This window comes from Paenibacillus sp. sg306046, from assembly GCF_059821225.1.
On the sequence record NZ_JCAMRT010000005.1, the window covers coordinates 170,429 to 228,099 of the forward strand.

A 57,671-nucleotide genomic window follows, 5' to 3' on the forward strand; every position below is an offset into this window, starting at 1 on the left:
CCGGCGAGCGCCAGCCAGACGAACTGCGCTCCCGCTAGCGCGGGCAGCAGCGTCACGCCGACCACGATAAAAAACGAAGCGCCCGCATTGATCCCGATAATACCGGGCGAAGCCATCGGATTACGGGTCAGTCCTTGCATCAGCGCTCCGGCCATCGCCAGCGCTGCGCCAACCAGCAGTGCCGTCACCGCTCGGGGCAGCCGGACGCTGCGGATAATGATATGCTCATTGGAGCCGTTAAAATGCGTATAGGCTTCCCAAGCCATTCCCCAGGTGGTCTCCGCATAGCCGTATACATTGCTCGCCAGAAACAAGAGGATCAGCAGCCCCAGGCAGCCGGCCACGCCCATTAGTTTCGCCCAAGTTGATTGAAGCAGCATTTCACCTAATCCTTCCCCTCTGCATAAAAACCGCAACCGGACATACGGATGTCCGGCTGCGGGATCGAAGCGGACAAGCCGCAAGCGTCAATCGCTTCTTTGTTCAGCACATGCTTTTTATTTCAATAAATATTTTTCCAGGTCGTCCAGCATCAGATTCGCCGCAATCAGCCCGCCTGACGAATTCCAGATGCCGTCATTTACTTTATAGGCTTTGCCCTTTTTGACGACTTCGAGGTTTTTCCACAGCGGGTCATTCAGCCACTGCTCCTCCGTCTGGGTAGTGGCGCCCTTGTCATCGAGCAGCGTGAAATAAAACATAACGTCTGCCTCCAGATCCGGAATACGCTCTTTGCCGATAATATCGGCGAAGGTGGTTTTATCCTGTACGGCCGGACGCTGCAGACCGATCATTTTGAGCAAGCCGCCGCCGAAGGAATCCGCGTAATGAATTCTGACTTTATCGCCGAGATAGAAGCGGACAAGCGATACTTTCGTATTCATTTTATCGCCCATTTTCTCACGGAACGTTTTGATCCGCTGATCGAAATCGGCCAATTTTTTGTCGCCCTCTTCTTTTTTGTTCAAAGCGTCGGCATATACTTTATAATTAATAAGAACGTCGGCATTCGTCCGTGTGGAAAACACCGTCGGCGCGATGCTGGAAAGCTGGTCATACACCTTTTCCTGACGCAGCTTGTTGCCGATAATGAGATCAGGCTTCAGCGCAGCGATCGCTTCCAGGTTCGGCTGATTTTCGTCTCCGACGATTTGCACGCCGTCCAGTTGGCCCTTCAGATGCTCATACATCGGCTCAACGCCCCAGGCCTTGACCATGCCGACCGGCTTGATGCCCAGCGACAATGCCGCTTCAACCGCGTCATTTACCAATACGACCACGCGCTTGGGAGTTTCCTTGATCGTCGTTTCACCCATCGCATGCTTAACCGTATAAGGTCCGCTGACCGCCTCCGGCTTGGCCGGCGCAGCAGCTGGCGCGCTGCCGTTGCTTGTGGAATTGTTTGGTGCGGATGCGCCGCCCCCTGCGCATGCCGAAATGGCGAGCACCAGCGAAAGGAGCAGCCCCATGCCCGGTAATTTGCGAATCGAAATACCCATCTGTCTATCTCTCTCCCTTGTCTCATGATAATGAGAATTGTTATCACTGATTAGTATAAGGTAGACCTTTGGACCCGTCCATGTACGGAAGTATCCATTTTGTTAAACGAAACTATCCGTACTTATTTATCCAAGAAAGGATCGGATTGTATGTCTGTGCGAATATCCGGCTCAGTCCCTCGCCGCCTTCAACTATTGTCCTCCATCCGCAAGCTGGAGCGCAGCGCGATCTGGTCTCGCCGTCTGCGCAGCCTGCCTGCCCACCTGCTCTGCCTGGTGATCGACGGAGCAGGGACTGTGCGCGTGAACGGAATCCCTTACGCGATCGAACCGATGCATGTTTATTCGATCTATCCCGGCTCGGCGCTGGAGGTCAGCGTCTCCTCCCGGCCGCTGCGCGCCTATGTGCTCATGGTGGAGCAGGTGTCCGTCCGCAAGCGCCGGGGAAGCTGGAGGCTGGACGCGGAACAGCGGCCGCTGCCCGGGTTACCCGAAGGCCGCTTGCCCTTGCGGGACCCGCAGCTCGCGGCTCTGCAGGCGCAAGCGCTCCTCGCTGCAGCCGGACAGCGGCAAGCAGGTCACGCTGAGCAGGCAGACGTCCAGCTGCAAACGCTGCTAGACCTGATTGTGCGAGAGACGGCGGCAGACGCGCCTGCCGTCGCAGAGCCTGCCGCCGCCGACGGGATCGGAGCGTGCATCCTGTTTATGAAGCAGCATTATCCAGACAAAATAAGCCGCGACCAGTTAGCCGACATTGCGGGGCTGACCCCCAATGCGTTCTGTCGCGGCTTCAAACGGCGGACGGGCTATTCGCCCACCCATTATTTAAATCGGATTCGGATCGAGCAAGCGAAGCGGGCGCTGTCTCCTTCGCTGTCGGTCAAGGACGTTGCAGTCGCTGTCGGCTACAGCAGCGAATATTATTTCAGCCGTATCTTCAAAGAAACGGTCGGGTTGTCTCCGACCTTGTATATCAAGCGGGAACGGCTCCGTGTCGCGACCGCCTCCCGCACGCATTTTCATCATAATCTGGCTGATATCGGCGTTGAAGCGGTAGCTGCGATCGACGGGTTCCGGTACCCGGATATGGACGACCAGCAGTTCAGCATGCACCTGCTCGGCCAACTGGAGCAGGTGAAGCTGGCGAAGCCCGATCTGATTATAGCCGACTATACCCATACGTACCTGCTCGATACGCTCAAGCAAATTGCGCCGACTGTTATCGTCAAGCATGAGCTGAACTGGCGCAGCATGCATATCCGAATCGCTGAGCTCGTAGGCCGGGAGCAGGAAGCCCGCAAGTCGATCGCCGAGCTTGATCAATGGGTTGCCAGTGAACGCGAGCGGCTCCAGGCTTCAATCGGGCGGCAGACGGTCACTGTGCTGCAGCCGATTCACCGGCTGATCCGCGTCCAGGGCGCGAGCAATCATCCGTTGAATGAGCTGCTGTACCGGGAGCTTGGTCTCGCGCCGGGCAGCTGCGTGCCTTCCAATAAAATGCGCGAGGAATGGCTGCTGGATCAGCTGCCGCCGCTTGACACCGATCATTTGTTTATGATCAAGCATACTGGCTACCGGGAGGTGGAAGAGCTGCTTGCGAAGCTGCAACAGGCTGCCGTGTTTACCTCGTCCCGTGCGGCCATGCAAGCCCGCGCTCATGTGGTCCCGAACTGGCTTGTTATGAGCTGGACTCCTCAAGGCCGGCAGCAGGTGGCGCGGGAGCTGCTTCAAAGCTTGACCGGCTCGCCTCCAGCCAAATAAGCAGGCCGCCTGCGACCACAGCCAGCCCGTTCAGCGCAAACAGCAGCTTGAGGTCCAGCCACTTGGCTAAAGCGCCGAGCGCCAGCGGACCGGCAATTTGCCCGGAAAACAGGATGCTTCTGGCGAAGCCCATCCGGACGCCGAGCTGCCCGGCTTCTGTCGCCCGGGCGACAGTAACGAACACGGATTGAATCAACGCGCTGGAAGCGAAGCCCTGCAGCACGCGCAGCGGGATAAACCAGCCGATGCCCGGGGCCGCCGCCTGCAGCATGACCGCCCCTCCGCACAGCAGCGAAGCGAGCCGGTAGTTGCGCCAGACAGGCCGGGCATCGTTGCGTCTGCCCCACCAGGTCGACGCCAGCCAGACGGACGCCCAGTTCACCGCCTGCAGCAGTCCGACCCAGCCCGCTGCGTGCGCCGGATCGTCAACCTGTGCGGCCACATAAACCGGCATCACGGTCAGCAAACCATAGATGCCGAAGTTCGCCAGCACGCCGGCCAGCATAAAAACAGCCACCCGCCGTTCCTTCACTAACGACATGCCTTGACTGAGAAAATGCGGCTCGCGGCTTCGCGTTTTCTCAGCGGGGCGCCCCGCTTCCTTTAGCCCCAGCATACAACACACGGTCCAGATGAGCGTAACGGCGCTAAGCAGCAAAAACACCGGGCGGAAGCCGATCGTGCCAAACATCAGTCCGCCGACGAGCGGACCGAGCATCGACCCCGCCGCCAACGCTCCCTCCAGCTTCCCCCGCACGGTCCCCTGCTCCTGCGGCTTCGCCCCGGCCGCCGCAAATGCGCCGACGGCATCCACAACCCCGCCCAGTGCGCCCTGCAGCAGCCGCAGCACAAACAGCTCAAACGGCGTGCGGATCATCCCCATGGCCGCCAGCACCAGCGCCGTGCCCAGCATCGCCCGCACGACCATCCACTTGCGGCTCGTGCGGTCGCCGAGCCTGCCCCACAGCGGAGCGGCGATTGCCGCCGAGATCGGCGAGGCGGCCATGCTTAACCCGCTCCACAACAAAACAGAGGCCTGGTCCCCCGCCCCCAGCCTCTCCATATAAAACGGCAGCAGCGGTGTAACGACCATCGCGCTGAGCACCGATAAAAAATAGCTGACCCACAACAAACGAAACGGCACATCCCGGCTTATTTTCGCCATACGCGTTTTCCCGGCTCCTTCTCCTGTTACCTGTCAGTTCTTACCGAAGCAATCATATCACGCCCGCCATCATGGGCATATACTCCTACTTGAGTAATCTTCGTTATTCAGATGAAGTACGGAGAAGCGCCCTGTGCGCGTGAAAAAGCCCCGGAGCTGGCAGCGGGGCTTGCTTCATCTTGCTATGTCGACAAGTCGCAAGGCTACAGCTTGTCGATCACCGTCGTCAGCTCGGCGGCCGGGGTGCGCGGACGCGCCTTCCGGACCTTCTCTGCGTTGAAATAACCCATATGCAGCGTGCCTACGACCTTCTCGCCCGGCTTCACGCCGACGGACTGCCGGAAGTCCGGGTCCCAGTTGTAGTCGTTTGTTTTCCAGACGACGCCGATCCCTTGCTCCCAGGCGAGCAGCTGCAAATTTTGAATCAGCGCGCTTGCGGCCGAGAAGGCTTCCTCCCAGCGATGCGGACGCGGCTCCTCGCCGATGACAACCAGCAGATGCACCGGCACCTGGCGGCAGTACGCGTCAGCTACCCGCTCGCCGTATTCGGCCCGCTTCTCGCTCGTATACGTCTGCAGCACCGCGTCGGAAAACTGCTTGCGACCATCACCCATAAACAAGATAAACCGCCATGGCTCCTGGCGCGAGTGGAACGGCGCCCACACAGCGGCGTCCAGCAGTTCCATAATCAACTCCTGGGCAACCGGCTCCTCGGTAAATTGGTTGACTGTGCGGCGTTCGCGAACGGTGCGCGCGATCGTTTCATAAGGGGTGCTCATGACAGACATCTTCCTTTCTTCCATTTATTTAGGCTGATTAGCCTGTCGGTTGGCCAAGCCTTCGATGTCAGTTTCCGGCTCTAGGGAGCCAGCGCCTTCACAACATCCTCCAGCTTCTTCTCATACGCAAGCGGTCCTGACGTCATCCAATGGTCGACACTGACCTCATGAACATGGCCCTTCTGAACCGCAGGGAGCGACTTCCAGATCGGACTGCTCATCACTTCCGCAGCCAGCTCCTTGCCTCCCGCATCATAAGTGAAGAACAAGTGGTCCGCGTCAAGCTGCGGCAGCACCTCTTGGGAAATGACCGCTTGTCCGGCTTTTTCGCCCCAGGCAAGCTTGCTGACAATGGCAGGCGGCTCTAACCCGAGATCGGTGTACATCACGTTGCCGACGTAACCGGTCGGACCTCCATACAGCCGAATTTCCTTATTGCTGCGGATACGGACCAGCGCAACCGTTTGATCGCCCAGCGCTTTTTGCAGCTTGGCTTTGCCTTCGGCCGCCTTGCTGTCATAGCGCTGGATGACGGCTTCCGCTTCACTTGACTTCCCGGTCAATTCGCCGACCTTGCGCAGCGTTTTCCGCCAGTCATCAAACTCGCCGTCTCCGAACACGTAGGTCGGCGCAATTTTCGCGTATTTGTCATATTTGCCCTCGCTGCCATAGCTAGGGAAAGCAAGCATGATCAGGTCCGGCTGCGTCTGCAGCGCAGCTTCGAAATTGACGGCGCTGGTGTCGATTTTAGGCAGGCTGCCGATCTCCTGCTGTAAATACTTCAGGCTGAAGCTGCCAATCACCGTCTGTGCAACCGGCTTGAGGCCAAGCGCAACCAAATAATCTTCCATATATAAGCCGATCAACCGCTTCGGCGCAGCCGGCACTTGAATTTCGCCCATCGCATGCTTGAAGGTTTTCGGAGCGGCTGGCGCAGCCTGTGTGCCGAACGCCGCTGGCGTGCTCCCCTCCGCCTGTTTCGATGCTTGTTCCGCTGCCTGCCCTTGCTGGCTGCTGCCTTGCGGCTGAGCGGCGCATCCTGTAAGCAAAGCAAGCGCCAGCACGCCGGCGCCAAGCGCTGCCTTCCATGTTCCCATCCTCATTGTATAGTCCCCTTTGCCTATGAAGTGATAACCGTTCTCAGTACCAACAAATTTTATCATCTCCATGCCGGGCATTCCATACAGAGATGTGCGAATTTCCTTATAGATTTGTCAGATGCCTCGCGGCTGTCAAAGCGCCCAGCACATCGTCGATTTTGCGCTCATGCGCCATAATGCCGAAGGTCAGCCATATATCCGGCCGCACCTCATACACATTTCCTCGGCAGACGGCACGCAGACCCGTCCAGGCCGGGCTTCGCCTCAGCAGCCGGGCTTCCTCCGCTCTCTCTTCATCAATGAGCAAAAACAGATGGTCCGCGTCCAGCTCCTGCAGCGCCTCCGGCATCACCGGCCGGCCTCCGACATCCGAATCATTCCACTCCCTGAGCAGCCTGGGCTTCTGCAAGCCAAGATCATCGTACAGCACAGGGCAAGCATACCCGCTGTCGCCCGCATACACGCAAAGTCCGTGCTTCGCATGCAGTCGCACCAGCGCCACCGTCTCCGTTCCGATGCTGGTTCGCAGCAGGCTGCGGGCCGCTGCCGACTTCGCTTCATAACGTCGCAGCGCCTCGTCCGCCGCCTCTGATCGGCCAACCAGCTCAGCGACCGTACGCAGCGTCCGTCTCCAATCCTGTACCGCTTCGCAAAATACATACGTGGGCGCCAAACTGGCAAACTGCTCGTAGCGGCCGGCTTCGGCAAAATTCGGGAATCCCAGCAAAATCAGGTCCGGTCTGGCTTGGCGAATCGTCGCCCAGTCCAGGCTCGCAACGTCCAGCTTCTCCACATCGCCGAGATACGTCTGGAGATATTGCTGATAGTAGCGGTTGTTCGCATATTGAACAATCGGCTTCACCCCAAGGGCCGTAAGATCGTCTTCCATAAATAGTCCGATAATGCGCAGCTTGCGCCCGCCCGTCTCGTTTGCCCTCCGGCTGTCGGCGGCGTGGAGATGCTCCGTATACGCCTGCGAGCTGAGCAGCTGCCGGGCGTGGCTGCGCTTCACATAGGAGGATGGCGACAGCCCGGTTACTTGCTTGAACCTGCTGCTGAAATAAAACTCATTGCCGAAGCCCACGCTTCGCGCAATTTCCTTGAGCTTGGCATCGGAGCTCAGCAGCTTGTCCTTGGCCCGGCTGACGCGAATTTCAGTCAGCGCCTCCATCGGACTCCGGCCGGTTTCCTTGCGGAACCAGGATGAAAAATACCCCGGGCTCATTCCCGCCCGCTCGGCCAGCCGATCACGCGTCAGCTCCTCGCCGTAGCTGCTTTCCATATAAGCGAGCACCTCCTCAATCGCCCGTCTGCCCTCCATGCGCCTTTCCCGCTCAAGAGAAGCCCACACCCGGTCAAGCAGCGCGAGAAACAGCCGCTGACGCTGAAGCCCGGCACGTTCCGCCGCCCGCGCATCCAGCGCCGCCAGATTATCGGCCAACGCGACAATTTCCGCAGCATCGTGCAGCTCCAGCTCCCCGGCAAATGGCAATTCCGCCTGCCGGTACCCGCAGCAGTCCCCGTTCTCCGCCTCCCCGGCTGCGCCCGCCAGGCGGAAGCCGTCAAAGCCAAGCACATAACCGTGCAGCGGGCAGCCATAATCACTGCCGATATCAATCGTCATCCCCGGCTTCAACAGCCAGCCCTTCGTCTTCTCTCCGCCCAATCGAAACGGCTTGCCGTCAACATACATTTGGCCATGGCCGCCGGTTACCAGCAGCAGCTGATGCGTGCTCAACTGCTGCATCGTCCGGTCCAGCTTCGACATGTAACGAATGAAACGCAAGGCGAACATTGTTGCCCCGCTGTCCGCGTCCCTGCTGAATTGGCTCGCTTCCTTCTGTTCGCCCATACGCCTGCTCTCCTTTGCGTCCCCCCTGATCTGGATGGAACCCGCGCTTTGTTCTTTGACTCTTTGTTCTTTGCTCTAGTTCTTTTCTCTATACCCTTTGCTCTTTAATCACCGCTTGCCGCTTCTTATTCGCCCCTACAAATGAGAATAATTATCATTTAAGTATACCCGCTTTTCCGCGGCTGCTCAATCCCTATTCCGTGAAGCACTCGCACTCGTACTCACACCGGGCAAAGGATGCGCAACCGCTGACGCTCCGGACATCAACATGAACAAACCGGCCCCCGCACAGGGAACCGGTTTTCATTTACAGCTTGCTATTGCATTGTGTAATGACAGGTGAGTCTTTCGCCCGGCGCTTGCCGCAGCGCAGCTTGCTTACTGTTGAAACAGCCGGGCGATGACGACCGCCGCCTGGGCGCGGGACGCCTGATCCTGCGGCTTGAAGCTGCTGCCCTCGGCCGCGTTCATCAGACCCAGCGCAGCGGCGGCGCGCACATAGGGCCTTGCCCACGCGCTAACTGTCCCTTCATCTCCGAATTTGACCTCCTGGGTGAAGGTCAGCTCCGACAGCTTCTGCCCCTTCGTCCGCAAATACGCATTCACAAGAATAACCGCCATCTGCTCGCGTGACAGGTTAGCTCCAGGCGCAAACCGCGTTTCACTCATCCCGCTGATCAGCTGTGCCTGATACGCGGCGTACACGCCGCCATAATACCAGGCATCGGCCGGCACATCCGTAAAGACAGCGGCTGTCTCCGCGGCAGGCAGCTTGAGCGCACGGGCCAGCAGCGTAACAAACTGCGCGCGGGTTACCGGCTCATCCGGTACAAACCGGTCCTCCGTCAAGCCCTCCACGACCTGGCGGGCAATCATCCGCTCGATGTCCTGCTGGGCCCAGTGGCCCTGAAGATCAGCGAAGGAGCGGTTGTAATCCAATACCGCATACCGGGAGAAGTGCGGCAGCTCCAGCTTCACCGTTTTATTGTCGATGCCCAGCTCGCCGCCCGCATACGTCCATGCTTGCTGCACCTCGTCATAGCGGTAGACGCCGACTTGATGCAGCCGGTTGACCTTGTGCAGGTCCAAGCGAAACACAGCCGTAATCGGCTTCGCAAAGGAACGGATGCTCGACTTACTGGTTTGCAGCGTGAAGTCAACCATGCGGGACGCAGCATTCGCGCCGGCAGGCAGCCCTTCCGCCGGTTTATAATCAAGCTTCAGCAGCAGCGTCTGTCCTTGTTCCACCGTCCCGGCAAATCCGGCAGGCAGCCGCAGATCGACTCCGGCCGTTTGAATGACAAATGGCTTGCCCGCCTGCTCCGCCTTGGCAACGGCTTCCTGACTCAACTGAACGTGTACCCGGTCCACGGCGCCCTCGGTCGTCGTGGCGTCGATCAGCACCTGCTTGTTGGCGGAGACGATTTCCTTCAGCAGATCATCGTTTTTCGGACTAACCGTCAGCAATTTGCGCCCGTCCACATCATCCTTGACCTGCTTAGGCTCCGCTGACGGGGCCGGGCCGCCTCCGCCGCCTCCTCCTCCGACCGTGACCGGGGCAGCGGCTGCAATCAAGTAGCGATAGCTCACTTCATCGCTGTAGACGCCATTTTTCAGCACAATCGCCGATAAAATCGACGACTCGGACACCGTGATCGCCTGATTGGAGTAAACGCCCCCTGTAGAGCCGTTTTCCGTTTCCAGCACGTAATAGATCGTGCCGTTCGGCTCTGATGTTGACAGCGTGACCTGCCTGCTGCCCGCGTACGTCCCTGCACCCAGGCTGGCCGCAGGCACAGCCGGACGACGGAGCAGCTCCAGCCGGTTGGAGCTTTCCTGCCACTGCCCCCCGGTCAGCCGCTGCGCCGAGAAATAATACCGGTACACGTCAATCGGCTGTCCCGCAGGCAGCGTTACCGCAAGCGAGGCCCGACCGTTTTCCAACAGTCCCCGCATCTCGGCCGGCTCGGGATCAAGGCTGCGCTTGACCTGATTTTCCTGCCAGCGGCGAATGGTCAGCCGCACCTCTTCGCTGGAAGCGACGACCTGATTGTTCAGATCACGCAAGGAAAGGTCGAAGGCAGCCGTGCGTGATGCGCCCCAATTGATCTCGCCTTGCTTGGTCAGCTCCAGCCGGGGCAGCTCGACCGCCTGCTTGGCGTTCAGCATCCCTGCTCCATACGAAATTTCAGCGTTGATGGTGTTGTCCAGCACATTGGAGTAGCCTGTCGTCGGCGCTGGAGCAGGGGCGAAGCCTTGTCCGGAATTTCTCAGAATCGTGCGAATGTCGTCCGCCGTCAGCTGGTAGTTGTAAGCCTTCAACAGCGCGGCTGCCGCGGCTGCCAGCGGCGTAGCCTGCGAAGTGCCGGAGCGGGTGCCATAGCCCTGGGCATCGCCTGCAGACGGCTGCATCGTGTAGGGCAGCGTGCTGTAGATGTTCACCCCCGGCGCGGCCAGATCGACTTTGCCGATATTGGAGAAGTCGGCCAGCGTCAGCTTGCCGTCGGACAATTGCCCTACCGCGCCAACGCTGACGACCTCGTCGTAAGCGGCCGGATAATCGGCACTGGCGGCATACCGCACCGTATCCTTCCGGGTATCGGTATCCAGCTGCCCTGCTTCCGTGCCGATCCAGTGATTGCTTTCATTGCCTGCCGCCGCAAAGATCAGGATCCCTCTCTGCGCCGCCTTCTGAATCGCTTCATGCACCAGCTTGCTGCCCGAGGACGAGCCTAGGCTGGCGTTGATGATATCCACGTTTTCCGAAATCGCGTATTCAATCCCTTGCAGCAGCGCCGCCGTATCGCCTTGCCCCTGTGCATTCAGCACCTTCACCGGCAAAATACGTACGCCCTCGGCCGCCCCGGCGAAGCCGTCTCGCGCGCTGGCCGCAATAATACCGGCGACATGTGTGCCGTGACCGTGGTCATCCTGCACCCCGGCGGACGGTGTAATAAAATTCCGGCCTTTACCCGCGACAAGGGCCGCTTGCAGCGCCGGATGCCCGGTATCAATCCCGGAGTCCAGCACCGCGACCGTCACAGCCGCACGCTGCTCTAGGGTCGTTTTATTCGCCAGATAGGTAATCCCTGTAACCGTCTTGCCCCAATTTCGCATATAACTGACGTCGGGCGACTGGTACACCGCCTGGGCTACCGTTTCCCGGCCGCTGCGCGCAAATTCCGCCATCCGCACCTCATACACCGGTTCGGCGTACTCGACCTCCGGGTCCAGCAGCAGCTCCTTCAGCTTGTCCCCGACGGGAGTCGTCGCAGGAAAAGTCAGCTCTGCGATCCGCGGCGTGACCGCTTGCAGCCTGTAGCCCTCGCCGCTGCTTCGCGGAGCCGCCCTGTATTTCACCAGCACTTTGCCGGGAATGACAGCCGCCTCGTCTGCAACCGGACGCCCGTCCACTGCGGGTTGTCCGCCAGTCAGCTCAGCCGCCTGCGCCGCAGAAGCGGCGGACGGCAAGCTCCAGCCGATGACCAATATACTTGTAAGCATTGATTTCCATAACCTTGATGTCCACGAACGTCCCGCCTGCATGATGTTCCCCCTATGAGCTAAGCTGCTCTATGATTCTCGCAACACGATGCATTTATCATAGTAGGGTTTCAGAGAAGAAGCAATGCAGGGAATCTGTTATACTGGAAATCTAATGAAATTTTTAGAATTCGCGCTTTTGCGCTCAGGAGGTGCCTCTCATGCCCCAATTGCTTATACGCGGTGTGCCCGTCGAAACGGTCCGGCAGCTCAGCGGCTCGTTGCTTGACGAGCTGGCTGATATCTGTGCATGCGGTACCGATAACTTTACGGTAGAATGTTTGGCGACAACGGGTGTTTTCACCGGCGAGCTTGTGCCGTCCTTTCCGTTCGTCCACGTCTGGTGGTTCGAGCGGGGTCAGGACATTCGCGACCGGTTCGCCGCAGCGATCGACCGTCATCTTCGGGCAGCCGGCATTGCCGAATCGGAGGTTGCTTTCTCCGTATTTGAACCGTCCGGCTATTATGCAGGCGGCAAGCATTTCGCTTAAGCGGCCGAAAGACAACCCGTTCCCAAATCGGGTATACTAAGGAAAGCAATACCTAATCCATGCCAGAGAGGTGAAACCTGTATGTCCCCGACTCAACATGAACTCGCCACGTTTGCCGGAGGCTGCTTCTGGTGTATGGTTACTCCGTTCGAGGAAATGCCCGGCATCGTCAGCATCGTGTCCGGCTATACGGGAGGCCACACCGAAAACCCGACCTACCAGGAGGTTTGCTCGGATACGACCGGCCATACGGAAGCGGTACAAATTACATTTGACCCGGAGGTATTCCCCTATGCAGAGCTGGTAGAGCTGTTCTGGCGGCAAATTGATCCGACCGACGCAGGCGGCCAGTTCTGCGATCGCGGCTCGTCCTACCGCTCGGCCATTTTCTACCATTCCGAGGAGCAGCGACAGCTTGCAGAAGCGTCCAAGCAGCAGCTGGAGCATAGCGGAAGGTTCGACCGGCCGATTGTGACGCCAATTTTGCCTGCCGATACGTTCTATCCGGCGGAGGAGTACCACCAGGATTATCATAAGAAAAATCCGCTGCGCTATAAGATGTACCGCCGCGGCTCAGGCCGTGACGACTACCTGAAGCTGCACTGGAACACCCAGCAGGACCAGGACGCCCTGAAGGACCGGCTTACGCCGATGCAATGGAAGGTCACGCAAGAAAACGGCACCGAGCCCGCGTTCCATAACGAATACTGGGATAATCACCAGGAAGGCTTGTACGTCGACATCGTCTCCGGCGAGCCATTATTCAGCTCCAAAGACAAATTTGATTCCGGCTGCGGCTGGCCGAGCTTCACCAAGCCTTTGTCCCAAGGCTTGATCGAGGAGAAGCAGGATTACAGCCACTTCATGCTCCGCACCGAAGTACGCAGCCGCAAGGCCGACGCCCATCTCGGCCACGTGTTCCCTGACGGGCCACGCGAGCTGGGCGGCCTCCGTTATTGCATTAACTCGGCTGCGCTCCGGTTTATCCCCAAGGAAGAGCTGGAGCAGGCCGGTTACGGGCGGTATGCAGCCTGGTTTGATTAAGCGCTAAACAGCGGCTGACTGCTCGCGCTTCGCACTGCGACTACAGCAAAATACGCCTTCCCTTGGACCCAACGCCAAGAGGAAGGCGTATTGCTGTATGGCTGGCTTAGGTCGAAGCGTGCTTAAGGATGACACCTGCTGCTCGCTACGCGAGCTTCAGCTCCGCAACCGTAGCGGACTTCTGTTTACCAGAAGCCCCCGTAGCCTCCTCCATAGCCATATCCCGGATAACCGCCAAATCCGTAGCCGGCATACGGCGCCGTCCCGATGGCCAACAGGTCAAACAATACAAGCGGAATGATCGCGGACGTCCGAACCGATTTTCCTTTGCTGCTCGCCGATACAAACAGCTTGCCGCCGCTGACCTTGACCAGCTTCCCTTGAACGACGGAGCCGTCCTGCTTAACCGCGTAGATCGTTTTGCCGACCAGTTTGGCGACCTCTTGCTTGCGGACTGCCTTGCGCATTCACATCCACCTCCGAATAGAATCGTCAGGCCGGGCCTGCCGCCTCAGGCAAACCCGGCGTTAACGCTATATTGTACGGAATGCCAGGAGGCCACGCCTGTACAGTCGTCCCCCAGGCGCACAACTTGTGCGGTTGTCCCCGCGCTTGCCCGCAGCCCTGCTTATTTATGCCCACGCCAAAAAGGGCCACGCGCTCAAACGCAGACCCTTCCGCTGCTTCTCTTTGCTCCAACTGCCATACGCCAGCACGACCAAACGGTTACGGGCGACGGAGCCGCCCCAGCTCGGACGTAATCGCCTCAATTTCGCTGATGCTGAATTGATTTTTGCTCGCAACCATGCTGTAAATATCGTGCAGGTCTTCATATTGCGTGTCGTTCAGCGAGGTTGCCTTCAGTGCGGCGCCAGATGCCATCCGCAGCTTTTTTTTAATTTCCTCAATCATATAATCGGTGTTTTCCAATGTGTTTTTCGTCAAATCCATACGTGAACCTCCCAGGCTTCGAATGCTTGCCTCCTATTGTACCATGTTTGGTCCGGCCGCGCTCTGTGTTCTATGTAAGAAGAAAAGCTTCTGATCGAATCACCTTTAATGAACATGCCTTCGTGTTCCGGCAGCAGCTTTCTTGATACAGTAATGCGACCATGCGGGTGCAAGCGGTTACCCATTCTGGTAACATACAGGAGAACAAACTCCATGACTGAAAGGATTTGACGACCATGATTCACAACCTGCACGTGCAAACCCATCACCGCAGCGAGATGATCGACATTACCCGCCTTGTGCATGACAGCTTGAAGGCTGAGCAGCTGGAGGAGGGCATTGCCGTGATTTACTCTCCACATACGACGGCCGGCATCACCATTCAGGAAAATGCAGACCCCGATGTGAAGCATGATGTGCTGCTGCGGCTGGACGAGGTGTTTCCCTGGAGCCATCCCGCTTACCGCCATGCGGAAGGCAACACCGCTTCTCATCTCAAAACGATGACAGTCGGCTCCTCCCAGACCGTGCTGGTCGCAGGCTCCCGTTTGGTACTCGGGCGCTGGCAAGGTATTTATTTATGTGAGTTCGATGGGCCGCGTGAACGCACTTGTCTGGTAAAGTTTATACGCGGATAAGCACAAAAGCATGCAAGCGTGTCAGCGTTTAAGCTTTAATAGGATGAAGCAAGGGGCTGCAAAGAAGTCTCAGCTGCGGTAAGTTCGGATTCATGATCCCTGCAGCCCCTCGCACAAATATTTGACATGTTGTTCAGCTAGCTTCTTCACATCCTTGAAGCTTTGGCTATAGTGAATATTATAGGAAATAAAGCCGTGCATCGACATAAACAAGCTCCAGGGCAGGTTGTACATCTTGCTTTCGTTGTTTTCCTGCTTTGCGACAACCGACCGGACGACGGTCGCGAACAAGTCCAGACATTGCGCTTGTTCGGTACGGGAGTAGCGCTGCAGCTCCGGGTCCTTGATCATAAACATAATCTCGTAATGATTCGGATTTTCCAAGCCAAACTTGATAAATTCAAGCATCAGCTTCTCCAGCTGCGCCATATCGCCGAGCCGGGTACGCCGCAGCATTTCCCGCTGCTTGTTCAGCAGGTCCCGGAAATCCTCCGTCACCAGTGCGTAAAACAGCTCCGCCTTCTCGCTGAAATGATAATATAAGGCTCCATGACTGTAACCCATTGCCTTCGCAATGCTTCGCATCGTTAAAGCATGATAGCCGTGCTCGATGAACAGTTGGCGCGCTTCGCCTAAAATACGGTTGCGGCTCAGCTCCTGCTCGACTGCTTTTCTGGCCAACCCTGTTCAACCCCTCTCTGTGTAAAGTACTCGGAACCTCCCTATACGGGAAGCTCCGTATGCTCTATATAACAGCTGTTTCCTTTGTCGATCACGCCTTGGCCCTGGGTCAAATCCGTCATCCAGGCGATAAACGCCTCGGCTTCCGCCTCAACCGGCCAACAGACCAAGGTCACCTTGTCGGTAAATTCCGTTTCGCCCATCCGGGTGCTGCGGTTACGCAGCTCATTTTCCACCTTGCCAAGCCACGTATAATCAATGCCGACCCTGACCTCCCGGTGCAGCACCTTAACTACCTGCTCAGCGGCGGCTAGCCCGGCCACCGCGCCGTCCGTATACGCCCGGATTAACCCTCCGGCCCCGAGCATGATGCCTCCGAAGTACCTGGTTACGACGACGACGACATTTTTCAGCCCCTGGTTTTTGATGACTTCCAAAATCGGCTTGCCGGCTGTGCCGCTCGGCTCTCCATCATCCGAAGCCTTCTGAATTTCATCGCGCTCCCCGATCATGTAAGCCGAGCAGTTGTGGGTGGCCAGCCCGTGCTCCTTCTTGATGCTCTGGATAAACGCAATTGCGGCTTCTTCATCGGCCACCGGCTTGGCAAAGCCGATGAACCGGGATTTTTTGATCACAAGCTCCGCAGAGCCGAATTGCTTGACCGTCCGATAATGCGGCAGCATTGCAACCGCCACCCTCCTTTCCCGAACATGAACGCTCTGGTTAGCTTATACGTACATGTCATTATATCTTTGCAAAAAAAGCGATCATCCCGAAGGATGAACCGCTTCTTCACCACGCAGCGCCAGCGCCTGCGTTACTTGCCGAGTCTCGCTTCCAGCTCAGCCTTCTCTTGCTCATAGCCAGGCTTGCCAAGCAGAGCAAACATATTTTTCTTGTAAGCCTCCACGCCAGGCTGGTCAAACGGATTAACGCCAGACAAGTAGCCGCTAAGTCCGCATGCCTTTTCAAAGAAATACACCATGTAGCCAAACGTGTACGGGCTCATATCCGGCAACGTCACGATCAGGTTCGGCACGCCGCCGTCCGTATGGGCCAGCATCGTTCCTTCGAACGCTTTTTTGTTGACGAAATCCATCGTTTTCCCGGTCAGGAAGTTCAGCCCGTCCAGATCCTGAGCGTCATGACCGATGGAAATATGCTCGGACACCTCGCTAACCTGAATGACCGTTTCGAACAGGTTGCGGTTGCCCTCCTGGATAAACTGCCCCATGGAGTGCAGATCGGTCGAGAAGTCAACGGCCGCCGGGAAAATGCCCTTGCTGTCCTTGCCTTCGCTTTCGCCGAACAGCTGCTTCCACCACTCGGACACAAAATGCAGCGACGGCTCGTAGTTAACGAGAATTTCCGTCGTTTTCCCCTTGCGGTAAAGCGCATTGCGCACTGCTGCGTATTGGTAAGCTTCATTCTCAGCCAAATTCGGGCTCGCATACGCTTGACGAGCATCGGCAGCGCCGCTCATCATCGCTTCGATATCAATGCCTGCGGCTGCAATCGGCAGCAAGCCGACAGCCGTCAGAACCGAGTAGCGTCCGCCTACATCGTCCGGAATGACAAACGTTTCATAGCCTTCCTCGTCCGACAGCTTCTTCAGCGCGCCTCTGGCTTTGTCCGTCGTAGCGTAGATCCGCTTGCGCGCCTCTTCCTTGCCATATTTGTTCTCCAGCAGCTCGCGGAAAATCCGGAATGCAACCGCCGGCTCCGTGGTCGTCCCCGACTTCGAAATGACGTTGACGGAGATGTCCTTGCCCTCAAGCAGCTGCAGCAGATGGGTAACGTAGGTGGAGCTGATATTTTGCCCGACAAAATAAATTTCAGGCGTCTTGCGCTTGTCCTTCGGCAGCAGATTGTAGAAGCTGTGGGACAGCATCTCCAGCGCCGCGCGCGCGCCCAGGTAGGAGCCGCCGATTCCGACAACGATCAACGCGTCCGAATTCGCTTGAATACGCGCTGCCGCCTCCTGAATGCGGGCAAATTCCTCTTTATCGTAATTGACAGGGAGATCAATCCACCCCAAGTAATCATTTCCTGCGCCAGTGCCGTTATGAAGCTGCTCATGCGCGGCCGCTACCGCGGCGGACAAATAATCAACCTCGTGTTTACCTACAAAATCAAGCGCTTTGCTGTAATCGAACTGAAGCTTGGATGCCATGCGTCTTCATTCCTCCGATCCGAACCTTAGGTTCTCTATGTAAGTAAATCCTTTGTAAAGCTATATGCTTAGCATACTTGATATTGCTTCTCAAACGCAAGAGAACATTCACAGGTTTCCATCAAAATGCTAGAATAATACCCAGGAGGGATCGCCATGAAAACGATCGGATTTATCGGTCTCGGCACGATGGGCAAGCCCATGGCCGCGAACCTGCTCAAACAAGGCTTCCAAGTTATTGTCTATAATCGCACCGCAGGCAAAGCCGACGAATTGATCCAGCTCGGCGCAACAGCCGCCGCAACCCCGGCAGAAGCCGCGCAGCCGGCCGATGTCATCATTACGATGCTCAGCAAGGATGAAGTCGTGCTGGACGCCGTACTCGGCGACCAGGGCATCGTTCACAGCCTGCGCCCCGGACAAACCGTCATTGACTGCAGCACCGTGTCTCCCGAGACAAGCCGCAAGCTGTACGACGAGCTGGCTACGCGTCTGGTTGATTTCCTCGACGCCCCGGTCACCGGCAGCAAACCGGCAGCGGAAGGCGGGACGCTTGTTTTCATGATCGGCGGCCAGGAGGAAGTGCTGGATGCGCAGCGCGATGTGTTCCAGGCCATGGGCAACAAGCTGGTTTATATGGGACCGTCCGGCGCAGGCTCCTACACGAAGCTGGCTCATAATACGATGGTCGGCATCAACGCGCTGGCGCTGATGGAAGGGCTGTCTATCGCCGCCAAAGCCGGACTGTCCGCGGAGCAGTTTCTTGAAGTGGTCCAAGCCGGTTCCGCTTACAGCAAGCAGGCCGAGCTGAAAGGGCCGAAGATTTTGAATCGCGATTTCAGCAACCAGTTTTCCGTCCAGTGGATGCTGAAGGATTTGCTGCTGGCCAGCGAAGCGGTCGAGCAATTTCAGATGCCCGCTCCGATGCTGCACAGCGCGACTGAAATTTTCCAGATGGCACAAACACGCGGGCTTGGTGAGCAGGACCTCAGCGCCGTCATTCAATGCTATGAGGACTGGATGCATCTGCAGATCGGCGAAGCCTCGACGCCGCAGCGCGCCGAGCAAGCACGGGCCGCCGAGCGCCGCCGCAACGCCAGGCTGGAGATGAACATCAAGCTGCATCTGTCCGTCTACCAGTGGGAGCAGGAAGGCTCGTTCTCCGGCCAACTGATCGAAGGCACGCTGATTGACCTGTCGGAAAGCGGCATACGGATCTTGAGCAGCTTCCCGCTGGCGAAGGATATGTTTATCGTGATTCACTTTCCGCAGGAAGCGGAGCTGCCGCCTGTCACCGCACGGATTATCCGGATCGACCCGGATGAAGGGCAATTCCGCTACGGCTGCATGCTGTCCGGCCTGCCGCCGCATGTGCGCCTGAAGATTGAGGAATACATCCGCATCCAATCCGAGTAGTCGCAAGTCGACTAATCACGAACCGAGTAATCGCAAGCGGCTGCTTGCTCATGCATTCGTGCCTGTTGTTGAACGTACAAACCCCGACCGCATCCACCATCGCAGACGATGGGGAAGCAGCCGGGGTTTTTCAAGCTGCTCCAAGGAGAGCGAGCAGCTTATTCGTGAATGTACGAGCAGATGTAATCGGTAGCTGTGCGCACGTCAAGCTTGAATTTCTCGCCCTTCGGCACCGTAAATTCTCCGCTTCCGTTGATTTCCAGCCACTCGCTTGCGCCGGGCAGCAGCACCTTCAGCTCGCCCGCCTGAATTTCCATAATTTCCTTCACGTCGGTGCCGAATTCATATTCGCCCGGCAGCATAACGCCAAGTGTCTTTTTCGTGCCGTCAGCGAATAACACCGTACGGCTCGTTACTTTGCCTTCAAAGTAAATGTTGGCTTTGGTCAAAACCGTTACTTGTTCGAATTGGGACATAGCCGGCTCGTTTCTCCTTTTACTTGAGCAGTTGTTTGACGCGGTCTACGACGTTTTCAACCGTGAAGCCATACTCGCGAATGACGACCGGCCCTGGCGCGGATGCTCCGAACTTATCGATCGCAAGGATGCTGCCTTGGTCGCCGACATAACGATCCCAGCCGAACGGATGACCCATTTCGACAGCCAGACGAGCTTTAACCTCAGGAAGAATAACGGAATCCTTGTACGCCTGCTCCTGACGGTCAAACAACTCCCAGCTCGGCATGCTGATCACGCGCACAGCAATGCCTTGCTCAGCCAGCTGCTGTTGAGCGGCAATAGCCAATTGGACTTCTGTACCTGTCGCAATAATTTGCGCTTGCGGCTTGCCGTCAGCGGCGTCAGCCACCACATAAGCGCCGCGCTCCACTTCGCCTTGCGCGGAGCCTGGAAGCGCCGCTGCTGCCTGGCGGGAGAAAATAAGCGCAACCGGGCCTTTTTTGTTGGCAACCGCATAACGCCATGCGCCAACCGTCTCTGCACCGTCTGCAGGACGAATAACGGTAACGCCCGGAATAACGCGCAGCGCTGCGAGCTGCTCGATCGGCTCATGCGTCGGGCCGTCTTCGCCGACGCCGATGCTGTCATGCGTGAAGACGTAGATCGCCGGCACGTCCATAATGGAGGCCAGACGGATGGCCGGACGCAGATAATCGGAGAACACGAAGAACGTGCCGCCGAACACTTTCAGACCGCCATGCAGCAGCATGCCGTTAACCGCCGCGCCCATACCGAACTCGCGCACGCCGTAATAAATGTTTTGGCCGCTGTAGTCCTTGGCCGTCATGACGCCCAGACCCTTCATATGCGTCATTGTGGACGACTCCAGGTCAGCCGAACCGCCGACGAGGAAAGGAACCTGCTGTGCAATGGCGTTCAGTACGATCCCGGACGCCGTCCGCGTTCCTTTGTCCGCAGGGACATCAGCCGGAATCAGGGAATCCCAGCCTTCAGGCAGCTCGCCGTTGATCGCGGCTTCCAGCTGCTTCGCCAGCTCCGGATGCGCTTCGCCATAAGCTTTCACCAGATCGTTCCAGCCTTCGAAACGGTCGATGTTGCGGCGCTTGATTTCAGCAAAATGCGCTTGAACCGCTTCAGGCACATAGAAATGCTGGTTTTCGTCCCAGCCGTAGGCTTGCTTGGTCAACGAAACCTCATCCACGCCCAGCGGGGAACCGTGAGGACCTGCATGACCGCCCTTGCCCGCTTTGTTCGGGCTGCCGAAGCCGATGACCGTTTTCACTTCGATCAGCGTCGGACGGAAGTCGGCTTGCGCTTCCAGAACCGCTTTATGAATCGCGTCAAGATCATTGCCCTCTTCCACGCGAAGCACTTGCCAGCCGTAGCCTTGGAAGCGTTCCATCACGTTTTCGGAGAAGCTGAGGTTCAGCTCGCCGTCGAGGGAAATATCGTTTGAATCGTACAAGACGATCAGCTTGCCGAGCTTCAGATGGCCTGCCAGCGAAGCCGCCTCGGAGGAAAGCCCCTCCATCAGGTCTCCGTCGCCGCAAATGGCATATGTATAGTGGTCAATCACCGAGAAGTTCTCACGATTGTAAACAGCGCCCAGGTGAGCTTCAGCCATCGCCATACCTACGGCCATCCCGATGCCTTGTCCAAGCGGGCCTGTCGTTGCGTCTACACCCGCCGTATGTCCGACTTCCGGATGACCAGGCGTTTTGCTGCCCCATTGGCGGAAGTTTTTCAGCTCGTCCATCGGCAAGTCGTAACCCGACAGGTGAAGCAGGCTATATAAAAGCATCGAGCCATGTCCGGCAGACAGTACAAACCGGTCACGGTTGATCCATGTCGGAGCGTCAGGGTTATGCTTCATCAGCTTGGCAAACAGCTCGTAGCCCATCGGCGCGGCGCCCATCGGCATGCCTGGATGGCCGGATTTGGCTTTCTCAATCGCGTCAATCGACAGCGTACGAATCGTGTCCACCGACAGTTGATCAATCGTCTTGTTAAGCACAGTCATGAATAAATATCCTCCCACTCAATCTATATTTTCCTGCTGCGAAGTGATAAAGCAGGCATTACAAATATTTTTAATTGTACCACTCTCTTTAACAGTTTGCCATATCCAATCCAAGAGTATCCGAACAATCAGCCAAAGCCATGGGAAGCGCCGGATTGATGGGCGGATTTAGTTAACTAAATTTAATTATGTAAAGCAAAGGAATTAGTGCCTGATTGTCGAAATAGGGTTATAGAAGACTACTGGAATAGGCATGATTTCCAAGAACAACTTGTGCCCCGGGCACTAGAGACATAGACGGGAGTCGATCTATGAATCCAACATTGCTGCAGTTGGCCAATACGCGCCACACCTACCGCAATATGCTGAATCTGTACTGGATAACGATTATGCTGACGGTTATTCTTGAATTTTGCATACAGCGCTGGCACCTTCAGGCGGACATCTCTCATATTTGGCCGTCGCTGATCTGGCAAGCCTTCCTGCTCTCCCTGTTGACCGGACTGGTCGATCTTCTGTACTGCTACCGTAATGTACAAAGCGACTGGCTGCTGATTCTGATGGGGATTTTATACGCTGCGTCCATCATTCTGATGAATCCGACGATCGGCATCGTTCCCGCCATCTTTATTTTTCCTATTCTGACGTCCATGCTCGCCTTTAATAAACGAAGAATTATCGGCGTTTTCCTCCTCGTGCTGGTCTGCTTCGCCTCGCTGTACATGTACAGCGCCCCGCTTCGTCTGACGATGCAGCCCGTTCACATGATCAGTATTTTGTTTCTGTACGCAGGCACAACCGTCATTGCACTGGCTATTGCGAGCAGCGGCATCGAGCTGTTGAACAATCTCAAGCACACAACCGAAGCCAAGCAGGAGCTGCTGGTCAAAAACATCATTATGGACACGCTCTCCAAGACCGACGCGCTGACGGAGCTGTACAACCATAAAACCTTCCATGCGTACCTGGAGAAGCTGATTGAGCAAAGCGACTTGAACCAGCTGTCGCTGCAGCTTGCGATTCTGGATATCGACAACTTCAAACGGATCAACGATACGTACGGCCACTGGATCGGCGACATCGTGCTGATGCGGGTAGCCGCAATCATCAAGGAAACGGTCACCCCCAACGACTTCGTGGCCCGTTACGGCGGTGAAGAATTTGCGGTTATTTTTACGGAAAAGACGCTGGAAGAAGCATACCGGCTCACCGAGCTCATTCGTCACCGTCTGTTTATGACCATTCACCCGGAGCTTGATTCCAAGTCGGCCACGATCAGCGTCGGACTGCAGGACTATGTGAAGGGCAAAGGCAAGGAACTGCTGTTCAAGGGAGCGGATGCGTCCCTTTATGTCGCCAAGCGCACCGGTAAAAACAAAACGGTCGTACATTCGGTCCCCCATGATCCAGCCTTCTCCTCCAGCCTTTTTCCGAAAGAAAAAGCGGAATAACCGGGAGCGCGGCAGCTCCCGGCCCCGTCTCTTCTGCGATGCCGCACACACAAGGTGGACTTGCCGCTGGCTATTGCGAGTTGTCGCCCCTAATGACGAAACAGGCCCCGTCTCCTGACACAGAGATCGGGGCCTTTCCGCAGCCGGAAGCCGGAGGATTCGCCTCCGCCTTGTTAGCTGAACACAACGGTCTTGTTCTGATGGACGATCACGCGGTCCTCCACATGCCAGTTGACAGCCTTAGCAAGCACCGTCCGTTCAATATGGCGGCCGATCCGCTTGAGATCATCGACATTGTCGCGGTGACTCACACGCTGCACGTCCTGCTCGATAATCGGCCCGCCGTCCAGCTCCTCCGTGACATAATGCGCGGTCGCTCCGATAATTTTCACACCGCGGTTATGCGCCTGCGCATACGGCTTGCCGCCCACGAAGGCCGGCAGGAACGAATGATGAATATTGATAATCCGGTTCGGGAAATACTCAATGAATTTCGGCGAAATAATTTGCATATACCGGGCCAAAATGATTGCATCCACCTGGCCCTCGACCAGTTCCAGCTGGCGGCGCTCCGCTTCGGCCTTCGTATCTGCGGTAACCGGAATGTGGTGGTACGGAATACCGAGCTGCTCCACCAGCTCCCGCATATCGTTATGATTGCTGATGACCATCGCGATCTCGGCGTCCAGGTCGCCAGACTGCCAGTGCCACAGCAGCTCCAGCAAGCAATGATCCTCCTTCGAAACGAGGATGGCCAGCCGCTTCTTGCGGCTTGCGCGGGTAATGCTCCATTGCATCTCAAACGATTCGGCAATTTTGGAGAAATCCGCCTTCAGCTGCTGGCGTCGGTTGTCCAGATCCTCCAGATCAAATTCGATCCGGATGAAAAACAATCCGCCCTCCGCAGGCTCCATCGTATATTGGTCAGACTGGATAATGTTTGCGCCGTAATCATATAAAAAGCGGGATACCGCAGCGACGATCCCCGGCTTGTCCGGGCACGAAACGAGCATTCTCGCCCGGTTGGTTAGTGGATTGCTTTTTGGTTTTGTCAGTTTGGGGACCATGAGTCTGTTCTTCTCCTTTTATTCGACCATTTCATACCGAGCTTATCATCTTATGCCGTATGCCGGCTCAAACCGCAGCAAACAGCTGCTCGCCAGCAAACCAGGCGGTCAACCGGTGGTTGACCTGCTGCTCGCTGAGCTCGGGGAACAATGCCTCGGCGGCAATCAAATCGTACAGCCGCTCCATCGGCTCGCGGCCATCCGCTTTTTTCGCCTTCGGATCATTTTTCAGCAGCTCCCAGGTGGTCAGCACAAATTGTCGCGGGTCCAGCTCCTGCTTCTTGAAGAAATGCGCCAGCTTCTCGACATCGCTCAGGAAGCCTTCGCCGAAGCGCTGCTGTACCGTGCCGCTGAGCAGTGCAATTTCCGCTTCATACATCGGATGCTGCGAGGTTGAATCCTTGCCGATCCACGGCGTCTCCAAAATAAACGGCAGATGCTGCAGCTTCTCATGATTGACGATGTTATGCATCGTCTGAAAGCCGAGCCAGCCGGCTCCGACCGGGGCATGGCGGTCCTTCGCCGCGCCGCGCGCGTTTTTACTGTCGTTCATATGAACGACGGCCAGCCGGTTCAGGCCAACGATGCGGTCGAACTGCTCCAGCACGCCGTCCAGATCGTTGACGATATCGTAACCGGCATCATGAATGTGGCAGGTATCCATGCAGACGGTCAGACGGTCATTGCGCTCGACCTTCTCGATGATAGCGGCCAGCTCCTCGAAGCTGCGGCCAATTTCCGTCCCTTTGCCTGCCATCGTTTCCAGCGCGATGTGTACGCCCGTGTCCTTCACGCCTTCAAGCACCTCGTTCAGCCCCGCCGCGATCCGGGCGATGCCGTATTCGGCATCTTTATCCGTATAAGCGCCGGGATGCAGCACGATCTGCTTCACGCCAAGATATTCCGTGCGGCGTATCTCCTCCTGCAGAAAGCGCACGGCCAGCTCGAAGGTATCCTCCTTGTAGGAGCCCAGATTAATAATATAAGGCGCATGCACGATAATTTCGCCGATGCCATGCTCGGCCATGACCGCGCGGCCCTCTTCCAAATATTGCTCCTCGATCGGCTTGCGGCGAGTATTTTGCGGAGCGCCCGTATAAATCATAAATGTGCCTGAGCCATAGCTGACAGCTTCATTGGCCGCATTAAGCAATCCTTTATCTGAAAACGAAACGTGTGAGCCTATCCGAGTCATGTCGCTTTCACTCCCTTTTCTGGCTATCTTCGAGCTTGCAGCTACCTCATATCTTACTAGGAATGCAGCAATAAATCTAGAAAAGGAATTTCCCTTTTACCGGCTTGGCCGCATTTTCCTGCAGCCTCATTTAAGGTATAATGAAAGCGAGGTGACACCTGACATGTTCTATGCAGCGAGCAGCGCCCCGCACGAGGGGTTTATGTGGTTTATTATGTTTTGGGTATTTGTGCTGTTGTTTGCTATGTGCGTGGGCGGCTACTTTATGTTCCGCAAATTTTTCAAGGTGCTGCCAATGGAGGACGGCAAGTCCAAGCTCGACTGGCAGAACCACTACGTAGAGGCTTCCCGCCATCTGTGGACGGAGGAAGCAAAGGCGTTCCTCGACATCCTGGTCGAGCCGGTTCCGACGCCGTTTCGGGATATTGCCAAGCATTCCATCGCCGCCCGCATCGGCCAGCTTGCTCTGGAGGAGAACGCTCCCGCCGTCACACGCGACCTTTGTATTAAGGGCTATATTTTGGCGACGCCGAAGCGGGATTACAAAAGCCTTGTTACGTTTCTGGACAAGAAGGACATTGATTACTCGCCTTACAAGCATTTGATGAACTAAGCGCGTCGTGTCCGCGCCTGCCCGCGAAGAAGCCACCGAGCCCCGGTACAACGGGAAACGGTGGCTTTTTGGCTTGGCAAGCGGAACAACTGATTTTCCGCAAGACGGCTGCGTGCTTCTGTGTGCCGAGCAAGCGCCATCCGCCTTGCCCGCTTACTTTTTCTTCTTTGCTTCCGGCTCCTGGTTGCCCAGCTTGATCGACAGCGTCACATTGTAATCGCCATGCTTTTTCATCGCCGGGTCGCGCAGCTGGGAACGGAAGCCAACCACCGACACGCCGCTAACCGACAGGGTGACCGGAAACTCCTCTTTTTTCACGAAGGAAATGTTGCCGTCCACGACGATATACAGATCGACGCCTTCCTTGGCCTTGAAATCGACGGTCAAGTACCGGTTGCCCTGCGGCTGCACCGCGGCTTCAAGATCGCCGTTTGTCGCAATATTTTTCGTTAATTGGCCCTGGTCATCGAAAAAATCGCGGGCGTTCACATTAGACTTGTCGGTCCAGCCTTGAGCTCCCGGCGGAACCTGGATACCGCCTGAGGTTGAGCCCGAAGGCGGCGTCAACACCGGGCTGCCTGCAGAGCCGCCCGTCGTGGTTGTACCGGTCTTCGGGTCCAGCTCCACCGTCGAATAGAAGGAAAGCCAATTGCTGCTTTTCAGAAAATGATAGATCCGGTCCAAAATAACAACCGCCTCTGCTCGCGTCACCGGGTCGCGCGGACGGAACAAGCCTTTCTCGGTCGGAGACATAATACCGTTGGCCTTCAAGCCGGCAAGCCCCTTGGCCTGCACGTTGGACATCAGATCGTCCCCAAGCTTGCAGTCGCTGGCCCCTTGGCCGATCATCAACGTCTTGTATACGGTTGGATCGCCCGCCCGCATCCAGCCGCTGCTGTCATAACGTCCGTCTGATTTGGCGAAGCTGTACGCCGACAAATCCTCCAGCAGACTGGCCGGCATGTCCTTTAATTGTAAAATCGCCGCACACGCGTCATTGCCGCTCAGCCGATCTGCGCTGATCAGCTTGCCGCCGAACATCGCGTACAGCATTTGCGCCAGCTCCAGTCTGGACAGCTCCTTATCCGGCTGGAACGCAAGCTGGCCCTCCTGGTCCACGCCAAAACCGCCGATGCGGAAGTTAGCGTCATAGATTGCGCTAATCGGCGCATAGGCCCAATGCTCTTTGGGCACATCGGCGAAGTAGCTGATTTTATCCAGCTCCAGCGCCTTCGTATTCGGCCTGTACGTGTCAAATAACCGGTAGACCATAGCGGTCCATTCTGCCTTGCTGATCGCCTGATCCGGGCGGAAAAGCCCATCCGGATAGCCGGTTATAATCTGCTTGGTGGTCATCACATCAATCGAGCTGGTTGCCCATACATAGCTTGAGGTCACATCGCTGTAGCGGCTTGCGGCTTGCAGCGGCTGAATCGCAAGGACAGACAGTCCTACAACCGCTGACATCGTCAGCGCGATTCGGCGTAGCCATGTCCGCGGCGTCTTGTTCATCACTGATTTCTACCTCCCATCTCTTTCTATATCGGACAGTAACGAGCGATTTATTACCTGTTTACGGAAAATACGTTCGCTTCAGTCGAACGATCTTCCGTCCACTTCCGTTGTAAGCAGCTCGCGCAGTCTGGCCGGATAATCGGTAATAATCCCGGAAAATCCGTTCGCTATCGCCTGCCGCAAATGCTCCGGGTCATTGATCGTGTACGGATACACGCGCAGCCCGCCGCTTACCGCCAGCTCCACGTCCCCGGCATCCATGCTCTGGTAATGCGGATGCAAGGAATAGACGTTCATACCGGACAGCTCAGCCAGGCGGGCATGGTTTATAAATCCGCCCACGTACAGCAGCCCGACCCGCAGCCACGGGATGTCCTGCTGCAGCCGATGCAGCGTCTTATGGGCAAAGGAAGAGACGACAACGCTGTCCCGACGGCCGTACGCCAGCAGCAGACGCTGCAGCTCTGCCGCCAGACGCGGGCTGTAGCCGCATTTCACTTCCACGTTAATCATCATCGCAGGAGGCGTCTGGGCAAATACTTCGTCCAGCAGCGGCAGACGCTCACCGGCAAACCGCTCGCCATACCAGCCGCCCGCATCCAGACCTTGAAGCTGCTCTACCGTCAGCTGCCCGACCCATCCGCTGCCATTGGTCGTCCGGTCAACCGTAGGGTCATGGCAGACGATCAGCCGGCCATCCGCTGATTCATGAATGTCCAGCTCTACCGCATCCGCTCCCTGCTCTTGTGCCAGCCGAAAAGAAGCCAGCGTATTTTCCGGCGCTTCGCCCGCCGCTCCGCGATGGCCGATAATGAGCGGCCTCCGTCTGGACCGCCGATCCTGCTCCATCTTCTCTGACATGGATGGTTCCCTCCCTAAAATAAACTGGTTTCGTTACGAAACGCCGCTTGAATCCAAGAAAAAGCCTGCCCCAAGCAAACGCCAAACGGCGCATGTCTTTCGGGCAGGCTGCTGCGGAAATGCTGACTAATGGCTGTATAAGCTGCTTCTCCGCGTCATCTGGCCCCGGTCAGGCCCGCTCTGCATCGAATGGCCTGGCTGGCAAGCTAGGCGCGAAGGTCGACATGATTACCCAAATGCGCAGGCTGAGCGGCGGCAAAGTCCTGCAAAAGAGTCGCGGCTTGCGCAGCCTGCGTATCCTTCACCTTGCTCAGCATAGCCAATCCGACCGCCTGCTTCAGCGCATCCGTACTGGCTGTCGCATTCAAAGCTGCTTGAATTTGCAAGAAAATCACCTTCATTCGCTGGAGTCTGAGGAGCAGCCCGGCCGAGCTGTCCGTCTATTTCCACTATACGCCAAGCCCCTCGCTCCGTAAAGAAAAAAGCCTGCCCCTGAACCCGGGACAAGCTCTTTTCTGTATGCGGTTGAGAGGACTCGAACCTCCACGAGCGTACGCCCACTACCCCCTCAAGATAGCGTGTCTGCCATTCCACCACAACCGCGCATAAACGACTCATATGTGATTTATTATACTTGCTATTGAAGAAATTGTAAAGCAGGAACGAGTCGGCGACAGGACACGTCATTGCCCTGGCGTTGCGCCTCGTTCCTTCAGTTGCGGTTACTGGGTTGCCTTAGTGCTGCCAGACGCGCGGCTCCTGATCTTTCCCGTTATATTCGATGCGCTGCGGAGTCAGCTTCAAAATAGCATATTCGGGATCATGCGGTCCCTTGAACCACTCCTTGAAGGAATCATTCCACAGCCGCTCCCTCAGCCCGTCTTCTTTGCAAACCTCAGCGGTCGCGGCGATCTGCAAAATATCCCCGGAAGGCTTCCCGTCATACCCGACCAGTACATGCACGTTTGGGTTGCTCCGCAGCTCATCCACCTTATCGGTTTTAGAATTCGTAGCCAAGTACAACGTCAAGCCTTCATGAAACAAAGCCATGTACCGGACCTTCGGCTTTTGCCCGTCCACCGTGCCGAACGAGCATACGCGATTGGCCGCGAGGATGTCTGCAATTTGTTCTTCGAGCTGCTTCGTTTGCTGCATAACGAAAATCTCCCTTCTTGATTCGGACTGTTCGTTAGCTTCCCCCGAAACGCCAGCTTCGAATCATCATGAACGGAAATTTAACAGCAGGCAGCTCCCGCTGGATACAGAAGACAACGTCTCCTTAGCAAACCGTTCTCCGCGTATGCTAAGATGAAAACATAGCATTTACTTTTACAGCGCACCGAGGTGTCCTTATGTTGACCTTTACGGCCTCTGACCGCCAGACGACCGAGCAGCCTTTGCGTACCCCGCGCAGCGGCGAAACGGTATGGGCTCATCTGGAAAATGCCCCTCCGGCTGAAATCGAGCATGTGCTCGGAGAACTGTTTCACTGCCATCCTCTCGTGATTGAGGATTGTATTCATCTGAATCAGCGGCCGAAGATGGACCGGTATGAAGATCATATTTTCATCACCTTTTTCCCGGTCAAGGACGAGCATCTGCATACGACTGAAATCGCCATCGTTATCGGCAAAAACTACGTCATTACGGTGTGCAGGGAAAAGCTGCCGGTGATCGAAGAGCTTCATCGTTACCTTCTGCAGGCAAGGCCTAACTGGGCTGCGCCCGGAGCGTTGTTGTACCGGCTGCTGGACCGGTTTGTGGATGATTACACCAACATCATTGATCAGGTTGAGGACCGCATGGACCGGCTGGAGCAAACAATTTTCGACAATCCGTATCTGCAGGTGTCCCGCGAGGTGTTTACACTCAAACGAACGCTGCATCAGCTGCGCCGCATCATCCTTGAAGAGAAAAATGTGCTGGGCGCCATCAGTCACCAGAGCTTCCCTTATATGCATGAAGAGTCCGACGTTTATTTTGTCGATATCTATGATCATATTTCCCATGTGGTCGATGCGATCGACACGTTCCGGGAGTCGCTGATCAGTCTGCTGGAGCTGCAAATGGGCATGAAGTCGGACCGGATGAACGAAATTATGAAGACGCTGACGATCATTAGCTGCATCTTTTTACCCCTGACCTTTATCGTCGGCCTGTACGGAATGAACTTCGAGAATATGCCGGAAATTCGCTGGCATTGGGGGTATCTGTATGTGTGGATCGTGCTGATCGGCACGTCGGCCGCGATGTGGCTTATTTTCAAGTGGAAAAAGTGGCTGTAGCGCTGCGTCCGCGCTTCGACGCCCCCTCTTCTCGGGTTCGAATCCCTCTCCCTTGTCCGTAAATAAAAAAACCGCCCGAAGGCGGTTCCTTTATTTACGGAGAGAGAGGGATTCGAACCCTCGCACCACTTACGCAGTCTAACCCCTTAGCAGAGGGTCCCCTTGAGCCACTTGGGTATCTCTCCAAAACATTGGCTCCCCGAACAGGACTCGAACCTGTGACAACTCGATTAACAGTCGAGTGCTCTACCAACTGAGCTATCAGGGAAGGACATTTTTTAATTTATCATGAATGAGAATCCAAGTCAAGCTCTTCCAAGCGCAGTTTGCCTTTGCATTGTCCGCATAAGAAACGACGCGGGTCTGTTTTTCGTTTCCGCAAATATTCCATGGCGCAAGCTACGCAAACAAGCTTGTAACGGTAAGGCTCCTTCCGCTGCAAAGCGGCCGGAAGCGACTTACAATAGCGGGTGCCGCCGACCAGCACCAGAAGCTTTTTGAAGTCATCGTCCCGATGCTGATAACCATGCCCCATAATATGCAGATGATAATGGCACAGTTCGTGCTTGATAATTTTTTCGACATCCTGCTTGCCGAACTGCTCAAATTGCAGCCAGCTGATCTCAATATCGTGACTGCCCGTAAAGTAGCGGCCTCCCGTCGACCGCAATCGCTTATTGAACCTGGCCTGATGCTCAAACGGACGTCCAAACGACGACAGCGATATTTGCTCCACCCATTGCTGCAGCTGCCGATCATTCATGCTCCATATTCCCACCCCTAAGCTCTCTTCTCTCTAGGTTTCTCACTTGAATTGTAACCGCAGGTTGGGCTACACTGTCAAGTAGGAATCTTACCCGCACGACACGTTTTTATTCGCTTCCGAACTGAAAGGAGAGACATTTTTCATGTCCCATACGAAATTCGCATTGCTGCAGCATCAGGACCAGCTGGAATTTGTCGAAATGCCTGCCACCCACATGTACCAGCTCGCCGCGCTGAACCAGCGCTTGCACAAGGAGCTGGACAAGCTAACGGTTCCGGGCGTACCGGCTTTGCCTTATTTTATCGCCGAATTCCAGGCGCTGGAGCTAGTGCATCCCGGCTACGAGCTGCAGCAAGGACTCGCGTATATCAACAAGCTGGAGCAAGCGTTTGCCGTGCTGCAGGCGCAGGAGAAGCAATATCCGCTGATTTCGCTGCTGACGGAAATTCGCGCCCTGCAAGCCCAACTGGAGCAATGGTACGAAGAGGAAGAAGAGCTCGCCTGATCACACGGACCTGCACCGCCTCCGCCCTTCGCCCATATGCTGTACAAATAGCAGCTAGAGGGAAAGGGCTGATCGACGTGCCACAATGGCTTTGCAACCAATTGATGCGTGCCTTCTACAACAAAAACCGGCGGCAAATCCGCCTGCTTAATGATTGCTGGTATTTCTACCGCACCCGCAAGTCCGATGAGGAGCCGGAGTCCGCGACGCCCCATTCTCAGCTTTGACGGGCGGGCAGTCCGAATGCCACCGGCAAGGCCAAATAGAGCGTAGTCCTTGCGACTAGGCTCTATTTGATTTTCAACTATACATCTGCTGCGCCAAGCCACTTCAGCCTTACCACCACTGCTCCTGCTTCTTCCAACCTTACGGCTGCTGCCCCGGCTTCTTCATCGTCAGTCCGACGCGGCCTTTTTTCGCATCTACATTCAGCACCCACACCGTCACCACGTCGCCGACCGACACCACATCCATCGGATGCTTGACGTAGGAATTGCTCAGCTGCGAAATATGAACAAGTCCGTCATTTTTAATCCCGATATCAACGAAGGCTCCAAAATCAATAACATTGCGTACCGTACCTTTCAGCTCCATGCCTGGCGTCAGATCCTCTAATTGCAGCACATCCGTACGGAACAACGGCGCCTCCAGCTCCTCCCGCGGGTCCCGGCCCGGCCGCAGCAGCGAAGCGAGAATGTCGCGCAGCGTCGGCACGCCCACATCCAGCTTCTCCGCCAGCCGTTCCGGCTCCAGCCGCTGCAGCGCCGCTTTCAGCTCCTCGCTGCCCAGCTTGGCCAGCTCCAGTTTCTGCTCGCGAAACAGCTTGTCCACCACCGCATACGATTCCGGATGAATCGGCGTATTGTCCAGCGGATTACTGCTGCCCGGAATACGCAGAAAGCCGACACATTGCTCGAACGCCTTGGCGCCGAGCCGCGGCACCTTCTGCAGCTGTGTCCGGCTGGCAAATTTGCCGTTTTCGTCGCGGAATTTGACGATATTTTTCGCTAGCGTCCCGTTGATCCCGGACACATAAGACAGCAGCGAAGCCGACGCTGTATTCACATCAACGCCGACATGGTTAACCGCCGACTCGACGACAAAGGTCAAGCTTTCCTCCAGCCGCTTCTGCGCGACGTCATGCTGGTATTGGCCGACGCCGATCGCCTTCGGTTCAATTTTCACCAGCTCGGCCAACGGGTCCTGCAGACGGCGGGCGATCGAAATCGCGCTGCGCTCGGATACATCCAGATCGGGAAACTCGGCCTGCGCCAGCTTCGACGCCGAATATACGCTCGCCCCCGCCTCGTTGACAATCAGGTATGCCAGCTTGCGCGCCTTCAGCTCGCCGATCAGCTCGGCCACAAATTGCTCCGTCTCCCGCGACGCCGTCCCGTTGCCGATGACGATCAGCTCCGCGCCGTAGGCGTCAATCAGCCGCTTGAACACCGCCTTCGCCTCCGCAACCTTGTTGTTCGGCGGCGTCGGATACGTCACGGCGATTTCGAGCATTTTACCGGTATCGTCGATGACGGCCAGCTTGCAGCCGGTCCGGTACGCGGGGTCAACACCGAGCACCACCTTGCCTTTTACCGGCGGCTGGAGCAGCAGATTGCGCAGATTTTCAGCAAAAACCTGAATGGCCTTCTCCTCCGCCTTCTCCGTCATCTCCCCCCGTACCTCGCGTTCGATGGAGGGCGCCAGCAGACGCTTGTACGCATCCTCAATGACAGCCGTCAGCGTATCGCGTGTTACCGACGGCCGCTTGATCAGCTGCTTGCCGATAAAGTCATGAATGCGCTCCACAGGCACGTCCAGCGACACCTTCAGCACATCCTCGCGTTCTCCGCGGTTAATCGCCAATATCCGATGAGGAGGCAGCTTGCGCACCGGCTCCTGGTAGCTGTAATACATTTCGTAGACGGACTCCTCGCCGGCCTTGCGCGCTTCGGTTCGCAGCACCGCCTGCTCGAAGGTATAACGCCGCGCCCAAGCGCGGATCTTGGCGTCGTCCGCTACCTGCTCGGCTACGATATCCATCGCTCCCTGCAGCGCTTCCTCTGCCGTCTGGACACCCTTCGCTTCGTCGATATACCGCGCGGCCTCGGTCAGCGGAGCGCCTTGCCCCGGCTGGGACAGCAGCCATTGCGCAAGCGGCTCAAGCCCTTTTTCCTTCGCCATACTGGCGCGGGTTTTACGCTTTTGCCGGTACGGACGGTACAGATCCTCGACCTCCTGCAGCTTGCCCGCCTGCTCAATCGACACGCGCAGCTCGCCCGTCAGCTTGCCTTGCTCATCGATCAGACGTATCACCTCAAGCTTGCGGTTCTCCAGGTTGCGCAGGTAAGTCAGCCGCTCCTCAATGTCGCGCAGCTGATTTTCGTCCAGCTCCCCCGTCATTTCCTTACGGTATCTGGCGATAAATGGAATCGTATTCCCTTCGTCCAGCAGCCCCACCGTCGTCGCTACCCGTCCGCCGCCAATTTGCAGCTCGGCCCCAATCTGCTTCACGATCCGCTGCTGGATCGCCGCCTTCATCTCATCGGTCAGCTCGATCGGCACTGCCCCTTCCGCTGCCGGTCCGCGGCCTTGCTCCACCTGTTCCTTCGCCATTCATCCGTCTCCTTCCGGGCACAAAAAAACGGGGGTATCGGACCCCCGCTCATTAGCCGCATCCTCAAAACTCGATCAGTCCAACGCTAATCTGCAAAGCATCATCAACCTTGCGCATCGTGTCGTCATCCAAATGCGTAATTTTATCCGTCAGACGCTGCTTGTCGATCGTCCGTATTTGCTCCAGCAAAATGACGGAATCCCGATCGAATCCATGCGCTTCCGCGTCAATCTCCACATGCGTCGGAAGCTTGGCCTTCTGAATCTGCGCCGTAATGGCCGCCACAATGACCGTAGGGCTAAAGCGGTTGCCAATATCATTCTGAATAATGAGCACCGGGCGAATTCCCCCCTGCTCCGAGCCGACAACCGGTGAGAGATCGGCAAAAAAAACATCTCCACGCTTGACAATCAAGGGCTACACCCCGCTTACGAGACGGTCAAGCGTAAGATCCGCTTCTTCTTCCGCCTGAAAGGCTTCCGAGGCCATATTAAGATTGATCTTTGCCATCTCCATGTACCCGCGCTGCATCGACTCTCGCAAATGCCGTTTCTTCCGCTCGCCAAGGTACAACTTCATCGCCTGACGGATAAACTCGCTGCGGTTCGAGTTCTCCTTCTCAACCAGATAGTCGACCTCTTCCAGCAAATAGTCGGGCAAGCTGATCATGATGCGCTTCGTGTTATGAGCATTGGCCACCTATTCATGCACCCCCAAGAGACATACAAAGAGCTTATTTCCAGTATAACAAGCTTCCAGTTAAAATATACAAGATCAATATATGCTTCCGGTATATCCATTATGCTATACCGTACGTGATCTTCCGCGTATGCTACTCTTACATATTCGCGGCAAATCAAGGAATTCCTCTCAAGCGCCGGGAAAAAAGCGGTGGAAATTCCTCCCAGACGCAGCTGCCCCGCTCGTATGCTCATGTTTTCAGCCTGCTCGGCAGCCCGAGTGGCCCGGCGGCTTCGCGTCGTAAGCATGATCTGCGGCTTTATTGCTCCGGCTCCCACAGGTGGCGCAGCAGCGGATTGACCGAGCGCATCACTTGGCCATGCTTGATATACACGCGGGGAACCCGATGTGAAATCATACATACAATTTCATAATTAACCGTGCCCAGCCAGCCTGCGTGCTCTTCGGCCGTAATCTGCTCGGCGCCTTGCCTGCCTAAAATGACAACTTCCTCTTCCATAGCTATATCGGCAAATCCGCTCACATTCAACATACATTGGTCCATGCAAATTCTTCCAACCACCGGCACCCGCTGTCCCCGCAGCAGCGCCTCTGCTTTCCCCGTCAGCATCCGCGAGAAGCCGTCCGCGTACCCGATTGGCAGCGTAGCGATCGTTTGCTCGCTGTCTGTCCGGTAAATCGCTCCGTAACTGATCCCTTCGCCCTGCGGCACCTGCTTGACCATCACGACACCTGTCTTGATGCTCAGCACCGGCTGCAGCTCAATCAGCGACTTGTTGACCTCCTCCGACGGATACAGGCCATACATCGCGATCCCGAGGCGCACCATATTAAAGGTCAGGTCCGGCAAATCAATCGCCGCGGCGCTATTGCCCGCATGGACGAGAGGGAATTCAATCCCCCGGTCGCGGAAATGCCGCACGACCTCGACAAAGCGGTCATATTGCCCGCGCGTATGGCTTTTATCCGCCTCGTCGGCACAAGCGTAATGGGTAAACAAACCTTCAACCTCGACGCCTGCGGTGTGCAGCGCGCGGTCGATGAAGCGCACCGCCTCCTGCGCCTCGCTGATCCCCAGCCGGTTCATGCCGGAGTCGATCTTAATATGAATCTGGAGCGGCCGCGTCTGCGCCTCCGGCGGAGCCTCGCGCTCCCAAGCCTCCAGCACCGCTTCCGTATAAACATTTAACGCAATATGATGCTGCCAGGCGGTTAACAGTCCTTCCGGCGGCGTATACCCGAGCACCAGAATCGGCGCCGTAATCCCTGCTCTGCGCAGCTCCAGCCCCTCATCCAAAAACGCTACCGCTATATATTCAACGCCGTCGTCCAGCGCCTCCCGGCAAACCTCCACTGCACCGTGTCCATAAGCATCGGCCTTGACCACAGCCATCATCCGTACCGTTTCGGGCAATGCCCTGCGGAACGACTCCAAATTATGGCGCAGCGCATCCAGTGAAATTTCGACGCGCGTCGACCGGTAAAACGAATCCACTTGCTCCACCTTCTTCTGCCTCATTAAAATTGCTTTGCTTAAAAAAACCAATATCCCCATGTTAATCCGCCCCTCTGGGGCTGTCAACCGACAGCTTCCTGACGGCCGGGTCATGGCATCAGGCACGTTTGCGCAGACCAGCACACGGAAACCGTCACGGCTCTCGGTCACATCCCCCGGCATGAAAGCAGCTCTGTTACAGAAAACCGCCACGGCCCTCTGCCACATCCCCGTGATGAAACCGACTTTTTCACAAAAAAGCTGGCCTCACAGCTCCTGAAAGAACTGCGAGGCCCGTTTGCCTGCTTTATGCGTTTATTTGCCCATTTCGCCTTGTACAGCCTGTGCGACCTTGATCATCTCCGTCTCCGGCAAGTCACCTGTCGATAAACGGAACTCCACGCCATCATAGGTCCAGGTCAACGTCTTCTTGGCGTCCCCCGTCACTACACCAAGCGTAAATCCAAGATCAAGAATATCGCCTGGCAGGATCGAAACGGTCTTTTCCTTAGGCCGCGATTCGACCAGCGAGTAGTTGTAGGCGCCTGAGTAGCGGAGCATCACCGCTTTATCCTGACCAAGCTGAATTTCCGTCATATCCTGCTTCTTAACGCCGCTAGGCATATAACTCGGCTCAATAATGCCGAAAGAGAGTCCGCTTGCCTTAGCCGCAGATCGGGAAGCGTCCGCAGCGGCCGGTGCCTTCCCTTCGACCTTGCCGCCTTGGCCTTGGCTTTGACCCGCCGCAGATTGCCCGCCGCCAACGGCTCCGGATGCTCCATTCGCCGCCTTGTCAGCAGCTGCCGTCGTTTGCTTGCCAGCTGCCGACTGGCTGCCCGTCGCCGACTGCCCGGTTGCGGTCGCGTCCTTGGCTCCGGCGGAGCCTTGTCCGGCCTTCGCTTTATCCGCTGCTCCGTGCTGATGCCCGACTGTCGGCAGCGTCTGCATGCTGGAGCCCGTCATATTTCGCTGCATATCAAATTGATCCTTGTCGAATTTCGTGCCGAACTCAAATTTGTCGAACTTTACAATGACCATCACATTATTGCTGGCGTCCGCGACCTCTACATGCTGCGGCGCATAGCTTTTCTTGTCTAGCCATACCTTCTGCCTGGCCAGCGAGCCGTTCTGGTAATTGGCGACCACGTCAAATACGTAAGAGTTTTCATCCTTCGTAAACTGCCGCTCGTTGTCCTGCAGGATGCTCTGCACCAAAGACTGGTACAAATACGCCTGTCCCTGATTTTCCGGCCAATCGCTCTGAAAGCGGAAGCTTTTGTTCAAGTGCGGCGTCAGTACAAACACCCCGTCGTCATTACGCAGTACGATTTGAGTAATGTCCTTTTTTGCATTGGTCAAGGAAATCCGATAATACGACTCCGCCATAAAACATACTTCAACCGCATACTCTTGAGGCTCAGTGCCGGTGTTCAGCGTCATCCGCCCCTCCGCGTGATAGCTGCTCAGCTTGTCGACTACGCTATCGAGCTCCTTCACGACTGAACCTGCATCCTTTTTACCCATCAAGCCGCATCCCGAAAGCACCAAGCTCAGACCCAATACCAGAGCCACCGCCCATTTGAACCGCCGCATAGCCTTCATCCCTCCACGCCATGATCAATTTGCCTTTGCTAACATGTCTATGTGGGGGGTTGTTCGATTATGCAGACAAGGTTGGGGCAGCAGCTAAAAACTCCTATAACGGTGAGGTTATAGGAGTTAGTACGCATTTTTATTAATGAAGCCGTTGATGATCGTTTTCCAAATAATGCGGATATCGAATAAGAACGTCCAATTTTCAATATAGAAAATGTCGTACTTGATCCGGTCCTCGATCGACGTATCGCCACGCAATCCATTCGACTGGGCCCAGCCGGTAATGCCTGGACGAATATGATGCTTCACCATGTACTTCGGAATTTCCTCCTTGAACTGATCGACGAAATACGGCCGTTCAGGCCGAGGCCCGACTACACTCATGTGCCCGAATAACACATTAAAAAACTGGGGCAGCTCATCCAGACTCGTCTTGCGCAGAAAAGAGCCAAACTTCGTCTTGCGCGGATCATTTTCCGTCGTCCATTTCGTATCCGAAGCACCGGCGCTCTGTACGCGCATAGAACGGAACTTATACATCATGAAATGCCGTCTGTTCAGCCCGACACGCTCCTGCTTGAAAATCACCGGCCCCGGCGACGTCAGCTTGATTCCGATCGCAATCAAAATCAGCACAGGCGATGTCAGAAAAATAGCGGCCAGCGAAAACGCTATATCGAACACCCGCTTGAAGAAACGGTTTCGCAGCTCATCCAGCGGAATATCCCGGACATTGATGAGCGGCATCCCGGCAAAGTTATCGAAATACGGCCGCGAAGGCAGAAAATCAAAGTAATCGGGAATAATCAGCGTCTTGACTCCCGCTTTCTCGCATGTGTTAATGATTCGCCCATACTTGCCATGCGCCGTCAGCGGCAGCGCGATGATGACCTCATCAACCAGCTCTTTCTCCAGCACCCGCTCAAGCTCATCCACACGTCCGATAATGCGGCTATAAGCCTCAAACCCCGGCTCATGCTTCTCCTGGTAGTCGTCCAGAAAGCCAACGACCTCATAACCAAGCTCCGGATGCTGCAGCAAATTGTGGTAAAAGTTTTTACCTAGCGTCCCCGCGCCGAGGATCAGAATAAACTGCTTGTTATAGCCCTTCTGCCGCAAACGCTTGAGTGAAAACTTCAACACATAACGGTAGAAGCTGACTAGCAGCATGCTGTTGACCACATACAGCAGCAAATACGAACGCGACACATTCAGCTCTTTGAAAATAAACAGCAAGCTAAGCAAAATTAACAAGCTGACCGTATAAATCTGAATAACCGTAAACAATTCATAGGAAAATCTTTTCTTCCGCTTCGGCGTGTAAAAGCTGGATAAATAACCGATCATAACAACGATCAACGCGTAGACGACACTCCATAATGCATAGGCCTCGATCGTCAACGATTCCTCATAAGGAATCCAGCCACTGCGGAATTTCAGCCACCAGGAGAACAAGAAAACCAGCTGTATACATGCAAAGTCAGTCACAGCATAAAGCTGGGATAAGAAGCCTTGGCTTCGACGTATCAAGTGGTCCTCACCTCACCGATCCAAATCTGTTTCGTACAATAGAAAGCAACAGCTTCACTGTAATTCCAGTATACACCAAACCGTTCACAATAGCCGGATATTTTTTCGCATAATGCTTCCGGTGAAACAGCACCATCGCCCGATGAAACTCATAGATGATCTTGAACGGCTTCCGGCGGCTGCTGGCTCCCTTGTAATGAATAATTTGCGTGTACGGATAATAATGAATCGCCCAGCCTGCTGCCTTAATTCTATAACACCAATCAATGTCCTCGCCATACATAAAAAAATCCTCATCCAGCAGCCCGACCTGCCTGATCGCCTCCTGACGCACCATCATAAACGCGCCGACCAGACAATCGACCGGATAATCCTGATCAGGGTCCAAGTAGCCGAGTTGGTATTGATTAAATCGCGGGTTGTCAGGAAACAGCCTGGACACGCCAAACGCATAATAAAAAGAAGCAGACGGCGTCGGAAAGCCGCGTCGGCATGCCTTGTCCAGCGACCCGTCAGGCAGGACAACCTTACAACCCGCCGCTCCAACCTTCGAGTGCTCATCCATAAACTGCACCATCGTCTGCAGCGTATCCGGCTGCACAATCGTGTCGGAGTTCAGCAGCAGCACATAACGGCCGCGTGCGACCCTCATTGCCTGGTTGTTGGCTTTGGAGAAGCCTTTGTTGTCGGGGTTGGCAATCAGTGTAATCTCCTGCCCAAATTCCCCCTGAATCCGCTCAACCGAATCATCGGACGAGGCATTGTCTACAACAATCAGCTCACAAGAGCCAGCCATCACCGATCGTTTGACACTCCGCAAGCAATTTAAGGTCAACTCAGGGGTGTTGAAATTAAGAATAATTACACTAAGTTCCATAATTAGTCCTTTGCTATTAACAGTTTCATCAAAAATCCAAGATTGCGCAACCAGCCATGCTTGAAAAACTTGTAGCGGAAAACTACTTGTATTGTACGATACCCGGTTGTTTTCTTCAAATTGATAAACTGCTCCAGCAGCTTACGATCAGCGGCAGACAACTGCTGCTCATAGCTTCTGAGAAATGCGGCGGCCTGATCGAACAGGAAGGATACCGATTTTTTCTTATACACGGCATAGGTTTGGCCTGAAATCGAATACTGGGTAGCCCCCAGCGTATTCGAGCCATGCTGCCTGTACAAAATCTGAGCCTCCGGCATAAAATAAATCCGGCCAAATGCCGACGCCACAAGCGCAATCCACCAGTCGTGCATAACAGATTCAGGGGCCACGGGACTGGACAGCTCCGCCAGTCTGCGATTCAGGATCATCGTACAGCCGGTTGCCATATTTTGCGCAAGCAGCCGGTGAAGCGAGGCTTGCGCGGGATTGAGGTTCTGATACTTCACAAAAGACTCCGACATCAACCCCAGTTCAGCATTAACTACCCTAAGATCGCTGTGCAGCAGCAACGGAGTTGACGCCCCGCACTCCTGCTCGCGCAGCCTCATCTGCTCCTTGCTTAGGCGGATTTTCTCAGGCAGCCATATATCGTCCTGATCGCAAAACATCAGATATTGGATGCCCTCCTGCTGCAGCGCCATCTCCATCAGACGAGCAAAGCTAAGCTTGGCGCCGAGGTTTTGCCTGTCTTCGATCCGCAAAACCTGACGGAAAACAGGCATCTGCTCTTGCAAGATGGCGAGCGTCCGATCCGTAGATCCGTCATCCCGAACGATGAGGATAAAATCTTGATCACTCTGTTGGAGGAGCGATTCCAGCAAAGCTTCCAGATATCGCTCCCCGTTGTACGTGGAGAGAAGCACGGCTGTCTCGAATGCGTCTCGGTTCATGAAATCCATTCCCTTTGAAGTTACTCTAATGAAAAAAGCAAGAGGCATAGCCCACTTGCTTCAAATTTCAATATGCTACTTAGATGAACGCAGTTCGTTCTCAGCCAAATATTTGCCAAGAAAAACACGCAAGCCGTCTCGCCACGGCCGCAAATCCTGAAACCCATTCGTGCGGATTGCCAGATGCTCCATCACGGAATACGGAGGACGCGGCGCGGGACGTGGAAACTCGTCAGTTGTGCAAGGATCAACTTGAATCGTTACTCCAGCTTCTTCGAAGATAGCTTTGGCAAACTCATACCAAGAGCAGCTCCCCGAATTGGAAGCATGATAGATGCCATACTTTTCGGTTTGGACCAGCTCAAGCAAAAACAAGCTCAAATCCTCGGTAAAGGTAGGTGACCCAAGCTGATCATGAACTACCTTTAATTGATCCCGATCCGCGGCCAGCTTCAGCATCGTCTTGACGAAGTTATTCCCGTGCAGCCCATAGACCCACGAGGTACGCACGATAAAAAATTGGCTGGATAAGCTCTGGACCAGCATCTCGCCCGCACGCTTGGACTTGCCGTATACGCCGGTCGGATTCGTGTTGTCGTACTCCCGGTAAGGCGACGTTCCCTTGCCATCAAACACATAATCCGTACTAATATAGCAAAACTTGCTGCCAGCAGCCTGAGCCGCCAGCAACAAATTGCGTGTACCGACCGCATTAACCGCATAGGCTGCGTCCTCGTCCTGCTCCGCCTGATCCACCGCCGTATAGGCCGCACAGTGGACGATCACATCCGGCTGGAATTTGCCCACCTGCTCCATGCATGGCTCAAGGTTCGTAATATCCAGCTGCTGACTTCCTACCCCTAGAACTTCATGAGCTTGGCTGAACAGCGAAACAACATCATGTCCCAGTTGCCCGGTAGCTCCCGTTACAAGCACCCTCACGATGACTCACCCAGACGGTCCGCATATTGCTTGGCAAAATACGCTTGATAATCCCCAGACTGAATTCGCTGCCACCAATCTTCGTTTTCCAAATACCATTGAATCGTTGCTTTAATGCCCGACTCAAAGTGATAGACTGGCTTCCAGCCCAGCTCTTGCGTAATTTTGGTTGCATCAATGCCGTACCGGCGATCATGACCCGGGCGATCCTTTACATACTGAATCAGGCTCTCCGGCTTGCCCAGCTCACAGAGAATCGTCTGCACAATATGAATATTGGTTCGTTCATTATTGCCGCCAATATTATAGACCTCACCGCTGACCCCGTTATGCATAACCAGATCAATCGCGCTGCAATGATCCTCTACATACAGCCAATCTCGTACATTTAATCCGTCACCATACACCGGCAAAGGTTTGTCAGCGAGCGCATTGGCAATAATCAGCGGAATGAGTTTTTCCGGGAATTGATAAGGACCATAGTTGTTTGAGCAGCGCGTGATGTTGACGTTCATGCCATATGTCTCGTGGTACGCTCTAACAATTAGATCCCCGCCGGCTTTACTGGCCGAATAAGGACTATTGGGAGCAAGCGGAGTCTCCTCCGTGAACAGCCCCGTGTCTCCCAAGGAGCCGTATACTTCGTCCGTTGAAACTTGAACGAATTTGCTCACGCCGTGGGCTTTCGCTGCATCGAGCAATATTTGCGTACCAAGTATATTTGTTTTCAAGAAAATCTGCGGGTCTGTGATGCTGCGGTCCACATGAGATTCCGCGGCAAAGTTTACCACGATATCAACACCTTGCTGGAACAAGGTTTCCACGGCTGCTGCGTCCGTAATATCAGCTTTGACAAACCGATAATTCGACTGCCCTTGCACACTCGCCAAATTTTCCAGGTTCCCGGCGTATGTTAGCGCATCTACATTAATAACTTCATAATGCGGGTACTTGTTTAAAACATACATGACGAAATTACTGCCTATAAATCCGGCTCCACCGGTAATCAATATTTTCATACTGAGGCCTCCGCTATTCAAATAGTTGCTCTGCGTCCTTCAGGTTAGGATGCGTCCCATCCTTCGCAGACAATATCGGCTGATTCGTCGGCCAATCAATACCGAGATCAGGATCATTCCAAGCAAGACCACGATCATGCTCAGGCGAATAAAACTCATCTACCTTGTATAATACTTCGGTATTAGGCACAATCGTACAAAATCCATGTGCAAACCCTTTAGGAACAAGCAATTGTCTTTTATTAGACGCACTGAGAATAACGCCAATCCACTGCCCGAAGGTCGGCGAACTGCGGCGAATATCCACGGCCACATCATATATCGCACCTGCCGTTACCCGAACCAGCTTCGTCTGGGCTTTGGGCGGCAACTGATAATGTAATCCGCGAATCACGCCAGCCTCTACAGATAACGAGTGATTGTCTTGAACAAAGCTCAGATGCAGCCCTGCATCCTTAAACTTGCTTTCATTGTAGCTCTCCGAAAAAAAACCACGGTGATCCCCAAATACGGGAGGTTCAATGATCACAACCCCATCCAGCTTCGTCGATATGATGTTCATCCCACACCTGCCTATAGTTTTAGCTTGCCAAACTCTTCACCGAACAAAATTTCTTTAGCCAATTCATTTGCTTTAGCAAGCGACTCATGCGTTCCAGCATCCGTCCACCAGCCCTCTAAAACATCATACGTGAGTTGGCCCTGTTTAATATATGCGTTATTGACATCGGTAATCTCCAGTTCACCGCGATGAGATGGCTTGAGTGTTTTCACAATATCAAAGACTTGATGATCAAACATATAGATTCCCGTAACCGCATAGCTGCTCTTAGGATTTTGTGGCTTTTCCTCAATAGACACAATATGCTGGCCTTCTAATTCAGGTACGCCATATCGTTTAGGATCATGGACTTCCTGAATTAAAATTTTGGCTCCAGCTTGTTGATCCTGAAAATTTTGAACAAAGGGAACCACACTTGCCGAGAACACATTATCTCCAAGAATAACGACCATTTGATCTTTATTCACGAACTGCTCAGCTAGACCTAACGCTTGCGCAATTCCACCTGCCTCGTCCTGAACTTTGTAAGTGAAGGTAACCCCCAGATCGGTACCACTGCCCAGCAGGTTAACTACGTCGCCCATATGGTCTTTGCCGGTCACAATGAGAATATCAACGATTCCAGCTTCTTTTAGTTTAGCCACAGAATGAAAAATCATCGGATATTTACCTACTGGTAGAAGATGCTTGTTGGTAACTTTGGTTAGAGGATACAGGCGGGACCCTGTTCCTCCGGCTAGGATGATTCCTTTCATGATGCTTCCCTCTTCTCAAGATATGATTGATTAAACTCTGTAAGCGTGGACTTTAGTGGCGCTCGATCATGTTTAGCATACGATCCATGCCTTCGGAAATACCAACTTTAGGGGAAAAACCCACTTCCCTCAATTTATTTATATCTAATATATTCGAGTGAATAACGGCTGTGTCGGGTTGTCTATTAATTATTTGCAATTTTCTTCCTAGTTTGTTTTCGACTAATGCAATTAAAGTTTCCAGCCTAGTTCCGATTCCGCTACCCACATTAAACACAGTTCCAGATGTATGGCATTTAGTTATAATCAAGCTCGTTGCCTCGACTAGGTCATCTATATAAATAAAATCACGTATTGTATCAAGACTCACCCACATTTCCATTACTTCTTGGGTTAATACTTTGTTTATAAGAATAGGAACAATACCTTGTTTTTTTAAAGGATCTTGATAACCACCATATGGATTTGAAACTCGCAATGTAATATAGAAGAAATCACTGCACTCCATCTTTTTTATCCAAAGTAAGTTTTCAAAAAAAACTTTTTGAAGACCATAGATATTAATAGGCTTTAAAGGATTATCTTCTTTTATGAGTGTAGATAAAGAATTACCATAGACGGTACCGGCAGATGACAAAAATACAAATTTGTGGATTTTCTTTTTTTCACAAACATTTATTAATTGCAAAAAGGATAAGTAATTTGTCTGAATGTCTTGCGCCAGATATTCTAAGGTATTTGTTGCATTTAGATGATTTACAGCGTGTACTACAATTGCTCCCTGAGAAATATGGTGTTCATACTGTTCGACCTTAAACAAATCTGACTCATAAAATAAAATTGATGGGTGCAATTTATCCCTATAGTAAGATGGTCTTCCCAAAACCACAACTTCATTACCTATCGATTGAAAATATTGAGCTAAATGATATCCTAAATAGCCACAACCAAGAATAATATATTTTGAGATACCCATTATTCCTCCGATTACTCCACAATGTATTTGAACAATGACTCCCTAAGTGTTGTGTCATTAAGAAGTTCTAATTCGGGCTCTACTTTACCCTGCTTGCGGGCCGCTGTAAAATACGAAAGCAATAACCAAACAAGCTTATCATTGCCTTGTAAATTTATAGACTCTGCTACTTCTTCAAAGCTATCGAAAGAGTTATTCTTAAAAATATCAATCCCTTCAAAACGTTTCAAATGAGCTGCATAGATCCAACAAATTTCAAAAAGCATGTGTTTACGATTAGTATGAATCGTGTTAGTTCCATGAATACGATATCTCATTAAACTTTCTTCTATAATTGAGCACTTTCCGTGTTCAGCAGCTCTAAGCGCAAAGTCCCAGTCGTGCGCAAATCGTAAATTACGCATGCCTCCAATCGCCTGATATAACTTTCTAGTAAAAAACATATTGCTCGTTGTTGATATGAAATTTGACATCAACAAGTTTGTATTGAAATCCTTTCTTTTAGCAAATGTCTTTTCTTTGTTAGCTACAGGCCAAGGCTCCATGTTTTCCCAACCCTTTTTCACACCTAAAACATGACTTTTATCGTCAATAATTTTAATATACGAACATACTAGTTGTGTTTCTTTATCAGACTGTAGATAATTAACACATTTCTCTAAACGATCTTTTTCAAATACATCATCTGAATTCAAAATAGTCAAAAAATGTCCTACTGCCAAGTCTAGGCCACGGTTAATGGTGTTATGTGCACCTTTATTCACTTGTGAAATCACAGTAAGACGAGAATCTTTAAATTCATTCGCAACTTCAAAAGATCTATCTCTAGAACCGTCATCAATTACAATTAACTCGAGGTTTTCATGGGTCTGGTTCAGCACGCTTTTCATTGCTTCACCGATATACTTTTCATGATTAAAGAGTGGAATCACTACACTTACTTTAATATTCTGATTCGCAGATGATTTTCGCTTAAACAGCACAAGATCATCCCTTCCTAATTAATGAGTATCGATCGATATTCTGATAAAAACATAGCGTTTTAGTAAACCTTTTCGAACCGAATTTCGCGTGGAACTAGAAACCCTCGTCCTTCTTGATAAGGCCTGTCATCTTTTACAACAATAATCAACACATCGTTGATCCATTGAATTTGCTCATGTGCATGATAAGTACCGTTTGCCAGTGCTATATCAAGTGAATATTTCCCACTTCTCAGAAATGGAAAGTTAATTATATATCTATACTGATATTCATGACCTTTGAGCATTGGCTCTAAAACTACTTTTTCAAAATGTGTATTAGTAACAATTACACTATTACCCAATGAATCCTTTAGAGAGAATCCTAATATAGGCATTTCTATATCTTTTTTCACTATTATTTTAAAATAAATACAAACTTCGTCTCCACCTGTTATAATACTACATTCTTTTTTTGTTTCATTATTAATCAGTCTAACTGCTTCAAAATAAGCATTTCCATTTCCAAAAGCCTGCGGTCGTGACGTAATTACATTTTCAGCGTTCTCATTACTACTCTCGTTACTGTATACAGCTACAGACTGCATTTCTTTAATATCATAACTCATAAAAGCTTGATACTCATCCAAGATTTTATCTGGACGTCCTTCTTTAAATATTCGTCCGCCATCCATCCATATAATGCGATCACAAAAGTTAGCCAAAGCTCCTGTATCATGACTTACAAAAAGTACAGTACCTGTTTTTTTAATTTCTCTAATTTTACGATAGCATTTTTGTTGAAAACGTGTGTCTCCAACACTAAGCGCTTCATCGACTATAAGAATTTCTGGATTAATATTAATTGCAATCGCAAAAGCTAATCTGACAAACATACCACTTGAGTATGTTTTAACTGGTTGATAAATAAAATCGCCAATATCAGCAAAATCTAGTATAGCTTCGATACTATTTTGTACGTATTCTTTTGAATATCCAAGCAGGGTTCCGTTTAAGTATATATTTTCCATACCAGAAAGATCACCATTAAATCCTGCGCCCAGTTCAAGCAATGCCGAAAGATTCCCCGATACTGAAACTGTACCTGATGAAGGAGTGGAAATTCCTGAAACAATCTTTAATAATGTGGATTTTCCAGATCCATTCTTCCCTATTATCCCCACAGTTTCTCCACGCTTTACATTAAACGAAACGTTATCTAAAGCGTAAAAATTTTTATGATATTTTTTTTGGGCAATACTAAATACTTCTTTCACCCTATCCATAGGACTTGAATACAGTTTATAGATTTTAGATAAGTTACTTACTCTAATTAAATAATCAGACACTGTCATTACCTCCGGTTAAACCGCATAAAGCTCCGCTACCTAAAAGTACTTCTCTAAAGCACATCCGCAAAATGTGGCTTCAATTTCCTATAGAAAAAAAATCCACACATCCCTGAAATAGCAGTAAAGAACCAAAAATAGAGAGTTTGAATCGGATGCTCGTAAAACCAAACTCCATTTATAAGCGATTCCCTGAAACCCTCTACAATGTAATAAATTGGATTTAGTTTGATCAACCAGTGATAATTTTCCGGGATAATTCTTTCTTCCCACATAATTGGTGTAAGCCATATCCCAAATTGAAGAAATATTCCCACTATTTGAGCCGTATCCTTAACAAAAACATTAAGTGTCGATAGGAAATAAGACATACAAGTAACAAGCACTATCAGACAAATATTGTAGTATAAAATACTAATTAAATGTATACCAGGAAACTTTCCGTATATTGTGAATAATAATATTAGTAAAAAGTTGAAAGCTACATTTAAAAAAAGTGAGGATACAACTTTTACAAGTGGAAGCAAAGCAATTTTAAATACCAATTTTTTGACCACAAATGAATAGCTAGTAAATGCCCCTGTTCCATTAATTATGGCATCGGCAAAGAAATTCCAAGGAATCATAGCTGCGCATAACCACAAAATAAATGGAACATCAGAAATAGGCTGTGCACGAAAACCAACCTGAAACACAAACCAGAAAATTAATATAGTCATTATGGGTTGTACGACAGCCCAAATGATCCCAAAATAAGATCCGGAGTACCGGCTCTTGAACTCATTAATTGACATATTAAGCAAAAGATATCTACTTGACCAAATTTGTTGAAGAACGTTCAAGTTGTGTCCCCTCTCGATACTCCTTTCTTTTATTCACTTCGATACTTCGCTATAGCTTTATGAAAAGACTCTTTCATTAGCTCAGCAGCTCTTTGCGAAGAAAAGAAATATATATTTTTCTCAACAGACATTAGAGAATTTTGTTTGTACGTATCTAAATTGCGGATAAAATTTTTAAAATCCCGTATGATTACTTCAATCTCGTGACCTTTTGAAATCATACCACTTTTATCATTATTTACGAATAGAGCTACATCACCTACATCTGTAGAAAAGATCGGAGTGCCCACACACATTGCTTCAATGGTCACAATAGGCAAACCTTCATAGATAGACGTTATTATTAATCCATCCATGGCTTTGGTTACAGTTGACACATTTTCTATATACTTTATTCGATGAATGCGATCCCCAAGGTTATTATTTGCGATTAACTCATCGATTTGGACAGCTAGTTCTCCATCACCTATCATAACAAAATTTATATTTGGATAGTTAGCTACCACATATTTAGCAAGGTCGAATACTTTGTGAGGCTGTTTTTGCTCGGTAAACCTTCCTATAAAAGCAAAGTATAATTTATCTGGATTAAAATTCAAACTTTCAAGCACTTCAATTCTCGAATAATTTCGGGCAGTTAATTTCTGAATTGCCTCGGTATTTGTCGCCGAGTAGACCAAATCAATATTATTACTCTTAATCCCAAAAGAATTAATAAATTTATCTTGTATTTTTTGATTAATCGCAATAAATCTATCATAAGCATGCACTGCAGGCCTATTGTAATATTCAATCCATCCATATTGAAAATCATAAACATCCTGCACCACTATAGGTATATTATTGAAGGTTTGTCTCAAGTTTGAGGAATTCTCCATTGTCCAAGGCGAGCTGTTGCAAATCCAGACTAAGTCTGGATCATAAGCATGCTTCAGTGAAGAAAGCAAGTTTATATATTGATCTGATGACGAAATTTCGGCAAAATCATAATAAGCCAAACTTAAATTAGTGACTTGGTAAAATAAGCTGCCTTGTTCAGGACGATGAGACTCAAAAGTAATTATGACAAAATCATATTCGTTATATAATCTCATCATAATTTCAATTGTATTACGCTCTACTCCACCAACAGCCATAAATATTGGTAAAACAAAAATAATTGGCTTCCTTTTAACTAAAGGTTTAACCTCCATTTGGCTATATGCATAGATGCTTTTTGTTTCTTGAATGAACAGTATGTTATTATTTATAGATCTCATTTCATGAAATTTATCATGCAAATTTATCCTATCTTTCAATTGCCTACTGCCTGGAATTCTAATAAACTTACCAGTACAAGCTATTGGATCTTCGCTTTTATTCCAATACGGGAAAAGCCAACTTGCAGTAATAGTTGATTCGTAGAAAGAATGTCCATACAAAAATGGAAAATAGTCCATATTGTCTGACACAATCACAAAATCATAATTATAATTCAAAAGACATAATATTGCATTTAAAAAAGGAGCTTTCTCCATGGCTTGCTCTATATTCGAAACTTCATAAACATACTCAAAATAATCTTTCGTATTGCATTCCTTTAAACTAATGTGAACATTGGGCAAAAAAGAGCATATCGTTTGATATTCCTTAAGTAACGATGTGGCGTTTTGGTCCTTAGGTGCTTTAATGGACACCCAAATTTTTCTTTGTGTCTGAGGTTCAATAGTAGTTACAATTTGAGGTTTATCTTTTTTTTTTAATTTCCCAAATATTCGTTTAGATTTCTTTAACACCTTTACCGCAGATTTCAAAGTAAACTTTGTATAACCGATAAACTTTTTCATCAGTAAATAGTCGATTCGATACTTTACTTCGATGAATTTTGTTCTTTCAGGCAATAGCTCACTAATTAAAATAGGGTCCGACTCTTCAGAAAAATCATAGTAGCCATCGGTATAAGTTTTGGCATTGCTATAGATAAAATTTATGTTTTCAATTGAGCCGTCATTTAAGTAAGCATTCGCCTGAAGCAACTTAACTTTACAGAAGCTATTTAATGGATCTAAACGAATACGACCAACAACTTTATTGCCCATGTCAATTTTAATATTCTGTACCTGCTCACCTGCCGTAGCATAAATAACAGAATTTTCTTCATTAAAATTATTGTCTTTATCAAAAAAAACTTGGGCTTTACCATAAAATAAATAACGGAAAACAAATCGCTTGGCTTTTTTATTATTTCTTTTCTTTACTTGATCATATCCAGTAGCCAAACCTAAGTACATATAATAACTAAACACAATCGAATATATCCGAGAACAGATCACTTTAAACGTATAAACATCTGATTTGCTAATAGCTTTCTCCAAAATCTTTGATATTTTCTTAATGAAATAAATCATGATCCGACCAGAATCGGCCACAACATCTATAACTTTATTTGAATTTTCGTAATTAACATACTTATCATAAAAATTGTCTATATCAAATTTTATTTCCTCTTGCTTAAGTTCTGGATGAAGGCGTTTAAATGTATTCATTTCCTCCCCAGCAGTAAGTTGCCGTTTACAATACTTATCAACACTTGAATAAACATGATCATGATACCCTAGTATATTAGGATTATAGATGATTTTAACACCTTTTTTAGACAATCGGTATCCTAATTCAATATCCTCAAAGTTAGCTTTTTTAAAATCTGGATGGAATAGATACTCGAATTGAGCAAGTTGTTTTCGAGAAACACTAATATTGGAAGTGTAAAAGTGTCTAAAATCAACTATCTCAAAAGGTTTCATTCCTACAAACCCAAACTGTTCACACCCTATATCCGTAATATGAATCATGAGATGGCTCATCTCTATTCCTTCTCGCCAATCTATTCTCCCTAACGTAGCAAACATTTCCCCATTTTTTAAATAAGAATCGTAATGCTCGTTTATAAAGTTTGGGCTTGGGAAAATATCATCACCTGTAAATATTATGATTTCCCCTGTAGCATGCTGGTATGCATGATTTCTTGCTCTCGCTGCCCCACCATGCATATTTTTTAGCACCTTAATAGGGAGGTCTTTGCATCCTTCTAAAATAGCAACAGAGTCATCTCCTGAAGCATCATCCGAAAAAATGAGTTCGTACTTATATTTTGTGACCCTATCTACTTTTCTCCAATGATCTAAAAGATCTTTTAACAGAGGCGCTCTATTAAAAACAGCCATTATGACACTGACTTGCATCTGAACACTCCCACTATTAGTATTTATTCGCTATTACAGCATCTGTATAAGCCGAATAATCTCTGACCCATTGTAAAACTACTTAACCGAAGTAAACAAGAACATGACGAATCAAAAATGAGTTCAATCATGTTCAAGTTTAGAACCCATATGGTAATTTTTTCTTTTTTTCTGGCGGTTGTACCTTTTTTGATCTATTCAAGATGTTTTTATGAGGAGGTTTAAAGTACTTTTTTCATATATACCTTGTTCCAATGCCGCCTAGTCCAAACCCTTCATACTCAAAGCCTATTCTTATTAACTCTTCTCTCGACAGAAAATTTCTAGTATCGAGCAAATAGGGGGTACCCATTAGAGTGTAGATTTTATGCCAATCCAGTTTCAAGTACTCTTCCCAATGGGTCAACAAAACAACAGCTTCTGCATCGACACAAATTTCTTCAGCGCTATCAAAGTATTCAATATTAAGATGCTGATTTAATTTTTTAAACATATCGGCGCCTTGAGGATCATGAACCTTGACATTAGCTCCTAAACTAAGCAGTTTTTTAATTATACTAGAAGCCTGAGTCTTTCTGGCATCATCAGTACCCGGTTTAAAAGTCAGGCCTAAAATTCCAATAGTTTTTCCATTTAATGATTTTAAACGGCGTTGTAATTTTTCTATTGTATATAAATGCATTCTTTCATTTGATTCTATTGCTGCCTTAACAATAGTCAGTTCGCTTTCATAATTTTCAGAAGTGCTTAGAAGCTCCGCAGTATCTTTAGGGAAGCAACTTCCACTCCAACCACTAGATACTTGCAAAAACTTTTCGCCAATTCTGGTATCTAGCCCCATTCCTTTAGCTACATCAGTTACATTTGCCCCCAATTTATCACAAAGCTTAGCTACTTCATTAATATAACTAATTTTAACAGCCAAGAAAGCATTGGAAGCATACTTGATTAACTCCGCGCTCTTGACATCCGTTTCAAAAAAAAGTGTTTTTCGATAGCTATTATCAAATTTCATTATTTTATTAATAGTTTCATAACCATCTTGTTTTAAAACTCCAGCGTATAGTTGTTTCATTACATCACTGGCTTTACTAGATGCAGAACCGACAACGATACGATCAGGAAAAAAAACATCTTCTAGTGCATAACCTTCTCTTAAAAATTCCGGATTACTGACTACGGAAAAATTCACTCCATTTTTTAAACCGGACTTTTTTTCAACTATTGAAGTAACTAAATCTGTCGTTCCTACAGGTACAGTAGATTTATTAATGATTACAGTAAAATTACTAGCATTTAAGTATTCCGCTATTGATGCTGAAGCCATCTTTAGAAACTTTAAATCCGCCGTGCCATCCACATTTGAAGGGGTACCTACACAAATAAAAACTACATCACAATTCAGTATTGTTTGAAATGAAGTGCTTGCAAATAATGTCTTGCCGTAGTGAGCTTCAATTAGTTCATTTAAACCCGGCTCATAGATCGGACTTTTCCTTTGCTGAATCAGATTTATTTTTTCTTCATCAATATCAATAATAGTCGTATTGTAGCCCATCGCCGCGAAAGCAGTTCCCGTCACACATCCAACATATCCAGCACCAACACAAGCGATATTCATTTACCTTTGATCTCCCCTATTTAGTTTCTCTTTATAAACATCTATTGTCCGACTTAGCCCCTCTTTCAAATCTATTTTCGGCTCCCATCCTAAAATACTCTTTGCCTTATCTATCACAGGTCTACGTACTTTAGGATCATCTTGAGGCAGAGGATGAAATGTAATACGACTATTACTTTGCGTCAATTGCTTAACAAGATTTGCGACATCTAATATTGTATATTCCTTTGGATTACCAATGTTAATTATTTGGCCAGTAGCTGCCTCTTTTTCCATAACCAATTGTAATGCCTGAATGCTATCATCCACATAACAAAAAGATCTCGTTTGAGTTCCGTCCCCATACACGGTTATATCATTTCCAAGTAAAGCTTGGTTTACAAAATTAGAAATAACTCTTCCGTCATCATTTCGTAGACCTGCTGAATAAGTATTAAACAACCTAACAACCTTAACATCTACATTTTTTTTCATGTAGAATTCATAACAAATAACTTCGCCTAATCTTTTAGCTTCATCATAGCAAGCTCTGGGTCCCCATGTATTCACATTACCTTTATAGTCTTCTGATTGAGGATGGACTTCAGGATCTCCGTATGCCTCACTAGTGCTTGAAAAAATTAATTTTGCTTTATTTCGTTCAGCAATTTGTAACATATTGTAAGTCCCAAGTGTATTTACCGAAATCGTTTCAAAAGGTGATTCTTGATAGAATTTAGGGGAGGCTGGTGAAGCAAGGTGATATATTTCATTTATATTGCTTAAATCAATCTCACGAAGTTTATGTTTATCAGTAACATCTACATTTATAAACTGGAAATGTTCATTTTCGAGTAACTCGCTTAAATTTTCAAGCTTTCCAGAGCATAAATTATCTAGACCAAGAACCTGATTATCTTTTTTAATGAGTTCCTTAGCTAAATACGAACCGAGAAAACCAGCTACCCCTGTAATTAATACATTTTTCACAAAAAATCCTCCCAATGTGTGCAACTCGTAATTTGCATTCTTAATATATTGATTTATATTTACTTAAGTTTTAGAGAATATACGGCTAATTTTCGAAAAAATCCGTGCAAGTCTCCCAGGCTTAAGCAGCAAATTTTTCAAAAATTGTAACAGTTGAATTTGATCAGCCAATCGAACCTCAACATCTTGCAGAATTTTATTTTTTTCTACGATATTCAGATATGTCTCTTCAGAGCGTTGTACTTGTTTTTCAAGCAACCCACTTTGATTCTGTAAAACTTTTTCTTGATTATTCAAGCTCCCTTGAATAATAGTCAAATCAGCGTTTTGCGTAGAAATCGTTGATTTTATTTCGTCCGTAAACCGAGAGAATTCTTTGATTAAGTATGAATAATTAGTCTCATTGCTCATTCTAGTATAATAAGAATTTACTAGTTCTCCGATTTCACTATGACTTAAAACTTTAAAATATCCCTCTAGTGTTAGATATGTTGCTCCACTGAAATCCCCTTGTATTTCAAACTGAGGATCAATATTAAGAAAAACAAATCCCGTTCTATAATACTCCAAAGCGTTGAGAGGCATTACTGAACTTACACTTCCATCACTCAGAACGGATTCTACATTACAAATACAAAAATAGTTCTCTATAGGATCAAATCGAAATTGAGTAGCTGATGAAAAATTGGATATATCAAAAGTAACTGAAAACTTATTGTCGCTTTGAGTAATCATCGTTGTCTTCTCTTTATGACTTTCTGAATACTCTTTTTGTATCCCTGCACCATATAAAGTTGATACACACAAACCTAGCTGCGTATCATATTTATAAATAGAGTTCAAATTATATAAATTTATTGACTCAGCGTTATTACTACATACTGCAATCATAAATTTTTCAGAATCGTCAATACCATCGTTCTGAATAATTTGAGCTTTTGTAACCTCCGAAGAGTTTTCTAGGATAGAAGAAATCTCGTATAGTGACTGATTAAAGATTTTTACAGCGACAAATTCTTGCTTTAAAAATTGAGTAAATTCATCCCGATAAAATTCCTTAATATGGAATGGGTTGTTATAACCACTTTTGTCTGTATATACTGATTTGTTGGGAGTTGATATAAATAAGACACCATCTGGTTTTAGTACTCTTTTGGCTTCTCGTAAAAACGCAATTTGCGTAGTTTCATCCAAGTGCTCAATAACCTCTAAATTTATAATACAATCGAATTCTGCCGTTCTAAAAGGAAGCTCATCTAATGAAGCCTTAACAAAATTCAAATTTTTTTGGGCGCTGTAAGTTTGCTTGCACAATTCGATTGATTCATCAGAAATATCGACGCCTGTTACTTGTAGGGCATTTTGAGAAAGAATAAAGGAACCGTATCCTGTGCCACAACCTGCATCAAGGACATTCAGATGTTTAATATGATCTGCGATAATATTATAGCGATGAACGTGTTCAGCTTCTATTTCAGGTCCATCACAGTTAAGAATGAATCTTTCACCAGTGTAGTCCATTGTCCATCTCCTACCCCAGACTATAATTATTTTATTGAAATATTATCCTGAATTCAAAAAACACCACAGGATTAAGGACATAGACCCCAGCAAAAACTTGAAATAAGCATTCTAAAATTAGCTTATATAGCTTCTCACAATACCTGAGCAAATAAAATAACACGATCAAAATTTGTGTACTGAGAATACGTTGTTTCAGGTGGAACTGCTAGATACACGCGATCAAATCCAACCGCATATAACATCTGGTAAAGTGCAGCCAGCGTTGGAACAATAACAACAGACACTCCATCCGCTGTATGATTATCATCAATACTAAACATGCCTACAGCCGCTCCTTGCTTGATGTTAGTATCAGCGCCATTCAGTATCTCAACTTTAGTAGAAGAACGTGCAACTTGAGTCTCAATTACACAAAGATTTTTTGTTAAAGCTTTCACTCTTCTTAGTGCACCCATCGGATCTTCCAGATGATATAATAATCCCAAAAAAAGTGTTAAATCATACTGCTCTGTATTCAGCAGACTAACTTCAAACAAATTTTTGTTGATGTACGTCACATTATCTAAGTTAGAAATTTGTTTGATAACCTTTGCTTTCTCTAAATGCTCTTCCCTTATATCAAATCCGATAACTTCTTTAGCTCCCCTTAAAGCAATTTGAGATGTAAACCAGCCTTGATTACAAGCAACGTCGATACAGCTCATAGAGCCCCATTTCCCTTTAAACATTTCATCAAGCATAGGGAAAATAAGATCGGCTCTAGTTTGATGAATTGTATCTACTAAATCACTGCTAACGGACGTAGATGCACCATTCGCAAACTCAAATATATAAAACCAGTCTTGATAACCATTTATTAAATTTTCGATTTGCGTGCCGGAAAGAACTGAAGCTAACTTCAAAATCGAATTCGATTTATACATATTCTGGAGCACCCCTCGAAATTAATTATTTTCTAAACTTATCAAAGAACATCTAAATTTAAAATCATATTTGGCCTCTCCCCGCCAAATATGATAAAATTTCCTCGTACTGCTACGCCATTTCTACCAAAAGATAAGGAGCTAACCCATGAGCACCAAAAAGCCGCAATACGGCTACACCAGCGGGGTCAAAAAACCGCCTTCTGGCAGCGAGCCAACTGCTTCAAATTCCATTCTCTTGTGGATCATTGTTGGCCTGATGAGCTTGTTTCTCTTCTGGGCCCCGTTTCAGAAGGGCTTGTTCAACGGAAACTTGTCCAGCTTTGAAGGGCCGATTTACTCGGCATTATCCTGGACGTGCGTCATCTTGTTTTTGTTTTCGATTTTTC

General features: G+C 50.7%; 53 protein-coding genes and 3 tRNA genes (2 of these 56 running past the window's edge). 11 read left to right on the forward strand and 45 right to left on the reverse strand.

The genetic code is table 11. From position 1 onward, the window contains the following. Both AC6ROY_RS07145 and AC6ROY_RS07150 read right to left on the reverse strand, forming a co-directional pair. On the reverse strand, nucleotides 1-380 hold the 5' portion of the coding sequence (locus tag AC6ROY_RS07145; RefSeq protein WP_500099477.1) for a FecCD family ABC transporter permease. The gene continues 625 nt to the left of window position 1, outside the view; the window shows 380 of its 1,005 coding nt (coding positions 1-380); it begins with the start codon at nucleotides 378-380; the stop codon falls past the left edge of the window. A 117-nt stretch (nucleotides 381-497) separates the two neighbouring features. Beyond that, nucleotides 498-1,499 (reverse strand): ABC transporter substrate-binding protein, encoded by a 1,002-nt coding sequence (locus AC6ROY_RS07150; protein WP_500099478.1) that lies wholly within the window; start codon nucleotides 1,497-1,499, stop codon nucleotides 498-500. Between the two features lie 150 nt (nucleotides 1,500-1,649). On the opposite strand from AC6ROY_RS07150, the gene AC6ROY_RS07155 reads away from it, so the two are divergent. After that, nucleotides 1,650-3,260 (forward strand): helix-turn-helix domain-containing protein, encoded by a 1,611-nt coding sequence (locus AC6ROY_RS07155; protein ID WP_500099480.1) that lies wholly within the window; start codon nucleotides 1,650-1,652, stop codon nucleotides 3,258-3,260. On the opposite strand, the gene AC6ROY_RS07160 is transcribed toward AC6ROY_RS07155, so the two are convergent. The 5 genes from AC6ROY_RS07160 to AC6ROY_RS07180 form a co-directional block, all read right to left on the reverse strand. Continuing rightward, nucleotides 3,178-4,425, reverse strand: coding sequence for an MFS transporter (locus AC6ROY_RS07160; protein ID WP_500099482.1), 1,248 nt, complete (start codon nucleotides 4,423-4,425; stop codon nucleotides 3,178-3,180). The two genes, AC6ROY_RS07155 and AC6ROY_RS07160, sit on opposite strands and share 83 nt — an antisense overlap. Nucleotides 4,426-4,628: 203 nt before the next feature. After that, nucleotides 4,629-5,204: a nitroreductase family protein gene (locus AC6ROY_RS07165; protein WP_500099484.1), complete on the reverse strand. Its 576-nt coding sequence runs from the start codon at nucleotides 5,202-5,204 to the stop codon at nucleotides 4,629-4,631. Nucleotides 5,205-5,284: 80 nt separating this feature from the next. After that, nucleotides 5,285-6,301 carry an ABC transporter substrate-binding protein gene (locus AC6ROY_RS07170; RefSeq protein ID WP_500099485.1) on the reverse strand — a complete coding sequence of 339 codons (1,017 nt, stop codon included), beginning with the start codon at nucleotides 6,299-6,301 and terminating at the stop codon, nucleotides 5,285-5,287. Between the two features lie 106 nt (nucleotides 6,302-6,407). Beyond that, a complete protein-coding gene (locus AC6ROY_RS07175) occupies nucleotides 6,408-8,156 on the reverse strand; it encodes a helix-turn-helix domain-containing protein (RefSeq protein WP_500099487.1) in 1,749 nt (582 codons plus the stop codon). A gap of 378 nt (nucleotides 8,157-8,534) precedes the next feature. Beyond that, a complete protein-coding gene (locus AC6ROY_RS07180; RefSeq protein ID WP_500099489.1) occupies nucleotides 8,535-11,702 on the reverse strand; it encodes a S8 family serine peptidase in 3,168 nt (1,055 codons plus the stop codon). Nucleotides 11,703-11,860: 158 nt separating this feature from the next. On the opposite strand from AC6ROY_RS07180, the gene AC6ROY_RS07185 reads away from it, so the two are divergent. Next, nucleotides 11,861-12,190, forward strand: coding sequence for a DUF1904 family protein (locus AC6ROY_RS07185; RefSeq protein ID WP_500099491.1), 330 nt, complete (start codon nucleotides 11,861-11,863; stop codon nucleotides 12,188-12,190). An 81-nt stretch (nucleotides 12,191-12,271) separates the two neighbouring features. Beyond that, the gene (gene msrA / locus AC6ROY_RS07190; protein ID WP_500099493.1) at nucleotides 12,272-13,234 is read left to right on the forward strand and encodes a peptide-methionine (S)-S-oxide reductase MsrA; all 963 of its coding nucleotides are present in this window, start codon (nucleotides 12,272-12,274) and stop codon (nucleotides 13,232-13,234) included. Nucleotides 13,235-13,419: 185 nt separating this feature from the next. Here the strand turns inward: msrA and AC6ROY_RS07195 are convergent, their stop codons facing one another. Both AC6ROY_RS07195 and AC6ROY_RS07200 read right to left on the reverse strand, forming a co-directional pair. Beyond that, a complete protein-coding gene (locus AC6ROY_RS07195; protein WP_500099495.1) occupies nucleotides 13,420-13,701 on the reverse strand; it encodes a hypothetical protein in 282 nt (93 codons plus the stop codon). Between the two features lie 259 nt (nucleotides 13,702-13,960). Further along, nucleotides 13,961-14,185, reverse strand: a complete 225-nt coding sequence (locus AC6ROY_RS07200; protein WP_500099497.1) for a DUF1128 domain-containing protein — start codon at nucleotides 14,183-14,185, stop codon at nucleotides 13,961-13,963. A gap of 236 nt (nucleotides 14,186-14,421) precedes the next feature. On the opposite strand from AC6ROY_RS07200, the gene AC6ROY_RS07205 reads away from it, so the two are divergent. After that, nucleotides 14,422-14,823, forward strand: coding sequence for a secondary thiamine-phosphate synthase enzyme YjbQ (locus AC6ROY_RS07205; protein WP_500099499.1), 402 nt, complete (start codon nucleotides 14,422-14,424; stop codon nucleotides 14,821-14,823). 90 nt (nucleotides 14,824-14,913) lie between these two features. On the opposite strand, the gene AC6ROY_RS07210 is transcribed toward AC6ROY_RS07205, so the two are convergent. From AC6ROY_RS07210 to AC6ROY_RS07220, 3 genes are all read right to left on the reverse strand, one after another. Beyond that, nucleotides 14,914-15,504, reverse strand: coding sequence for a TetR/AcrR family transcriptional regulator (locus tag AC6ROY_RS07210; RefSeq protein WP_500099501.1), 591 nt, complete (start codon nucleotides 15,502-15,504; stop codon nucleotides 14,914-14,916). A 41-nt stretch (nucleotides 15,505-15,545) separates the two neighbouring features. Continuing rightward, on the reverse strand, nucleotides 15,546-16,187 hold the full coding sequence (locus tag AC6ROY_RS07215) for a YigZ family protein (RefSeq protein ID WP_500099502.1): 642 nt from the start codon (nucleotides 16,185-16,187) through the stop codon (nucleotides 15,546-15,548). A gap of 134 nt (nucleotides 16,188-16,321) precedes the next feature. Further along, a complete protein-coding gene (locus AC6ROY_RS07220) occupies nucleotides 16,322-17,677 on the reverse strand; it encodes a glucose-6-phosphate isomerase (protein WP_500099503.1) in 1,356 nt (451 codons plus the stop codon). 156 nt (nucleotides 17,678-17,833) lie between these two features. Between AC6ROY_RS07220 and AC6ROY_RS07225 the strand changes: the two genes are divergently transcribed. Continuing rightward, nucleotides 17,834-19,093: an NAD(P)-binding domain-containing protein gene (locus AC6ROY_RS07225; protein ID WP_500099505.1), complete on the forward strand. Its 1,260-nt coding sequence runs from the start codon at nucleotides 17,834-17,836 to the stop codon at nucleotides 19,091-19,093. Nucleotides 19,094-19,251: 158 nt separating this feature from the next. On the opposite strand, the gene ppnP is transcribed toward AC6ROY_RS07225, so the two are convergent. Together ppnP and tkt are read right to left on the reverse strand one after the other, a co-directional pair. Beyond that, a complete protein-coding gene (ppnP, locus tag AC6ROY_RS07230; protein ID WP_500099507.1) occupies nucleotides 19,252-19,569 on the reverse strand; it encodes a pyrimidine/purine nucleoside phosphorylase in 318 nt (105 codons plus the stop codon). Nucleotides 19,570-19,588: 19 nt separating this feature from the next. Continuing rightward, nucleotides 19,589-21,592, reverse strand: a complete 2,004-nt coding sequence (gene tkt, locus AC6ROY_RS07235) for a transketolase (RefSeq protein ID WP_500099509.1) — start codon at nucleotides 21,590-21,592, stop codon at nucleotides 19,589-19,591. Nucleotides 21,593-21,903: 311 nt separating this feature from the next. Between tkt and AC6ROY_RS07240 the strand changes: the two genes are divergently transcribed. Continuing rightward, on the forward strand, nucleotides 21,904-23,043 hold the full coding sequence (locus AC6ROY_RS07240) for a GGDEF domain-containing protein (RefSeq protein ID WP_500099511.1): 1,140 nt from the start codon (nucleotides 21,904-21,906) through the stop codon (nucleotides 23,041-23,043). Nucleotides 23,044-23,216: 173 nt separating this feature from the next. On the opposite strand, the gene purU is transcribed toward AC6ROY_RS07240, so the two are convergent. Together purU and AC6ROY_RS07250 are read right to left on the reverse strand one after the other, a co-directional pair. Then, nucleotides 23,217-24,110: a formyltetrahydrofolate deformylase gene (gene purU, locus AC6ROY_RS07245; RefSeq protein ID WP_500099512.1), complete on the reverse strand. Its 894-nt coding sequence runs from the start codon at nucleotides 24,108-24,110 to the stop codon at nucleotides 23,217-23,219. 67 nt (nucleotides 24,111-24,177) lie between these two features. Beyond that, on the reverse strand, nucleotides 24,178-25,305 hold the full coding sequence (locus AC6ROY_RS07250) for a deoxyribonuclease IV (protein ID WP_500099514.1): 1,128 nt from the start codon (nucleotides 25,303-25,305) through the stop codon (nucleotides 24,178-24,180). A gap of 163 nt (nucleotides 25,306-25,468) precedes the next feature. On the opposite strand from AC6ROY_RS07250, the gene AC6ROY_RS07255 reads away from it, so the two are divergent. Continuing rightward, on the forward strand, nucleotides 25,469-25,918 hold the full coding sequence (locus tag AC6ROY_RS07255; protein WP_500099516.1) for a DUF2621 domain-containing protein: 450 nt from the start codon (nucleotides 25,469-25,471) through the stop codon (nucleotides 25,916-25,918). Nucleotides 25,919-26,071: 153 nt separating this feature from the next. Here AC6ROY_RS07255 and AC6ROY_RS07260 read toward each other — a convergent pair whose 3' ends face one another. From AC6ROY_RS07260 to AC6ROY_RS07280, 5 genes are all read right to left on the reverse strand, one after another. Beyond that, the gene (locus tag AC6ROY_RS07260) at nucleotides 26,072-27,430 is read right to left on the reverse strand and encodes an S-layer homology domain-containing protein (RefSeq protein ID WP_500099597.1); all 1,359 of its coding nucleotides are present in this window, start codon (nucleotides 27,428-27,430) and stop codon (nucleotides 26,072-26,074) included. Between the two features lie 81 nt (nucleotides 27,431-27,511). Beyond that, nucleotides 27,512-28,294, reverse strand: coding sequence for a glycerophosphodiester phosphodiesterase (locus AC6ROY_RS07265; RefSeq protein ID WP_500099517.1), 783 nt, complete (start codon nucleotides 28,292-28,294; stop codon nucleotides 27,512-27,514). 206 nt (nucleotides 28,295-28,500) lie between these two features. After that, the gene (locus tag AC6ROY_RS07270; RefSeq protein WP_500099518.1) at nucleotides 28,501-28,680 is read right to left on the reverse strand and encodes a YjfB family protein; all 180 of its coding nucleotides are present in this window, start codon (nucleotides 28,678-28,680) and stop codon (nucleotides 28,501-28,503) included. Nucleotides 28,681-28,814: 134 nt separating this feature from the next. Next, a tRNA-Leu gene (locus AC6ROY_RS07275) sits at nucleotides 28,815-28,897 on the reverse strand. 132 nt (nucleotides 28,898-29,029) lie between these two features. Beyond that, nucleotides 29,030-29,449, reverse strand: coding sequence for a pyridoxamine 5'-phosphate oxidase family protein (locus AC6ROY_RS07280; RefSeq protein WP_500099520.1), 420 nt, complete (start codon nucleotides 29,447-29,449; stop codon nucleotides 29,030-29,032). A gap of 197 nt (nucleotides 29,450-29,646) precedes the next feature. Between AC6ROY_RS07280 and corA the strand changes: the two genes are divergently transcribed. Continuing rightward, the gene (gene corA / locus AC6ROY_RS07285) at nucleotides 29,647-30,579 is read left to right on the forward strand and encodes a magnesium/cobalt transporter CorA (RefSeq protein WP_500099521.1); all 933 of its coding nucleotides are present in this window, start codon (nucleotides 29,647-29,649) and stop codon (nucleotides 30,577-30,579) included. Between the two features lie 97 nt (nucleotides 30,580-30,676). Here the strand turns inward: corA and AC6ROY_RS07290 are convergent. The 3 genes from AC6ROY_RS07290 to AC6ROY_RS07300 form a co-directional block, all read right to left on the reverse strand. Then, nucleotides 30,677-30,764, reverse strand: a tRNA-Ser gene (locus AC6ROY_RS07290). A 7-nt stretch (nucleotides 30,765-30,771) separates the two neighbouring features. After that, nucleotides 30,772-30,847, reverse strand: a tRNA-Asn gene (locus tag AC6ROY_RS07295). Nucleotides 30,848-30,865: 18 nt separating this feature from the next. Further along, nucleotides 30,866-31,342, reverse strand: a complete 477-nt coding sequence (locus tag AC6ROY_RS07300; protein WP_500099522.1) for a SprT family protein — start codon at nucleotides 31,340-31,342, stop codon at nucleotides 30,866-30,868. A 145-nt stretch (nucleotides 31,343-31,487) separates the two neighbouring features. Between AC6ROY_RS07300 and AC6ROY_RS07305 the strand changes: the two genes are divergently transcribed. Next, complete coding sequence (locus AC6ROY_RS07305; protein ID WP_500099524.1) at nucleotides 31,488-31,850, forward strand: hydrolase/acyltransferase; 363 nt, start codon at nucleotides 31,488-31,490, stop codon at nucleotides 31,848-31,850. A gap of 77 nt (nucleotides 31,851-31,927) precedes the next feature. Continuing rightward, nucleotides 31,928-32,077 (forward strand): cortex morphogenetic protein CmpA, encoded by a 150-nt coding sequence (gene cmpA, locus AC6ROY_RS07310; RefSeq protein WP_500099526.1) that lies wholly within the window; start codon nucleotides 31,928-31,930, stop codon nucleotides 32,075-32,077. A gap of 139 nt (nucleotides 32,078-32,216) precedes the next feature. On the opposite strand, the gene AC6ROY_RS07315 is transcribed toward cmpA, so the two are convergent. From AC6ROY_RS07315 to AC6ROY_RS07415, 21 genes are all read right to left on the reverse strand, one after another. Then, nucleotides 32,217-34,463, reverse strand: a complete 2,247-nt coding sequence (locus AC6ROY_RS07315; protein ID WP_500099527.1) for a Tex family protein — start codon at nucleotides 34,461-34,463, stop codon at nucleotides 32,217-32,219. Between the two features lie 64 nt (nucleotides 34,464-34,527). After that, nucleotides 34,528-34,878, reverse strand: coding sequence for a type II toxin-antitoxin system PemK/MazF family toxin (locus AC6ROY_RS07320; protein WP_500099528.1), 351 nt, complete (start codon nucleotides 34,876-34,878; stop codon nucleotides 34,528-34,530). Nucleotides 34,879-34,881: 3 nt separating this feature from the next. Beyond that, entirely contained in the window at nucleotides 34,882-35,163 is a 282-nt protein-coding gene (locus AC6ROY_RS07325) for a CopG family ribbon-helix-helix protein (protein WP_500099529.1), read from the reverse strand. A 301-nt stretch (nucleotides 35,164-35,464) separates the two neighbouring features. Then, nucleotides 35,465-36,661, reverse strand: a complete 1,197-nt coding sequence (gene alr / locus AC6ROY_RS07330; RefSeq protein WP_500099598.1) for an alanine racemase — start codon at nucleotides 36,659-36,661, stop codon at nucleotides 35,465-35,467. Nucleotides 36,662-36,976: 315 nt separating this feature from the next. Continuing rightward, nucleotides 36,977-38,254, reverse strand: coding sequence for an outer membrane lipoprotein-sorting protein (locus AC6ROY_RS07335; RefSeq protein WP_500099530.1), 1,278 nt, complete (start codon nucleotides 38,252-38,254; stop codon nucleotides 36,977-36,979). 126 nt (nucleotides 38,255-38,380) lie between these two features. Continuing rightward, nucleotides 38,381-39,787: an undecaprenyl-phosphate glucose phosphotransferase gene (locus tag AC6ROY_RS07340; RefSeq protein ID WP_500099531.1), complete on the reverse strand. Its 1,407-nt coding sequence runs from the start codon at nucleotides 39,785-39,787 to the stop codon at nucleotides 38,381-38,383. Nucleotides 39,788-39,794: 7 nt separating this feature from the next. Then, nucleotides 39,795-40,664, reverse strand: a complete 870-nt coding sequence (locus tag AC6ROY_RS07345; protein WP_500099532.1) for a glycosyltransferase family 2 protein — start codon at nucleotides 40,662-40,664, stop codon at nucleotides 39,795-39,797. 2 nt (nucleotides 40,665-40,666) lie between these two features. Then, nucleotides 40,667-41,617: a glycosyltransferase family 2 protein gene (locus tag AC6ROY_RS07350; protein ID WP_500099533.1), complete on the reverse strand. Its 951-nt coding sequence runs from the start codon at nucleotides 41,615-41,617 to the stop codon at nucleotides 40,667-40,669. 75 nt (nucleotides 41,618-41,692) lie between these two features. Next, the gene (gene rfbD, locus AC6ROY_RS07355) at nucleotides 41,693-42,559 is read right to left on the reverse strand and encodes a dTDP-4-dehydrorhamnose reductase (protein ID WP_500099534.1); all 867 of its coding nucleotides are present in this window, start codon (nucleotides 42,557-42,559) and stop codon (nucleotides 41,693-41,695) included. Next, nucleotides 42,556-43,578 carry a dTDP-glucose 4,6-dehydratase gene (rfbB, locus tag AC6ROY_RS07360; RefSeq protein WP_500099535.1) on the reverse strand — a complete coding sequence of 341 codons (1,023 nt, stop codon included), beginning with the start codon at nucleotides 43,576-43,578 and terminating at the stop codon, nucleotides 42,556-42,558. The genes rfbD and rfbB overlap by 4 nt, the downstream gene beginning before the upstream one ends. 13 nt (nucleotides 43,579-43,591) lie before the next feature. Further along, complete coding sequence (gene rfbC, locus AC6ROY_RS07365; RefSeq protein WP_500099536.1) at nucleotides 43,592-44,140, reverse strand: dTDP-4-dehydrorhamnose 3,5-epimerase; 549 nt, start codon at nucleotides 44,138-44,140, stop codon at nucleotides 43,592-43,594. Nucleotides 44,141-44,151: 11 nt separating this feature from the next. Next, the gene (locus AC6ROY_RS07370; RefSeq protein ID WP_500099537.1) at nucleotides 44,152-44,895 is read right to left on the reverse strand and encodes a sugar phosphate nucleotidyltransferase; all 744 of its coding nucleotides are present in this window, start codon (nucleotides 44,893-44,895) and stop codon (nucleotides 44,152-44,154) included. Nucleotides 44,896-44,947: 52 nt separating this feature from the next. After that, entirely contained in the window at nucleotides 44,948-45,871 is a 924-nt protein-coding gene (locus tag AC6ROY_RS07375) for an NAD-dependent epimerase/dehydratase family protein (protein ID WP_500099539.1), read from the reverse strand. A gap of 11 nt (nucleotides 45,872-45,882) precedes the next feature. Continuing rightward, the gene (locus AC6ROY_RS07380) at nucleotides 45,883-46,854 is read right to left on the reverse strand and encodes a glycosyltransferase (protein ID WP_500099541.1); all 972 of its coding nucleotides are present in this window, start codon (nucleotides 46,852-46,854) and stop codon (nucleotides 45,883-45,885) included. A 59-nt stretch (nucleotides 46,855-46,913) separates the two neighbouring features. Continuing rightward, a complete protein-coding gene (locus AC6ROY_RS07385; RefSeq protein WP_500099542.1) occupies nucleotides 46,914-48,182 on the reverse strand; it encodes an ABC transporter ATP-binding protein in 1,269 nt (422 codons plus the stop codon). Nucleotides 48,183-48,235: 53 nt separating this feature from the next. Then, complete coding sequence (locus tag AC6ROY_RS07390; RefSeq protein WP_500099543.1) at nucleotides 48,236-49,024, reverse strand: ABC transporter permease; 789 nt, start codon at nucleotides 49,022-49,024, stop codon at nucleotides 48,236-48,238. A gap of 29 nt (nucleotides 49,025-49,053) precedes the next feature. After that, nucleotides 49,054-52,245 carry a glycosyltransferase gene (locus tag AC6ROY_RS07395; RefSeq protein WP_500099545.1) on the reverse strand — a complete coding sequence of 1,064 codons (3,192 nt, stop codon included), beginning with the start codon at nucleotides 52,243-52,245 and terminating at the stop codon, nucleotides 49,054-49,056. A 235-nt stretch (nucleotides 52,246-52,480) separates the two neighbouring features. Next, the gene (locus AC6ROY_RS07400; protein ID WP_500099547.1) at nucleotides 52,481-53,866 is read right to left on the reverse strand and encodes a UDP-glucose dehydrogenase family protein; all 1,386 of its coding nucleotides are present in this window, start codon (nucleotides 53,864-53,866) and stop codon (nucleotides 52,481-52,483) included. Continuing rightward, complete coding sequence (locus tag AC6ROY_RS07405) at nucleotides 53,867-54,835, reverse strand: GDP-mannose 4,6-dehydratase (RefSeq protein ID WP_500099548.1); 969 nt, start codon at nucleotides 54,833-54,835, stop codon at nucleotides 53,867-53,869. It lies immediately after the preceding gene. Between the two features lie 63 nt (nucleotides 54,836-54,898). Next, a complete protein-coding gene (locus AC6ROY_RS07410) occupies nucleotides 54,899-56,356 on the reverse strand; it encodes a class I SAM-dependent methyltransferase (RefSeq protein WP_500099549.1) in 1,458 nt (485 codons plus the stop codon). 134 nt (nucleotides 56,357-56,490) lie between these two features. After that, the gene (locus AC6ROY_RS07415; protein ID WP_500099551.1) at nucleotides 56,491-57,282 is read right to left on the reverse strand and encodes a class I SAM-dependent methyltransferase; all 792 of its coding nucleotides are present in this window, start codon (nucleotides 57,280-57,282) and stop codon (nucleotides 56,491-56,493) included. 148 nt (nucleotides 57,283-57,430) lie between these two features. On the opposite strand from AC6ROY_RS07415, the gene AC6ROY_RS07420 reads away from it, so the two are divergent. Then, on the forward strand, nucleotides 57,431-57,671 hold the 5' portion of the coding sequence (locus tag AC6ROY_RS07420) for an O-antigen ligase family protein (protein ID WP_500099553.1). It continues 2,252 nt past the right edge of the window; the window shows 241 of its 2,493 coding nt (coding positions 1-241); it begins with the start codon at nucleotides 57,431-57,433; its stop codon lies beyond the right edge, outside the window.

What these genes read in the sequence shown, in the direction of transcription:
- AC6ROY_RS07165 (WP_500099484.1), bottom strand. Translation starts at nt 5,204, where the DNA reads ATGAGCACCCCTTATGAAACGATCGCGCGCACCGTTCGCGAACGCCGC.
- AC6ROY_RS07205 (WP_500099499.1), top strand. Translation starts at nt 14,422, where the DNA reads ATGATTCACAACCTGCACGTGCAAACCCATCACCGCAGCGAGATGATC.
- AC6ROY_RS07260 (WP_500099597.1), bottom strand. Translation starts at nt 27,430, where the DNA reads ATGAACAAGACGCCGCGGACATGGCTACGCCGAATCGCGCTGACGATG.
- purU (WP_500099512.1), bottom strand. Translation starts at nt 24,110, where the DNA reads ATGGTCCCCAAACTGACAAAACCAAAAAGCAATCCACTAACCAACCGG.
- AC6ROY_RS07375 (WP_500099539.1), bottom strand. Translation starts at nt 45,871, where the DNA reads ATGGGTATCTCAAAATATATTATTCTTGGTTGTGGCTATTTAGGATAT.
- AC6ROY_RS07175 (WP_500099487.1), bottom strand. Translation starts at nt 8,156, where the DNA reads ATGGGCGAACAGAAGGAAGCGAGCCAATTCAGCAGGGACGCGGACAGC.
- AC6ROY_RS07225 (WP_500099505.1), top strand. Translation starts at nt 17,834, where the DNA reads ATGAAAACGATCGGATTTATCGGTCTCGGCACGATGGGCAAGCCCATG.
- AC6ROY_RS07265 (WP_500099517.1), bottom strand. Translation starts at nt 28,294, where the DNA reads ATGTCAGAGAAGATGGAGCAGGATCGGCGGTCCAGACGGAGGCCGCTC.
- AC6ROY_RS07250 (WP_500099514.1), bottom strand. Translation starts at nt 25,305, where the DNA reads ATGACTCGGATAGGCTCACACGTTTCGTTTTCAGATAAAGGATTGCTT.
- AC6ROY_RS07240 (WP_500099511.1), top strand. Translation starts at nt 21,904, where the DNA reads ATGAATCCAACATTGCTGCAGTTGGCCAATACGCGCCACACCTACCGC.
- AC6ROY_RS07195 (WP_500099495.1), bottom strand. Translation starts at nt 13,701, where the DNA reads ATGCGCAAGGCAGTCCGCAAGCAAGAGGTCGCCAAACTGGTCGGCAAA.
- AC6ROY_RS07305 (WP_500099524.1), top strand. Translation starts at nt 31,488, where the DNA reads ATGTCCCATACGAAATTCGCATTGCTGCAGCATCAGGACCAGCTGGAA.
- AC6ROY_RS07185 (WP_500099491.1), top strand. Translation starts at nt 11,861, where the DNA reads ATGCCCCAATTGCTTATACGCGGTGTGCCCGTCGAAACGGTCCGGCAG.
- AC6ROY_RS07255 (WP_500099516.1), top strand. Translation starts at nt 25,469, where the DNA reads ATGTTCTATGCAGCGAGCAGCGCCCCGCACGAGGGGTTTATGTGGTTT.
- AC6ROY_RS07400 (WP_500099547.1), bottom strand. Translation starts at nt 53,866, where the DNA reads ATGAATATCGCTTGTGTTGGTGCTGGATATGTTGGATGTGTGACGGGA.
- AC6ROY_RS07220 (WP_500099503.1), bottom strand. Translation starts at nt 17,677, where the DNA reads ATGGCATCCAAGCTTCAGTTCGATTACAGCAAAGCGCTTGATTTTGTA.
- AC6ROY_RS07315 (WP_500099527.1), bottom strand. Translation starts at nt 34,463, where the DNA reads ATGGCGAAGGAACAGGTGGAGCAAGGCCGCGGACCGGCAGCGGAAGGG.
- AC6ROY_RS07415 (WP_500099551.1), bottom strand. Translation starts at nt 57,282, where the DNA reads ATGTATAAATCGAATTCGATTTTGAAGTTAGCTTCAGTTCTTTCCGGC.
- AC6ROY_RS07215 (WP_500099502.1), bottom strand. Translation starts at nt 16,187, where the DNA reads ATGCTGCCGCATTATCGGACGGTCAAGCAATTCGGCTCTGCGGAGCTT.
- AC6ROY_RS07350 (WP_500099533.1), bottom strand. Translation starts at nt 41,617, where the DNA reads ATGAACCGAGACGCATTCGAGACAGCCGTGCTTCTCTCCACGTACAAC.
- msrA (WP_500099493.1), top strand. Translation starts at nt 12,272, where the DNA reads ATGTCCCCGACTCAACATGAACTCGCCACGTTTGCCGGAGGCTGCTTC.
- AC6ROY_RS07170 (WP_500099485.1), bottom strand. Translation starts at nt 6,301, where the DNA reads ATGGGAACATGGAAGGCAGCGCTTGGCGCCGGCGTGCTGGCGCTTGCT.
- AC6ROY_RS07300 (WP_500099522.1), bottom strand. Translation starts at nt 31,342, where the DNA reads ATGAATGATCGGCAGCTGCAGCAATGGGTGGAGCAAATATCGCTGTCG.
- AC6ROY_RS07370 (WP_500099537.1), bottom strand. Translation starts at nt 44,895, where the DNA reads ATGAAAGGAATCATCCTAGCCGGAGGAACAGGGTCCCGCCTGTATCCT.
- AC6ROY_RS07410 (WP_500099549.1), bottom strand. Translation starts at nt 56,356, where the DNA reads ATGGACTACACTGGTGAAAGATTCATTCTTAACTGTGATGGACCTGAA.
- rfbB (WP_500099535.1), bottom strand. Translation starts at nt 43,578, where the DNA reads ATGAAAATATTGATTACCGGTGGAGCCGGATTTATAGGCAGTAATTTC.
- AC6ROY_RS07160 (WP_500099482.1), bottom strand. Translation starts at nt 4,425, where the DNA reads ATGGCGAAAATAAGCCGGGATGTGCCGTTTCGTTTGTTGTGGGTCAGC.
- tkt (WP_500099509.1), bottom strand. Translation starts at nt 21,592, where the DNA reads ATGACTGTGCTTAACAAGACGATTGATCAACTGTCGGTGGACACGATT.
- AC6ROY_RS07180 (WP_500099489.1), bottom strand. Translation starts at nt 11,702, where the DNA reads ATGCAGGCGGGACGTTCGTGGACATCAAGGTTATGGAAATCAATGCTT.
- rfbC (WP_500099536.1), bottom strand. Translation starts at nt 44,140, where the DNA reads ATGAACATCATATCGACGAAGCTGGATGGGGTTGTGATCATTGAACCT.
- AC6ROY_RS07150 (WP_500099478.1), bottom strand. Translation starts at nt 1,499, where the DNA reads ATGGGTATTTCGATTCGCAAATTACCGGGCATGGGGCTGCTCCTTTCG.
- AC6ROY_RS07345 (WP_500099532.1), bottom strand. Translation starts at nt 40,664, where the DNA reads ATGGAACTTAGTGTAATTATTCTTAATTTCAACACCCCTGAGTTGACC.
- AC6ROY_RS07335 (WP_500099530.1), bottom strand. Translation starts at nt 38,254, where the DNA reads ATGCGGCGGTTCAAATGGGCGGTGGCTCTGGTATTGGGTCTGAGCTTG.
- AC6ROY_RS07155 (WP_500099480.1), top strand. Translation starts at nt 1,650, where the DNA reads ATGTCTGTGCGAATATCCGGCTCAGTCCCTCGCCGCCTTCAACTATTG.
- AC6ROY_RS07200 (WP_500099497.1), bottom strand. Translation starts at nt 14,185, where the DNA reads ATGGATTTGACGAAAAACACATTGGAAAACACCGATTATATGATTGAG.
- AC6ROY_RS07395 (WP_500099545.1), bottom strand. Translation starts at nt 52,245, where the DNA reads ATGCAAGTCAGTGTCATAATGGCTGTTTTTAATAGAGCGCCTCTGTTA.
- AC6ROY_RS07280 (WP_500099520.1), bottom strand. Translation starts at nt 29,449, where the DNA reads ATGCAGCAAACGAAGCAGCTCGAAGAACAAATTGCAGACATCCTCGCG.
- ppnP (WP_500099507.1), bottom strand. Translation starts at nt 19,569, where the DNA reads ATGTCCCAATTCGAACAAGTAACGGTTTTGACCAAAGCCAACATTTAC.
- corA (WP_500099521.1), top strand. Translation starts at nt 29,647, where the DNA reads ATGTTGACCTTTACGGCCTCTGACCGCCAGACGACCGAGCAGCCTTTG.